Here is a 54,955-nt window from a genome sequence, read left to right on the forward strand (position 1 = left end):
TCTGATAAATTGTTAAAGAGCAGTTGCGACGCGCTTTAGCGCTCTGTCGCGAGGTCCCGTATAATACGTTTTCCTCATTCAGAGTCAAGCGCTTATTTTGCTTTTCTCTGTCGGTTTTCAACGTTGCTTTCGCTGTTGAATCCTGCTGTCCCGGCGGCTTGCTTGCCGTTGTTCCGTGTCAGTGGAGGCGCATTATAGGGGGTAATTCTGAAGTGACAAGGATAAATTCAAAAAAAGAATTCAACCGCTCACTTTTCAACCAAATCAGGTGTTGAGCTTTAATTCTTGCCTGGTTTTTAAACAAAAACGAGCCCGCTGGGCCCGTTTTTGTCGTTTTGTGACTTACTGCACTGCCACGATACGGTCGTCTTTCACTACCAGCTCGACGGTTTTACCCGGAATCAGCTCACCAGAAAGGATCTGCTGGGCTAACGGGTTCTCAATCTGCTGCTGAATAGCGCGTTTCAGTGGCCGCGCGCCGTATACCGGATCGTACCCGTTGGCGCTTAGCAGCTTCAGCGCCTCATCAGACATCCGCACTTCATATCCGCGCTCTTCCAGACGTTTATACAGACGCTGCAGCTGGATCTGGGCAATAGAAGCAATGTGTTTCTCACCCAGCGGATGGAAAACCACCACTTCATCGATACGGTTGATGAACTCCGGACGGAAGTTCTGGCTGACCACTCCCAGCACCAGGTCTTTCATATGTCCGTAATCCAGCTCGCCGAACCGTTCCTGAATCAGATCGGAACCAAGGTTCGAGGTCATGATGACCACCGTATTACGGAAGTCGACCGTTCTCCCCTGCCCATCGGTGAGGCGCCCGTCGTCGAGTACCTGCAGCAGAATGTTGAACACATCCGGGTGCGCTTTTTCCACTTCATCCAGCAGGATGACGGAATAAGGACGACGGCGCACCGCCTCGGTCAGGTAACCGCCCTCTTCATAACCGACGTATCCCGGAGGCGCACCGACCAGACGCGAGACGGAGTGTTTCTCCATAAACTCGGACATATCGATACGCACCATCGCGTCGTCGCTGTCGAACATAAAGTTAGCCAGCGTTTTACACAGCTCGGTTTTACCGACCCCGGTCGGACCAAGGAACAGAAATGAACCAATCGGTCGGTTCGGATCGGATAGCCCGGCACGGCTGCGGCGAATCGCGTTAGATACCGCTTCAACCGCCTCATCCTGGCCAATTACCCGATGATGCAGTTCCTGCTCCATACGCAGCAGTTTGTCACGCTCGCTTTCCATCATGCGGGAGACAGGGATACCGGTCCAGCGGGCCAGCACTTCGGCGATTTCAGCATCCGTTACTTTATTACGCAGCAGACGCATGGTTTTCCCTTCGGACTGAGTGGCTGCCGCCAGCTGTTTCTCCAGTTCCGGAATTTTGCCGTACTGCAGCTCAGACATCCGCGCCAGGTCACCGACGCGACGCGCCTGTTCGATGGCGATTTTCGCCTGCTCCAGCTCGGCTTTGATGGTCTGAGTGCCGGAGAGGGACGCTTTTTCCGCTTTCCACTCTTCTTCCAGCACCGAGTACTGCCGTTCTTTATCCGCCAGCTCCTCGTTGAGCATATCAAGGCGCTTCAGACTCGCCTCATCAGACTCTTTCTTCAGCGCCTGCTGCTCCAGTTTCAACTGGATGATACGGCGATCGAGACGGTCCAGCTCTTCCGGCTTCGAGTCGATCTGCATACGGATGCTGGACGCCGCCTCATCAATAAGGTCGATGGCTTTATCCGGCAGCTGACGGTCGGCAATGTAACGATGCGACAAGGTCGCCGCCGCCACGATTGCCGGGTCAGTGATCTGCACGTGGTGGTGCAGTTCATAACGTTCTTTCAGGCCGCGCAGAATAGCGATGGTATCTTCTACCGATGGCTCGGCGACAAACACTTTCTGGAAGCGGCGCTCCAGCGCAGCGTCTTTTTCAATGTACTGACGGTATTCGTCAAGCGTCGTCGCCCCGACGCAGTGCAGTTCACCACGCGCCAGCGCCGGCTTGAGCATGTTGCCTGCATCCATCGCGCCATCGGCTTTACCGGCGCCAACCATGGTATGCAGTTCATCGATAAACAGAATGACGTTGCCTTCCTGTTTCGACAGGTCGGTCAGCACGCCTTTCAGACGCTCTTCAAACTCACCGCGGTATTTCGCCCCGGCCACCAGCGCGCCCATATCCAGCGCCAGCACCCGGCGGCCTTTCAGCCCTTCCGGCACTTCGCCGTTGACGATACGTTGCGCCAGGCCTTCGACGATAGCGGTTTTCCCCACCCCGGGTTCACCAATCAGCACCGGATTGTTTTTGGTACGGCGCTGCAGTACCTGAATGGTACGGCGGATCTCTTCATCACGGCCGATAACCGGGTCCAGCTTGCCCTGCTCGGCACGCTCGGTGAGATCGACGGTAAATTTCTTCAATGCCTGACGTTGGTCTTCGGCACCCTGATCGTTCACGCTTTCACCTCCGCGCATTTGTTCAATCGCCTGGGTCACGTTGGCGGTTGTTGCTCCGGCGGATTTTAAAAGGTCGGTCAGCGTACCGCGTGATTCAAGCGCCGCCAGAACAAACAGTTCTGACGAAATAAAATTGTCCTTTTTCTTTTGCGCCAGCTTGTCGCAAAGGTTCAGGATCCGCACTAAATCCTGAGAAGGTTGTACATCGCCGCCGGTGCCTTCCACCTGCGGTAAACGGCTCAGAGCCTGTTCGATGTCAGTGCGCAGTTTCCCGGCATTCACGCCCGCCGAGGTTAATAAAGGACGTACCGATCCCCCTTCCTGATTCAGCAAGGCGCTCATTAAATGAAGAGGTTCGATGAATTGGTTGTCGTGCCCGAGTGCGAGCGACTGGGCATCGGCAAGAGCAAGCTGGAATTTATTGGTAAGACGATCCAGACGCATAACTCCTCCCATAACAGGTCAAATTTGCTACTGGAGATTAAATGAGGTCATCCCTCAATTATTCAAGGTTAAAGACCTGAACTATGCGAAAAATAAGTTTGCCTTCTGGATCGTCTTGATTCTCTAGGTTATATCAGCCAAATGAAACTTGCCATACGACCGGTGGTCTTGTCGCGCCGGTAAGAGAAAAAATCATCCTTTTCGCTTAGCGTGCAGCGATCGCCGCCGAAAATCTGCTCAACGCCGACGTTTGCCAGACGCTGCCGAGCCAGTTGGTAGATATCAGCAAAATATTTTTCGCCTGCCGGACGAAAAGCACGGTGCGCATTCTCATCCTTCGCCATAAAAGCGTCGCGAACTTCTGGCCCCACCTCAAACGCCTGCGGACCGATGGCGGGCCCCAGCCACGCCATAATGTTTTCGGCTTTATCGGCGAAACGGGCGACCGCCTCTTCCAGAACCCCTTCGCATAAGCCGCGCCATCCCGCATGCGCCGCGGCGACTTCGGTACCGGCGCGGTTACAGAAGAGGACCGGCAGGCAGTCAGCGGTCATCACGGCGCAGACAGTCCCTGACGTACGGCTATAAGAGGCATCCGCGCGTTTCGACGGATAGGGTCCGCCGTCCAGCGTGAGCACATCGGTACCATGAACCTGCTCCAGCCAAACCGGGTAAGACGGCAAGCCGCCGGCGGCAAACATCCGCCGCCGGTTTTCTTCGACATGCTGCAGATTGTCGCCGCAATGGGCGCCCAGATTGAGCGAGTCATAGGGCGGCAGACTCACGCCGCCGATGCGGGTAGAACTACAGGCCGCCACGCTGCCGGGCATTGGCCACTGCGGTACAATCAGTTTAGTCATAACCAGTCAATATCGTCCTTATGGGCTTCAAAATCGGCGCGCATCGCCTCGATGAGCTCGACCATATCTTGTGGGATGGGCGCATGCCACTCCATTTCAATACCGGTAATCGGATGGTACAGACGCAGCATGGTGGCGTGCAGCGCCTGGCGGTCGAATTTACGCAGCGCGGTGATGAATTCCTCCGACGCGCCCTTCGGCGGACGCGGGCGGCCGCCATACACCTGGTCGCCTACCAGCGGATGGGTAATATGCGACATATGCACGCGGATCTGATGCGTACGCCCGGTTTCCAGACGCAGGCGCAGACGGGTATGAATGCGGAAATGTTCCATAATGCGGTAGTGGGTCACCGCCGGCTTGCCCATAGGGTGCACCGCCATATGGGTACGCTTGGTCGGGTGACGGCTGATCGGCTCTTCCACCGTACCGCCGGCGGTCATATGACCGATCGCCACCGCTTCGTACTCACGGGTGATCTCGCGCAGCTGCAGCGACTCCACCAGCCGGGTTTGCGCTGGAATGGTTTTCGCCACCACCATCAGACCGGTGGTGTCTTTATCCAGACGGTGGACGATACCCGCACGCGGCACATCGGCAATAGGCGGATAGTAGTGCAGCAGCGCATTCAGCACAGTACCGTCGGGGTTGCCCGCGCCAGGATGTACAACCAGATCGCGCGGTTTGTTGATCACGAGGATGTCGTCATCTTCGTAAACGATATTGAGCGGAATATCCTGCGGCTGGAAGCGCGCCTCTTCTTCGATTTCCACATCGATAGCGATGCGTTCTCCCCCCAGCACTTTTTCTTTCGGTTTATCGCCAATGGCGCCATTGACTAATACGCGTTGGTCGAGGATCCATTCTTTTATCCGCGATCGCGAATAATCAGGGAACAATTCGGCCAAAGCCTGATCTAAGCGTTGACCGAGTTGATTTTCGGTCACCGTTGCGGTGAGTTGTACTCGTTGTGCCATATACAGCTTCTTCGTTTAACGTTGGGTTTTACGGCTTTGCCGTTTAATATAGTGTGCTATTGTAGCTGGTCTTAATCGGGAGCAGGAACAGAGATTCTCCCGCATAAACATTTTGAGGAAGTCAAAACGTCATGACGCGCATGAAATACCTGGTGGCAGCCGCCACACTGAGCCTGGCTTTGGTGGGTTGCTCCGGCTCTAAGGAAGAGGTGCCTGATAATCCGCCGAATGAAATCTACGCGACCGCCCAGCAAAAACTGCAGGACGGTAACTGGAAACAGGCGATAACGCAACTGGAAGCGTTGGATAACCGTTATCCATTCGGCCCTTATTCCCAACAGGTACAGCTGGATCTGATTTATGCGTATTACAAAAACGCCGATCTGCCGCTGGCTCAGGCCGCCATCGATCGCTTCATGCGCTTGAACCCCACCCATCCGAACATCGACTACGTCATCTATATGCGCGGCCTGACCAACATGGCTCTGGATGACAGCGCCCTGCAGGGCTTCTTCGGCGTCGATCGTTCCGACCGCGATCCGCAGCACGCGCGCGATGCCTTCAATGACTTCTCCAAACTGGTACGTGGTTACCCGAACAGCCAGTATGCCACTGACGCCTATAAGCGCATGGTGTTCCTGAAAGATCGCCTGGCGAAGTATGAGCTGTCTGTGGTGGATTACTACACCGACCGCGGTGCATGGGTTGCCGTCGTTAACCGCGTGGAAGGTATGATGCGTAACTATCCGGATACCCAGGCCACCCGCGATGCCCTGCCGAAGATGGAAAACGCCTATCGTCAAATGCAGATGAACGCTCAGGCGGACAAAGTCGCGAAGATTATCGCCGCGAACAGCAAGAACACCTGAGCCTGATTCATAGATCGCAAACGGCAGCCACTGGCTGCCGTTTTTTTATCCATTATCCTGGCTAGCTGAAGCGGTTTAGCGCCGGGTTAACTCATCAAATATGGCCTGCTTTGTCGGGTTCGACAAGTAAAATCTCATCTCTTCCTGCCCTGTCTCACAAAATGAATTCGTTGACAAAAAGTGACAATAAAATGTGATTTAGATCACACATTTTGACATTGGGAAAGGTATGCTGGATTCACCAAGACGGGAAAGACAAGAGGTAAAATTTATGACAATGAACATTACCAGTAAACAAATGGAAATTACTCCGGCAATCCGCCAGCATGTCGCAGACCGTCTCGCCAAACTGGATAAGTGGCAAACTCATTTAATTAACCCGCACATCATTCTGTCTAAGGAGCCGCAGGGTTTTATCGCTGACGCAACCATTAACACGCCAAACGGCCATCTGGTTGCCAGTGCGCGTCATGAAGATATGTACGCCGCCATTAACGAATTGATCAACAAGCTGGAACGGCAGCTCAATAAAGTGCAACACAAAGGGGAAGCCCGCCGCGCCGCGACGTCGGTGAAAGAGGCAGGCTTTGTGGAAGAAGAAGAGTAATCCTTAACTTAAGTTGTGTCATGCCACGCGCCTTCGGGCGCGTTTTTTATTGACAGAGTGAAAACAGTACAGGTACTGTAATCCCCACTACTTAAAGGAATTCATCATGAAACTCGTCCCGTTCTTCTTCGCATTCTTTTTTACCTTCCCCTGACCGGGAGGCAATTCGTCGTATAAGAAAGAATGCGAAGACGAACAATAAGGCCTCCCACCCGGGAGGCCTTTTTTATTTGATAACAACAAAGGCAACATCTATGACCGAGGAAAACCCATTACTGGCGCTGCGCGACAAGATAAGCGCGCTGGATGAGAAACTGCTTGCTCTGCTGGCGGAGCGTCGCGGGCTGGCTGTTGAGGTTGGTAAAGCCAAACTGGCCTCCCATCGTCCGGTGCGTGATATTGACCGAGAACGCGATCTGCTGGAGCGTCTGATGACCCTCGGCAAGCGTCATAATCTGGATGCACACTACATCACCCGCCTGTTCCAGCTGATTATCGAAGACTCTGTTCTGACCCAGCAAACCCTGCTGCAGCAGCATTTGAATAAAATTAACCCGCATTCGGCTCGCGTGGCGTTCCTCGGTCCCAAAGGCTCTTATTCGCATCTGGCGGCGCGTCAGTACGCCGCTCGCCACTTTGAGCAGTTTATTGAAAGCGGCTGCGCGAAGTTCGCCGATATTTTTAATCAGGTGGAGACCGGTCAGGCCGATTACGCCGTAGTGCCGATTGAAAACACTAGCTCCGGCGGGATCAACGACGTCTACGATCTGCTGCAGCACACCAGCCTGTCGATCGTTGGCGAACTGACGATCCCTATCGATCATTGCGTACTGGTCAGCACCTCGACGGATGCCGATAAAATTCAGACCGTCTACAGCCATCCGCAGCCGTTCCAGCAGTGTAGCCAGTATCTGAGTCGCTACCCGCACTGGAAGATTGAATATACCGAGAGCACCTCAGCGGCGATGGAAAAAGTCGCGCAGGCGAACTCCCCGGCCGTCGCGGCACTGGGCAGCGAAGCGGGCGGCGCCCTGTACGGTCTGCAGGTGCTGGAGCACTGCCAGGCCAACCAGACGCAGAATATTACGCGCTTCCTCGTTCTGGCGCGCAAAGCGGTGAACGTCTCCGATCAGGTTCCGGCGAAGACCACGCTGTTAATGGCGACCGGTCAGCAGGCGGGCGCCCTGGTGGAGGCCTTACTGGTGCTGCGCAATCACAATCTGATCATGACCAAACTGGAGTCTCGCCCAATCCATGGCAATCCATGGGAAGAGATGTTTTATCTCGATATTCAGGCAAACCTGGACTCGCTGCCCATGCGCAAGGCGCTGAAGGAGCTGGCGGAGATCACCCGCTCCATGAAGGTTCTCGGTTGCTACCCCAGCGAAAACGTCGTGCCGGTGGATCCGGTTTAGCGTTCGCGGAACGGCAATTTCTTCATCCCTGCCACCGCCACCGGCAGGGTGAAGATAGCGCCGGACAGCGGATACTGCGCCAGCTCATCGTCCTCCATGTTTTCCCGGGTGGTGGTGATGTAGAGCGTTTTCATATCCGCCCCGCCAAAGCAGACCATCGTCGGGCAACGTACCGGCATCGGGTAGGACTCCAGCTCCTCGCCCTGCGGAGAGAAACGGGCGATCCGCCAGCCGTCAAACATTGCGCTCCAGTAACATCCCTCCACGTCAATCGCCGCCCCGTCCGGGATCCCTTCGCCCGGCAGAAAACGGCGAAAGACTTCGCGCCGGCCAGGCTCACCCTGCTCATCCAGCGGCGTACGGTAAATCACGGCGTTCGGCGTATCGGAGGTATACATCCAGCGCCGGTCGGCGCTAAACGCCAGACCGTTGGCGCCATGGATGTCGCACTGGATCACCGTCGGCTTCAGGTCGTTATCGACCCGCATCAGCAGCGCGCCGTTGTAATCCCCCGGGCCCCAGAAGGTGCCGGCATAAAAGCGCCCGTCGCGATCGGTCCCGCCGTCGTTAAACCGCGCCAGTTCAGGGTTGCTCGGGTTATCGCAGACTTTCCGCCTCAGCAGACCGTGGGCGTCGGTCAGCCAGATACCGCTGCGCAATGCAACGATAAAACCGCCCTTCTCGCGCAGGGAAAAACAGCCGACCTCCTCCGGAAACTGCAGCACCTGGTGTTCGCCGCTGCGGGTATCGTAGCGGTGAATTTCACATTCCATGATATCGGCCCAGTAGAGGGCCTGCTCTGCCTCACTCCAGGTCGGGCATTCCGGCAGGTATCCGGTATAGTCAAACAGCGGTTGTGGTTCAGCCATCGTTGTCATCCCTATAAAAAAAGCCAGCGGTCGCTGGCTTTATTGTATACATCTTTTTCGCTTTACTGCCGATTATCGTTCGCCTGACGCAGCAGCGTGCGGCTCTCGCTCTGGAAACGCTGGGCGTAATCGCCAAACCAGTGTTCGACTTTACGGAAGCTATCGATAAACGCCTGCTTATCGCCCTGCTCCAGCAGACCGATCGCCTCGCCAAACCGCTGGTAGTAGCGCTTAATCAGCGCCAGGTTGTTTTCCGAGGACATAATAATGTCGGCGTAGAGCTGCGGATCCTGGGCAAACAGACGGCCCACCATCGCCAGCTCCAGCCGGTAAATGGGTGACGAGAGCGCCAGCAACTGCTCAAGGCGCACATTCTCTTCCGCCAGATGCAGACCATAGGCGAAGGTGGCAAAGTGGCGCAGCGCCTGAATAAAGGCCATGTTCTGATCGTGCTCCACCGCGCTGATGCGATGCAGGCGCGCGCCCCAGACCTGAATTTGCTCGAGGAACCACTGATAGGCCTCCGGCTGGCGTCCATCGCAATAGACCACCACCTGCTTGGCAAGGCTGCCGCTGTCCGGACCGAACATCGGGTGCAGGCCGAGTACCGGGCCCTGATGCGCCGCCAGCATCGCCTGCAGCGGCTCTGCTTTAACCGAGGCAAGGTCGACCAGAATGCAATCCGCCGGCAGCGGCGGCAGCCTGGCGATCGTCTCCACGGTGGTGTGAATCGGCACGCTGACAATGACCATACCGGCATCGGCGACGATATCCGTCGCCCGCGCCCAGTCCTCTTTTTCCAGAATGCGCACCTGGTAGCCGGACAGCGTTAACATCTTCTCAAACAGACGCCCCATCTGCCCGCCGCCGCCGACGATCACCACCGGCCGCAGATTCGGGTAAAGGGTTTTGAAGCCTTTGTCGTTTTCGCTGGAATAGGATTCCCGCATCACGCGACGCAGAACGTCCTCGATCAGATCCGGCGGAACGCCGAGCGCAGCCGCCTCTTCACGCCGGGAGGCGAGCATCGCCGCCTCGCGTTCCGGGACGTAAATCGGCAGGCCATACTGGCTCTTCACCTCGCCGACTTCGGCCACCAGTTCCAGGCGCTTAGCCAGCAGGCTAAGCAACGCTTTATCCACTTCATCAATTTGATCGCGTAACGCGGTCAGTTCAGCAACCATACTTTCCTCTTACACCAAACGGGCCGCCAGGTGGCCGCGGAGATCCTTATCCAGTTCACGCAGCAGCGCATCGGTGGTTTCCCAGCTGATGCAGGCATCCGTTACCGAAACGCCGTATTTCATCGCCTCACGCGGCTGTTCAGAGGACTGATTGCCCTCGTGGATATTACTCTCGATCATCAGGCCGATAATGGAGCGATTGCCATCTTTGATCTGCGCGACAACGGATTCAGCCACGGCCGGCTGGCGGCGGAAATCTTTATTGGAGTTCCCATGACTGCAATCTACCATCAGCGATGGCTTCAGTCCCGCCTGCGCCATCTCTTTTTCACATTTCTCCACATCTTCCGGACCGTAGTTCGGCGCCTTACCGCCGCGGAGGATCACATGGCCGTTCGGGTTACCCTGCGTTTGCAGCAGGCAGACCTGCCCGGCCTGGTTGATACCGACGAAGCGGTGCGGCATCGCCGCGGCGCGCATGGCGTTGATAGCCGTGGCCAGGCTACCGTCGGTGCCATTTTTAAAGCCTACCGGCATGGAAAGACCAGAGGCCATTTCGCGGTGCGTCTGAGATTCCGTGGTTCGCGCGCCGATAGCGGACCAGCTGAACAGATCCCCAAGGTACTGCGGGCTGTTGGGATCCAGCGCTTCCGTCGCCAGCGGCAGTCCCATATTCACAAGCTCGACCAGCAGACGACGCGCAATCTTCAGGCCGCCTTCAACATCAAACGAACCATCCATATGCGGATCGTTAATGAGCCCCTTCCAGCCGACGGTGGTACGGGGTTTTTCAAAATAGACGCGCATCACCAGGTAGAGGCTATCGCTGACCTCTGCGGCAAGGGCTTTAAACCGACGAGCATATTCGATCGCCGCTTCCGGATCGTGAATGGAGCAAGGACCGCAGACCACCAGCAGGCGCGGATCGCGACCGGCGATGATATTGGAGATGGTTTCACGGGCGTGCGCGATCTGCGCCTCCTGTTCAACGCTCAGGGGGAATTCCGCCTTCAGTTGCTCCGGGGTCATTAATACATGTTCGTCGGTAATATGTACGTTGTTCAGCGCGTCTTTTTGCATGATTGCGATCCTGTGTAGCTCGTTTGCGATAAGGGTTGCCTCAGCGGGCATGACGTAACGATACCACACGAAGTAAAGAATTCAATCCATAATCCGTAAATTTTACTTTACAGTGATAAATTAATTGGCCCTTACCACGGCATTAACCGTACAATAATATTTACAGATAATGAAATCGCGCCAAAATTGCTCGCCAGCGCCATCGGCATTACGAAAAATCCTGGTGAGATTTGTCCCAAAGCAAAGGGCGCATCTAATGACGGGTTTTGCTATCAGTGGTATTCTTCGCCGGGCATCGGCAGCGGCTATTCCCGCGCTATGGCGAATTTGACGGAAGCGTTAATGACAGTATTACACCGTCTTTTATTGACTGTATTTTTTCTCATCGCGGTATCTCCTGTTTTTGCTGCCGGACCTTCAGAACATGTTCGCGCTATTGTTTCCGGGATCGTGACCTACACCCGTTGGCCGTCATTAACAGGGGCGCCGAAGCTATGCATTTTTGCCTCATCACGCTTCACCCATAGCCTGGCTCATGAAGCGCCGGATGCATTGCCTTATCAACCGGTGATAGTACGTAATAGTGAAGAAGCGTTAAAAACGACCTGCGATGGTTTTTATTTTGGCAGCGAAACGCCGACCCAACAGTCGGAATTAACTCGCCGCTATGGCTCGAGGCCGCTGTTACTCATCGCAGAACAAAATACGGATTGCTCAATTGGTAGCGCGTTTTGCCTGATCATCAACGACGACAGGGTCCGCTTCTCCGTTAATCTGGACGTTCTGACGCACAGCGGGGTTCGGGTTAACCCGGACGTCCTGATGCTTGCCCGGAAGAAACCACATGAATAAGGACTTTTCACAGACATCGCGCCCGACGTTCAAACGCGCGCTGCGTCGCATTAGCGTGATAAGCGTGGTGATCTCCATGACGCTGGTCTGGCTGCTGCTGAGCACGGCCTCTATTTTCACGCTCAAGCAGTACGCGCAGAAAAATCTTGAGCTCACTGCCGCGACCATGGGCCGCAGCCTCGAAGCCGCCCTGGTGTTTGGCGACAGCGCGGCAGCAGAGGAGACCCTCGCTTCGCTGGGGAAGCAAGGGCAGATTTCCCAGGCGATCGTGCTCAACGGCCAGAAGCAGCACTTCGCCGCCTGGCGCCACGAACCGCTGGCCAACAAAGAACAAGTGAGCGGCCTTATCAGTAAATGGCTGTTTCCGGAGCCCACGGTGCAGCCCATCTGGCACCAGGGGAAACAAATCGGCGAGCTGCGACTGACCGCGCTTGACGAACTGATTAGCCACTTTCTCGGCATCTCGATTCTGGTACTGACCGGCAGCATTCTGCTCGCCTCATTCATCGGCCTGCTGCTGACCCACTCCCTGCACCGGGGGATCGTCGCCGCCCTGCAGAGCATCACCGAGGTCGTGCATGATATTCGCGAAAACCGCCACTTCTCCCGGCGGGTGCCGGAGGAGCGTATCGAGGAGTTCCATCTGTTTGCCCAGGACTTTAACAGTCTGCTGGGGGAGATGGAGGACTGGCAGCGCCAGTTGCAGGCCAAAAATGCTCAGCTGTTGCGCAGCTCGTTACACGATCCGTTGACCGGCCTGGCTAACCGCGCCGCCTTTCGCAACGCGCTCGCCGAGCTGATGAAAAATGAAGTGGATCACCAGACCTCAGCGTTACTGTTTCTCGATGGCGATAACTTCAAATTGATCAATGACAACTGGGGACATGCGGCGGGCGATAAAGTGCTGATGGAAGTCGCCAGCCGCCTGATGACTTTCGCCGGTAAACGCCATCTGGCGTGGCGTCTTGGCGGCGATGAGTTTGCGGTTCTGCTGCGCGAGGTGCGCTCGGAAGCAGAAGTCCAGGCCCTGTGCCAGGCGCTGTCAGAACAATTTCTTCCGCCATTCAACCTGCACAATGGCCATAGCGCCACGCTCTCGCTGAGCGTCGGTTATGCCCTGGCGTGGGAACACGCCACGGCGGAATCACTGCAAGAACTTGCCGATCAGAATATGTATCGGATGAAAAACCAACGTATCCAGCAGATGCTGAAATAATAAAGGACGCATTATGATCAGGAAATATTTCGCCCCCGCCCTGATGGCGGCGGCGCTTTTGACAGGTTGCCAGGCTCCTCAGGGAAAATTTACCCCTGAGCAGGTGGCGGCGATGAAATCTTATGGCTTCACTGAAAGCAATGGCGATTGGTCCCTGGGCTTATCCGATAGCATCCTGTTTGATAAGAATGACTACCGACTACGTCCCGACAGCCGCCAGCAGATCACCCAAATGGCCTCGCGGCTGGCGACAACCGGGATTACACATAGCCGCCTTGAAGGCCACACCGATAATTATGGTGAGGATAGTTATAACGAAGCCCTGTCGCTTAAGCGGGCCAACAGCGTAGCCGATGCCTGGGCGGAAGGCGCCCATATCCCGCGCAGTAATTTAGTCACCCGCGGCCTTGGCAAAAAATACCCGATCGCCAGCAACGATACCGCGGCCGGGCGCGCTGAAAACCGCCGGGTCACGGTGGTCATCAGCACGCCATAGAAGTCCGCTTAATCGCTGGACTTCGCTATCCTCATTGCCGTTGCCGCGCGCCAGCGCAGGTAGTCAACGGCAATGAACAACACCAGGCTGATCCCCATCAACGGCATGGCCAGCCCCAGGGCTAACGCTATCCCCAGCACCAGCCCACGGGCAGGCCAGGCGAGCGACAGCCATGCCTGCAGCAGGGAAAGCGCCGGATCCCAGACGGCCTGTGGCGGACGGCGTATCCACCACAGCCGGTACCCCACGCCGATGGTTACGCACAGCGCGCAGCCAAACCCCACCAGCAGCAGCTGATTCGCCAGACCAAAGAGGATCCCCATATGGAAATCGACGCCCCAGCGGGTAAGCTTCGCCATCAGCGGAAAGTCGGCAAAATGGGTGCGATCCACCACCTGCATCGAGGCGCCATCGATCGCCACCGCGTCCACCTGCGTCGGCCAGCGGCGGTCGATCTCATTCACTGTCCAGGCGCGTTCGTCTGACACCGGCGGACGGATCTCCAGCCGGCTGGCGTTCAGCCCCGCCTGACGGGCCACCGCCAGCGCCTGGTCAAACTGCGCTGGCTGATGCTGGTTCATGGCCATCGCCTCCCTATGATGCCCGGCATGGGGATCGTGCGCCATCGGCGCCTCACCGTGCAGCAGGGTATTGACCTGCGGCGTCCACCAGCCGAAAGCCGCCCGCATTTTATCCACGTTGCCGCCGGCCCATTGCGACCAGGTCAGGCCGGTGGCGGAGAAAAGCAGCATGCCCAGCAGTAAGCACCAGCCCAGCGTCACGTGCAGCCGACGATGATTCTGCAGGGCGTTATTGCGCCGCCGTTTTGGACGCGTCATCGCCCACAGGGCAATGCCCCCCAGGGCGGCCACCCACATCCATGAGGCAGCCAGTTCGCTGTAGAGCCGCCCGCTGTCGCCCAGCAGCAGCGAACGATGCGCATAGTCAATCCACTGCCGCAGCGGCAGGATGCCGCTGGTGCCGTAGACCGTCATATCGCCCTTCACCCGCAGCGCGATCGGATCGACAAAAATGGCCCGGGATTCCGACTCCCCGAGACTCGGATCGGCAAACATAATGCGGGTGGTCTCGCCCACCGCGGGGGCCGGACGTACCGCCAGCAGCCGCAGATTACCCTGGGTCGCTTCTTCTGCCACCGCAATCTGGGCGCTGAGCGGCTGCTGGGTGCCTTCGGGAAGGCCATACAGCGCATCGTGATAGAGCCAGTTTTCCAGCTGCGGCGTCGCCACGTACAGCGTGCCGGTCAGGGCAGCGACAAAGATAAACGGTCCGATAAACAGCCCGATATAGAAATGGAGGCGACGCAGCAGGTTCAGCCATGCCGCGCGCGAGGTGCAGGTTGTCATACTTTTCCTTTTTCAAAGCAAAAAGAGGTCGTTGCGCAGTGCGCAGATTCATTTTTATTAAAGGGAAAAAGCAGACAGCCGCGGCGGGGCGCGGGTTTCGGGGTAGAGCCAGGGAAAGTAACGCCAGTGTTTTAATACCGGCCGAGAAGCCGGCAGGCGAATGCGCCGCAGGAGCATGGCGACGAACAGCGCCAGCGCGAAAAGCAGCCCCGGGACGTGGGCTAACAGCACGCAATAGCCACACGCTTCGGCATGATCCAGCGGCAGTTCGTGTCCGGTATGCGTAGCGCCGTCTACGCTATGCGTCATCGCCATCTCGTGGCCAGGCATCTGCGCCATACTCGCTGGCGAGCTGTCCATCATCATGGCGTGGTGCATGCCGGGCATGGCGCTCATGGGGTCTTTTTGCAGGGAGACGGAGATCAGGGGAGCCACGACGATCAGCAGGATCGCCAACAGCGCCAGCCAGGCGGCTCGCCGTTTAGGTGTCGTTTGCTGAAAACTGTTGCTGACCACCGCCCCTCCGAATAGAGGGCGTATTGTAAATGATTTACATCACGATGGTTACAACAAAGATAAAAAAAGGGCCGGCCCTGAGGCCAGCCCTTTTTGTCAGGATGTCGCGAAAGCGAATCTTAGTTAAGACGCTCTTTGATACGAGCAGACTTACCAGTGCGCTCACGCAGGTAGTACAGTTTAGCTTTACGTACAGCACCACGACGTTTAACAGCAATGCTGTCAACTACCGGAGAGTGAGTCTGGAAGACACGCTCAACGCCTTCGCCGTTGGAAATTTTGCGAACAGTGAATGCAGAGTGCAGACCGCGGTTACGAATAGCGATAACCACGCCCTCGAATGCCTGCAGACGTTTTTTGGAACCTTCAACAACCCATACTTTCACTTCCACGGTATCACCCGGACGGAAGGAAGGTACGTCCTGCTTCATCTGTTCTTGTTCAAGTTGCTTAATAATGTTGCTCATAATTTAATCTCTTATCCTGGGTAAACTGATATTGGGGGCTCACGCCTGCCCATCATGTTTATGCTGCTGTTGCGCGTGTTCAGTTTTGAACTCCGCCAGCAGCTTTGCTTGCTCTTCAGTCAGAGCCAGGTTTTCCAGAAGTTCAGGTCTTCTAAGCCAGGTTCGGCCCAGCGACTGCTTCAGACGCCAGCGACGTATCTCAGCATGGTTTCCCGACAGCAATACTGGCGGTACTTCCATCTCTTCTAACACTTCAGGACGGGTATAGTGGGGACAATCCAGCAACCCATCAGCAAAGGAATCTTCCGTTGCTGATGCTTCATGGCCCAGTACCCCCGGAATGAACCGGGAAACGGAGTCAATCAGCGTCATTGCCGGTAACTCACCACCGCTGAGAACGTAATCGCCGATTGACCATTCTTCGTCAATTTCGGTTTGGATTACGCGCTCGTCTATCCCTTCGTAGCGACCGCACACCAGAATCAGTTTCTGATTCGTTGCCAGTTCGCTGACGCCCGCTTGATCAAGCTTGCGTCCCTGAGGTGACAGATAAATCACCTTCGCGCCTTCACCTGCCGCGGCTTTTGCTGCATGAATGGCATCCCGTAAGGGTTGCACCATCATTAGCATCCCCGGTCCGCCGCCGTAAGGACGATCGTCCACGGTACGGTGCCGGTCATGCGTGAAGTCGCGAGGACTCCAGCTTTCGATGCTCAGCAGGCCATTTTTTACTGCCCGGCCAGTTACCCCGTAATCGGTAATTGCGCGGAACATTTCAGGAAACAGGCTAATTATGCCAATCCACATAGCGCCGTCTTTTACCGTTTATCCGGAGAATTTAAAAACCAGGATCCCAATCTACTTCGATAGTACGCGTAGTGAGATCGACTTTCTTGATAACCTGCCCATCGAGGAACGGAACCAACCGCTCCTTGATACCAAATGCATCTTTCAGGTTTGCCTTGATGACGAGCACGTCATTAGACCCGGTTTCCATCATATCGATGACTTTACCGAGGCTATAGCCTTCCGTTGTCACTACCTGGCAGCCCATCAGGTCTTTCCAGTAGTAGTCACCCTCTTCCAGCTCCGGCAACTGCGATGAATCCACGATAATTTCGCAATTAGTCAGTAGATTCGCGGCATCACGATCGTCAACGCCTTTCAGCTTGATGATGATGTCCTGATTGTGGTGGCGCCAGCTTTCCAGCTCAACGACCTGCCACTGACCCGCCTTCTGGATTAACCAGGGCTGATAGTCAAAAATGCTTTCGGCGTCTTCGGTGGAGGAAAACACTCTGAGCCAACCACGGATACCGTAGGAAGAACCCATTTTCCCCAATACGATCGGATCAACAGGTGCTTGTGCGGTGTGTTGCTTGCTCATCATGACCACCGTGACAGATTAAGCTGCTTTGTTAGCGGCTTTGATCAGCGCGGCAACGCGATCGGAAACAGTAGCGCCCTGGCCAACCCAGTGAGCGATACGATCCAGATCCAGGCGAGTCTCTTCTTCCGCACCGTTAGCGATCGGGTTGAAGAAACCAACGCGCTCGATGAAGCGACCGTTGCGTGCATTACGGCTGTCGGTGACAACAACCTGGTAGAACGGACGCTTTTTAGCGCCGTGACGTGCTAAACGAATAGTTACCATAACATCCTCTTGTGTGAATAAAACAACCGGGCCCCATCGAGGAACGGAGCCCGGTGTCATATTAAAAGCCCGAAAATTTTACTGATTTCTGTGCAAAAATCAATTCAAAACTACATACGCTAAATAATTCGAGTTGCAGGACAAAACGCGAAAGCGTTTTGAACAGCGCTTGCGCTGGCCCCGAAGGGGTGAGGCCGAATGGCCGAATCACGCGGCAAGTGAGTAAATCCCCGGGAGCGTACACAAGTACGTGACCGGGGTGAACGAACGCAGCCAACGCATCTGCGGCTTGAATTATGACGCGTATTAGCGGCCCGGGAAGCCTGGAGGCATCATCCCTTTCATCCCGCGCATCATCTTCATCATGCCGCCTTTCGACTTCATCTTCTTCATCATGCGCTGCATGTCGTCGAACTGCTTGAGCAGACGGTTCACATCCTGCACCTGCATTCCGCAGCCGGCGGCGATACGGCGCTTACGTGAACCTTTGATGATTTCCGGCTTGGCGCGCTCTTTCAGGGTCATCGAGTTGATGATCGCTTCCATACGCACCAGCACTTTGTCATCCATCTGCGCTTTCACGTTGTCCGGGATCTGGCCCATACCCGGCAGCTTGCCCATCAGGCTGGCCATGCCGCCCATGTTTTTCATCTGGCGCAGCTGCTCAAGGAAGTCGGTGAGATCGAAACCGTCGCCTTTCTTCAGCTTGGAGGCCAGCTTCTCGGCCTGCGCGCGGTCGACTTTGCTCTCGATATCTTCGATCAGCGACAGCACGTCGCCCATGCCGAGGATGCGGGAGGCGACGCGGTCCGGATGGAACGGCTCCAGCGCTTCGGTTTTCTCGCCGACGCCGAGGAATTTAATCGGCTTGCCGGTAATATGGCGAATCGACAGCGCCGCGCCGCCGCGGGCGTCGCCGTCCACTTTGGTCAGCACCACGCCGGTCAGCGGCAGCGCTTCGTTAAAGGCTTTGGCGGTATTCGCCGCATCCTGGCCGGTCATCGCATCGACGACGAACAGGGTCTCAACCGGATTAATGGCGGCGTGGACGTGCTTAATTTCGTCCATCATCGCTTCGTCAACGTGCAGACGACCGGCGGTATCCACCAGCAGCACGTCGTAGAATTTGAGCTTCGCTTCTTTCAGCGCCGCGTTGACGATATCAACCGGCTTCTGCCCGACGTCGGACGGGAAGAAGTCGACGCCGACCTGCTCGGCCAGGGTCTCCAGCTGTTTGATCGCCGCCGGGCGGTAAACGTCCGCGGAAACCACCAGCACTTTCTTCTTGTGCTTCTCGCGCAGGAATTTCCCCAGCTTACCGACGCTGGTGGTTTTACCGGCGCCCTGCAGGCCCGCCATCAGCACCACCGCCGGCGGCTGCGCCGCCAGGTCGAGGGTCTGGTTCTCTTCGCCCATCGCCGCCACCAGTTCGTTGCGGACGATTTTGACGAACTCCTGACCCGGGGTTAGGCTTTTATTGACTTCATGGCCGACCGCGCTCTCTTTGACGCGGCTGATGAAATCACGTACCACCGGAAGCGCAACGTCCGCTTCCAGCAGCGCCATGCGCACTTCGCGCAGGGTGTCTTTAATATTGTCTTCTGTAAGGCGTCCGCGGCCGCTAATGTTGCGCAGCGTACGCGACAAACGATCGGTTAAATTATCAAACATTGTCTCTCGCCTGAGGTGGAAACGGTCGGTCGCCGCAGCGACACACAAAACGAATGTGGCGGAGTATAACACGACATCAATCTGAATGTGCTGCAACGGTTGGAGCAGAGGCCTGCTGACGTTATACTGCTTCTCTTTCTTATTTATCCAACAGCCGACACCTATGCCTGTTTTTGCTCTACTCGCCCTTGTCGCCTACTCTGTCAGCCTCGCGCTGATTATCCCCGGCTTGCTGCAAAAAAACAGCAGCTGGCGGCGAATGGCGATTTTATCAGCGACTATCGCGTTGATCTGCCATGCTTTTGCGCTGGAAGCACGGATATTCCCCGGCGGCGAGAGCGGGCAAAACCTCAGCTTACTGAACGTCGGGTCGCTGGTGAGCCTGATGATCTGTACGGTAATGACTATCGTGGCCTCGCGCAATCGCGGCTGGCTGCTGCTGCCTATCGTCTATGCCTTCGCGCTGATCAATCTGGCCTTCGCCACCTTCGTGCCTAACGAATATATCACCCACCTGGAAACCACCCCGGGGATGCTGGTGCATATCGGCCTGTCGCTCTTCTCCTACGCCACGCTGATCATTGCCGCGCTGTATGCGCTACAGCTGGCGTGGATCGACTACCAGTTAAAGAACAAAAAGCTGGCCTTCAGTAGCGAAATGCCGCCGCTGATGAGCATTGAGCGCAAAATGTTCCACATCACCCAGGTCGGCGTGGTGCTGCTGACCCTGACGCTGTGTAGCGGTCTGTTCTATATGCACAATCTGTTCAGCAGCGAAAACATTGATAAAGCGGTGCTGTCGATTATTGCGTGGTTCGTCTATATCGTCCTGCTGTGGGGCCACTATCATGAAGGGTGGCGCGGACGTCGTGTGGTCTGGTTCAGCGTCGCTGGCGCCGGTCTGCTGACGCTGGCCTATTTTGGTAGCCGCGTGCTGCAACAGTTCGTGAGCTAAGTCTTTTAAGGAATCCTACGTGGAACATATCTCCACCACCACGCTGATCATAACGCTGATCGTCATGGTGATTATCTCTGCCTATTTCTCCGGTTCCGAAACCGGCATGATGACGCTGAACCGCTATCGGCTGCGTCATATGGCGAAACAAGGCAACCGCCCCGCCAAGCGCGTGGAGAAGCTGCTGCGCAAGCCGGACCGCCTGATTAGCCTTGTGCTTATCGGCAATAACCTCGTCAACATTCTCGCCTCGGCGCTGGGCACCATCGTCGGCATGCGCCTCTACGGCGATGCCGGCGTCGCGATCGCCACCGGCGTGCTCACCTTTGTGGTGCTGGTGTTTGCCGAAGTCCTGCCGAAAACCATCGCCGCCCTCTATCCGGAAAAGGTCGCCTACCCCAGCAGCTTCCTGTTGGCGCCCCTGCAGGTGCTGATGATGCCCCTGGTGTGGCTGCTGAATACCATCACCCGCATGCTGATGCGCATGATGGGCATCCGCACCGATACCGTCATCAGCAGCGCCCTGAGTAAAGATGAACTGCGCACGATTGTGAATGAATCCCGTTCACAAATCTCACGACGCAATCAGGATATGCTGCTGTCGGTGCTGGACCTGGAGAAGGTCAGCGTTAACGACATCATGGTGCCGCGCAATGAGATTGTCGGCATCGACATCAATGACGACTGGAAATCTATTGTCCGCCAGCTGACCCACTCCCCACACGGCCGCATTGTGCTCTACCGCGATTCGCTGGACGATGCCATCAGCATGCTGCGCGTCCGCGAAGCCTACCGCCTGATGACGGAGAAGAAAGAGTTCACAAAAGAAATCATGCTGCGGGCGGCAGATGAGATCTACTTTGTTCCGGAAGGGACGCCGCTCAGCACCCAGCTGGTGAAATTTCAGCGCAATAAAAAGAAAGTCGGCCTGGTGGTTAATGAATACGGCGATATTCAGGGGCTGGTTACCGTAGAAGATATTCTTGAAGAGATTGTCGGCGACTTCACCACCTCCATGTCACCCACCCTGGCGGAGGAAGTGACCCCGCTCAACGACGGTACGGTGATAATCGACGGCAGCGCCAACGTTCGCGAGATCAACAAAGCGTTCAACTGGAACCTGCCGGAAGATGAAGCGCGCACCATCAACGGTATCATCCTTGAAGCGCTGGAAGAGATCCCGGTCCCGGGCACCCGCGTGCGCATTGAGCAGTATGATATTGATATCCTCGACGTGCAGGACAACATGATCAAACAGGTGAAAGTGATGCCGGTGAAATCATTACGCGAGAGCGTCGCGGAGTAGCGCGAGCGAAGGAATTAACATCACGGTGGGCTGCGGCCCGCCGTTTTTTTTCTCGCGCCGGGAGCGATGGCATAAAAAACGGCCGCCCGCGGGCAGCCGTTGAGCAAGGCAGCAAACGTTATTTCGCTTTTGCTACCGTCACCATCGCGGCGCGAATGGTGCGGCCGTTCAGGGTGTAACCTTTCTGCATCACGGCCAGCACGTTGCCCGCCGCCACGTCTTCAGACTCGACCATCGCAATGGCCTGGTGGACGTTCGGATCCAGCGGAACGTTGGTGTCGGCGATCACTTCCACGCCAAACTTACGCACTACGTCCAGCATAGATTTGAGGGTCAGTTCGATCCCTTCCACCATCGGCGCCAGCTCCGGGTTAGCCTTGTCGGCCACTTCCAGCGCGCGGTCCAGGCTGTCGATCACCGGCAGCAGTTCATTGACGAATTTTTCCAGCGCGAATTTGTGCGCTTTCTCGATATCCTGCTCGGTACGACGACGCAGGTTATCTTCGTCGGCTTTGGCACGCAGCATCACTTCACGTTCACGTTTCTGCGCTTCAGCCAGCTGGGCTTCCAGATTCGCAATTTTTTCATCGCGCGGATCCACCTGCTCAGCCGAAACTTCAGGCTCTACCGCCTCAACGTCGTCGTGCTGCTCCGTGATAATTTCTTCCGGGGCTTGCCCCTCAGGCGTTTTCTGTTCTTTACTACTCATGAATTTCTCCGCGTTTTTTTCGCATTCATCTCGCTAACTTCGCTTATTATGGGGATCAGTTTCCGGGTTTCAAGGGAAGCGGACAGATTGTCACTATTTCATTTAACGCAAGGACATCCAGATCATGAAGAACCATTTCAAGTGTATCGGCATTGTGGGACATCCTCGTCACCCCACCGCCCTGACCACACATGAAATGCTCTGGCGCTGGCTGTGCAGCAAAGGGTATGAAGTGCTGGTTGAACAGCAGATCGCCCATGAACTCCAGCTCAGCAACGTGAAAACCGGCACGCTGGCGGAGATTGGCCAACAGGCCGACCTCGCGGTGGTGGTAGGCGGCGACGGCAATATGCTCGGCGCGGCGCGGACCCTGGCCCGTTACGACATTAACGTCATCGGCATTAACCGCGGCAACCTCGGCTTTCTCACCGACCTTGACCCGGACAACGCCCTGCAGCAGCTCGCCGACGTACTGGAAGGCCACTACATCGCGGAAAAACGCTTTCTGCTGGAGGCCCAGGTGTGCCAGCAGGATTGCCAGAAACGCATCAGCACCGCCATCAACGAAGTGGTGCTGCACCCCGGCAAAGTGGCGCATATGATTGAGTTCGAAGTCTATATCGATGAAGTCTTTGCCTTCTCCCAGCGCTCGGACGGCCTGATTATCTCCACTCCGACCGGCTCCACGGCCTATTCGCTGTCGGCCGGCGGCCCGATCCTCACCCCGTCGCTGGACGCCATCACCCTGGTGCCGATGTTCCCGCACACCCTCTCGGCGCGACCGCTGGTGATCAACGGCGACAGCACCATCCGCCTGCGCTTCTCTCACCGCTGCAGCGATCTGGAGATCAGCTGCGACAGCCAGATTGCCCTGCCGATCCAGGATGGCGAAGACGTTCTCATTCGCCGCTGTGATTATCACCTCAATCTGATTCACCCTAAAGATTACAGCTATTTCAATACATTAAGCACCAAGCTCGGCTGGTCGAAAAAATTGTTCTGATTTACATCGCTGCCTCTTTACTGGATAAAAAACCAGTCTATACTGTACGAAAACACAGTATTGGTTTTTCATACAGGAAGGCAGCTATGTTGGCGCAACTCACCATCAGTAATTTTGCTATCGTTCGTGAACTGGAAATTGATTTCCACAGCGGCATGACCGCCATCACCGGGGAAACCGGCGCCGGGAAATCCATTGCCATCGACGCGCTGGGGCTGTGCCTCGGCGGCAGAGCGGAAGCCGACATGGTGCGTCGCGGCGCCACCCGTGCCGACCTGTGCGCGCGCTTCGCGCTGAAAGATACCCCGGCCGCCCAGCGCTGGCTGGAAGAGAACCAGCTGGAGAGCGGGCGTGAGTGTTTACTTCGCCGGGTGATCAGCGCCGACGGCCGCTCGCGCGGCTTCATCAACGGCACCGCCGTCCCGCTCTCGCAGCTGCGCGAGCTGGGCCAGCTGCTGATCCAGATCCACGGCCAGCATGCGCACCAGCTGTTGACCAAACCCGAACACCAGAAAACGCTGCTCGACGGCTATACCGGTGAGTATGCGCTCACTCAGCGCATGGCAGAGCACTATCGCCAGTGGCACCAGAGCTGCCGCGAGCTGGCCCAGCATCAGCAGCAGAGCCAGGAGCGCGCCGCCCGCGCCGATCTGCTGCAGTACCAACTTAAAGAGCTGAACGAATTTAACCCGCTGGCGGGAGAGTTTGAGCAGATTGACGAAGAGTACAAACGCCTGGCCAACAGCGGTCAGCTGCTCAGCACCTGTCAGCACGCCCTGACGGTACTGGCGGACGGCGAAGAGGCCAACCTGCAGAGCCAGCTTTATACCGCGAAGCAGCTGGTCAGCGAGCTGGTGGGTATGGACAGCAAGCTTTCCGGCGTGCTGGATATGCTGGAAGAGGCGGCCATTCAGCTCAGCGAGGCCAGCGATGAGCTGCGCCACTATCACGACCGTCTGGACCTCGATCCTAATCGTCTGTTCGAACTTGAGCAGCGGATTTCCCGGCAAATCGCGCTGGCGCGTAAACACCAGGTGATGCCGGAAGAGCTGCCGGCGGTTTATCAGGCGATGCTCGAAGAGCAGCGCCTGCTGGACGACAGCGCCGGCTCGCTGGAATCCCTCAGCCAGCAGGTGGTCGAACATCATCAGCTGGCGCTGGAGACCGCGCGCCAACTGCACGCCCTGCGCCAGGCCAGCGCCGACGAGCTAACCCAGCTTATCACCGAGAGTATGCACTCACTTTCGATGCCGCACGGGGTCTTCGCGATTGAGGTCGCTTTCGATGAACGCCATCTCACCGCCGACGGCGCCGATCATATTGAGTTCCGCGTCACCACTAACCCGGGGCAGCCGCTGCAGCCGATCGCGAAAGTGGCCTCTGGCGGTGAATTGTCGCGTATTGCGCTGGCGATTCAGGTGATCACCGCGCGTAAAATGGAAACCCCGGCGCTGATCTTCGACGAAGTGGACGTCGGCATCAGCGGCCCTACCGCGGCGGTGGTCGGCAAGCTGCTGCGCCAGCTGGGCGAGTCCACGCAGGTGATGTGCGTTACCCACCTGCCGCAGGTCGCAGGCTGCGGCCACCATCATTTCTTTGTCTGCAAAGAGACCGATGGCGAGATGACCGAAACCCATATGCAGCCGCTGGATAAGCGTGCTCGTCTGCAGGAGCTGGCTCGCCTGCTGGGCGGCAGCGAGGTCACGCGCAACACCCTGGCGAACGCGAAAGAGTTGCTTGCGGCGTAAACTTTTTGATTTTCACAGGGTCATAGTGAACAGCAAATTGCCTGCTGACCGCAGCCGGAGGTTTCCATCGGCGCGAAGGTCTATTATTATCGGCATATTACAGATGAGCCACGTACTGCTCGGGCCCAAAAAGGAATCAAATCACTATGCGCTGTAAAACGCTGACTGCTGCCGCAGCGGTTCTTCTTATGTTGACCGCAGGCTGTTCCACTCTGGAACGAGTGGTTTACCGTCCTGACATCAACCAGGGTAACTATCTGGCACCTAACGATGTAGCAAAAATTCGTGTCGGTATGACGCAACAGCAGGTTGCTTATGCTCTCGGAACGCCAATGATGTCGGATCCGTTCGGCACCAACACCTGGTTCTATGTATTCCGTCAGGAGCCGGGCCACGAGAAAGTGACTCAGCAGACCCTGACCCTGACCTTCAACAATGGCGGCGTGTTAACCAACATTGATAACAAGCCCGCGCTGACCAGTCAGTAAGGCCCGGAAAAGCAAAAAGCGCTCAATGAGCGCTTTTTTTATGGCCGATAGCGGGTCTGCTGCTGCGGTTTACTTCGCGGCGTTTTTCTCCGCCCGCTGGCGACGCAGCTCTTTCGGATCTGCGATCAGCGGGCGATAGATTTCCACCCGGTCGCCGTCATGGACTTCGTCGTGCAGCTTAACCGGACGACTGTAAATACCCAGCTTGTTTTTCGCCAGATCGATGTCATCACGCAGCGCCAGCAGGCCGCTGGCGACAATCGCCTGCTCGACCGTCGCCCCCTCGTCCAGAGTGACCCGCTGCAGGTACTGCTTTTCAGGCAGCGCGTAAGCGACCTCAACACGAATATTAGCTGGCACTGTAGACCTCTTTGGCGCGCGAGGTGAACGCCTGCACCATGTTGGCGGCCAGTTCCTTAAAGACCCGGCCAAAGGCCATCTCAATCAGCTTATTGGTAAACTCAAAATCGAGATGGAACTCGATTTTGCACGCCTCCGGGCTCAGCGGAATAAACTTCCAGCCGCCAATCAGCTTCTTGAACGGGCCATCCACCAGGCTCATCAAAATGCTCTGGTTGCTGGTCAGTGTATTCCGGGTCGTGAAGGTCTTACTGATGCCGGCTTTGGACACATCAACCGCCGCCGTCATTTGCGTCGGCCCGAATTCCAGCACGCGGCTACCGGTGCAGCCTGGCAGAAAATCAGGATAGGACTTCACATCGTTTACCAGTTGATACATCTGTTCCGCGCTGAAAGGCACCAGCGCAGTACGGCTAATCTGAGGCATAGCAGGTTCCACATTTAAACACAGTGCAAATAATATCATTTATCTGCTGCTAAAAAAAACGCTGTGCCGCAACTCGTGCTAAGATGCGCAGTACACCTCGCAGGATGCGATCGAGGTAACTGTGTATAAGACGATGACTTCAGGACATTATGACTAAGAAAAAAGCCCACAAACCTGGATCAGCCACCATTGCGCTGAATAAACGCGCCCGTCACGAATACTTTATCGAAGATGAATACGAGGCTGGTCTCGCCCTGCAGGGCTGGGAAGTCAAATCCCTGCGCGCAGGCAAAGCCAACATCGGCGATAGCTATGTCATCCTGAAGGATGGCGAAGCCTTCCTGTTCGGCGCCAACTTTACGCCCATGGCCGTGGCTTCCACCCACTATGTCTGCGACCCGACGCGCACCCGTAAGCTGCTGCTCAACCAGCGCGAACTCGACACGCTGTACGGCCGCATTAACCGCGAAGGTTACACCGTTGTCGCCCTGTCGCTGTACTGGAAGAATGCCTGGTGCAAAGTGAAAATCGGCGTCGCCAAAGGTAAGAAACAGCACGACAAGCGTACCGATCTGAAAGATCGTGAATGGGCGCTGGATAAGGCGCGTATTATGAAGCACGCCGGACGCTAACCCCCTCCCCTGAGGGCCAGCTCTCGCTGGCCCTTACGCTATATCCTTGTTGATGCTGCTTTTTCGTCCACCCCTGCTGAAAGAATCCTGCGTTATGGGGCTGGTAACGACATTCACAAATCTGTTATACTTAACCTACACATTGGGGCTGATTCTGGATTCGACGGGATTTGCGAAACCCAAGGTGCATGCCGAGGGGCGGTTGGCCTCGTAAAAAGCCGCAAAAAATAGTCGCAAACGACGAAAACTACGCTTTAGCAGCTTAATAACCTGCTCTGAGCCCTCTCTCCCTAGCTTCCGCTCTTAAGACGGGGATCAAAGAGAGGTCAAACCCAAAAGAGATCGCGTGGATGCCCTGCCTGGGGTTGAAGCGTTAAATCTAATCAGGCTAGTTTGTTAGTGGCGTGTCTGTCCGCAGCTGGCAAGCGAATGTAAAGACTGACTAAGCATGTAGTGCCGAGGATGTAGGAATTTCGGACGCGGGTTCAACTCCCGCCAGCTCCACCAAATAAATCAAGGGGTTACGTGAAAGCGTAGCCCCTTTTTCTTTGGTAGTGGCGGCAAAATGGCGGCAAGCATTCAGTCAAGCCCAGTTGCTACTACATGCGATCGCAATTACAACTTAAAGAGTTTCGCTTGCCCTGGATTAACAGTTTCGACGTAGTTTTTGACCCCTATTCTGTGCGGCTCATAATTGCTTGAATAGAAATCAATCAGGAAGTCACTCATTTTCTGAGATGTGACTTTCATAACTCCCTTACTCAAAGTTAAATTAAACACGCTAATCTTTGACGATGGTGCCTGAGTTTTACTCATGTTGGCTTGATAACCAGATTTACGCATTGCCACTAGTGCTTCGTCGTAAGCCGCTTGTAATTGGGCCAAATCGTTTGACGAGATGATCACATCATCCATAAACACACTTAGCTTGAGATCATGATGTTTGTTCAATCGGCGTAGTAAGCTACCAAAATAACTTTTATCTAAGCAGAGGGTTGCAAGTATTGGAGATTGAACAAAACCAAAAGGGAGGACATGCTTATGTGGACTATGGGACAAGTTTCTTACAGTTGAAAATGTTGAGATTTCCCGCGCTTGAGAATAGGTGAAGTAGCTCTTTAGATCACGGGTGATACGACTACGGCTCGTTGACTGAAAAAATTGTTTAATATCAACAACGGCAAAAAAATCACTTTTTAAGTGTAATCTGGCAGCTTTAAGATGCCCACCAGTTCTTAGATGGTAAAAATAGAGTGGCGGAATCCACTTGTTTCTGACAGCCTGAAGTATCTTCCCTCCGACTTTACGTGCCTCAACGCTTGGGACATAAACCCAAACCCCGGGCTTAATCTCAAATTTATCTTCCCACCTTTGAACTTCTATTGTCATGAGTTAAATTGTTGTAGTTGAAGGCCATGTTAAGAACGGCGTAAACCGCACCAACTAAGCCAACAAACGCGGTTGCGCATTTGAGCATAGCGGTGATCAGTTCAACACGCGCCTTAACTAAGCCAAGTTCGTTTGTATCCATAACTTGTTCCTCCATAGATACCTGACGTCTCTTAGCGCAAGCGCATGGCCCTAACTAAATAAAAAAATAACAACCAGTTAGCCCAGAAAGCTTAACAAGTCGGCGTCCGATTAGATGGCAATCAGGTAATCGGTCCGCAGTCGCAAAGCGACAAACTACATATCTACGGAGTGGGGATAAATCCCCGCTAACGTCAGGCATTGTTAATTTAACCTCAACTTATAGAAAAGTATAGTTTTAAATCATGTAGTTATGTCGCCATTTAAATCGGCAAACCCACCTGTTTAAATTTATGAGGATGCGGCTGAACCGGATTTGACTCTTTTGGCGTTGCAATCGAACGAACAAAAGTTTCATGGGTAACAAAAGTATGGCTGCAGTTAATGTTCTGGCACTGGTTGTAACGCTCTTTGGTCAATGAAGATACCTGAAAACTGCTGCGAGTATGGGCGGCACTTCCACACAGTGGGCAAATCATCATTTTTCGAGCTCTCCCCATTTTTGCTAAATTCACAATAATGATACCGCATTATTCCATTTTGAAAACTTAAAAGTTCTCCATTGCGAAGAATCATTCCATTTCGAAATCATCAATCTTCACTTCAAGCTCCAGACTGGTCGTAAAACCGTTATCCGGGCTGACAGTATGCGTCAGGGTGGTAATAGTCCATTCCGCATCATCTATCGGCTGTTTAAAGCCACTGACTTTCACTGGCATTTCCGTGTAGAGATCTGCCCGCCCTTCCGCCAGTTGTAGCGAGAATGACGCAACGCCGCGCTGCAGCCGCTCCCAGTTCATTTTTGCTGCCCGTTCTGCATTACTGCGGTTCGCATAGGTACGGTTCAGAACCAGCACATTCTCATCCGTTCCGACCAGGTAATCCCCCTGCTTTGCTTCCGGCTCTTTGGGTTTTGTCGTCCTCCGGCGCCGCTTCACCTTTGCAGTTTCTTTCTTTTCCGGTTCCCGGGTATGCAGCCAGTGAGCGATAACACCTGTATATGCTCCCCTGTCAGCCAGGCTAAACCGGTGACTGTCTCCGTCCTTACGGGTAATAGTGATGACCGGCAACGGTTTACCACTTGCTGTTTTCCCCTGCCCCTGCCGGATAAATAGCAGATTACCGTCCTTGACTGAGGCAATCGCGCCATACTGCCGCGCCAGCTTCATTAAAAAGCTGGCGTCGCTTTCGTTGGTCTGATCCAGGTGATCCAGCGCCATCGCAGCAACATCATTTCCTATAGCAACTTTAAGGTTGTGCCGTGCGGCAATATCTTTCACCACATCGCCCACCGTCGTTTTGTGCCAGGACTTCTCACGCCGGACATTCAGAGTTTCCCTGAAATCAGCGCTACGGGCACGGATTGTCAGCCTGTCCGGGCTGCCGCTATGCTCTATTTCGTCAACGGTAAACTTACCTTTTGAGTACAGCGGCTCGCCTTTCCATCCCAGCGCCAGAGAAATCACTGCGCCACGACGCGGCATAATTACCAGGCCGTCGGCGTCGTCCAGCTCCAGATCAAGCTGGTCAGCTTCAAATCCGCGGTTGTCGGTCAGTGTCATACCCAGCAGACGTTTATCCAGCGTCTGCGTGGCATCTTTGCCTTCAATCACGATCCGAAAGGCCGGGGTCTTGCTTCCGAGGTTGAGTAAATCAGCCATCTCGTTCACTGCAGCAACCCTCCTACCGTGGATCTGATGTTCCCTACTGCGGCGGCGGCAGAATCCTGCAGACTGCTAAGCTGATCACTCAGACTGCCGAACATTTCAGACAGGGACTCATCCACCCGTTTAAGCCCCAACGAAAACTCTATTTTCCTGGCTTCTCCACTGGCGAAAAATTCTGTTTTCGTCTGGTTAAGGCTCTCAATCACATACATGCCGTAGATAGTCCCACCACCCTCGATCAGCGGCCACGCCTTCCCCTGTTCTGCCATCAGCTCCAGCGCCAGCAACGACAACCGGCCGCCGGTCACTTCCGGCATGAGGACGCCGGAGAGCGTCAGCTGATCGTTATCTGGCCCCAAAAATTGCGTTGTCGGACGGCGATTAACGCGGTTGTTGGTCACATGGCGCCAGTTCCGCTGATACTGCAGTTGCTGATAGGGAACCGTGCGCAGCTGAAACACAAACAAGCCCAGGACCATCATCATGAATCGTACCCCCCTTGATCACTGAAATTGCTGCGGGCCTTCGCCTTCATGCGTCGCTCGCGCGCATCAAGCTGCCGTGCAACTTCCTGCGCAATATCCTGCGCGCTCTGACCGGGCAGAGCCTGGATAATAATTTGCGCATGGGTTTCAAACTGGAATACAGGCTGGCTGCCTGCTGGCTTATCAGTTACAGGACGGTATGAAGCTGCCGGCAGACTCATGGGATGAAGCGGGGCGGCCTCTGCTAGCATTGCTCCCCCCATCATTCCGGCGACTACGGACGCCAGCGCGGCCGTTCTCCTGCGGCTGGTCACATAGGCCGGACCGTTAATCAACTCCGGGCCATTCTCGCCAGCAATACCCACCTGTCCACGTGGAATATAGCCACCGCTGTCATACATCCCCGCGAAAAATCCTGGGGTCTTTTTCTGCGGTGAGGCGCCCTGCGAATTATCGCCGCCGGTCATCCAGTCCGGCAGGTAGCTTTTGACCGATGCCAGCTTGCTCTTAAGCGTTTCCCATTTCTCATTGATACCGCTCAGGATGCCGTCAATGATCGCCCCGCCCACCGCTTTAAATTTTGCGGGCAGCGCGGCAACATCACTCAGAATTTCATCCCATTTGCTGCTTATGGTCTGCTTAATCACAGCCCATACCCTGGATACCCCGGATGAGATGGTATCCCACATTGCTTTGAATTTTGGCCCCAGCGTTTCCCAGTTCTGCCAGATATAAATGGCCCCCATCGCAATAAGGCCAATTATCGCCAGAATGGGGTTAGCCATCATCAACCTGCCCAGCCACAGGATCGCCTGACCAGCACCGCCGATGACTTGCTTAATCAGACCAAAAGCGGAGGCAAACTTAATTCCCAGAACCCCAGAGCTCACACGAACTATCGCCATTGGCCCCAGAATAGATGCCAGCGCCAGCGACAACACGCCCGCAGTGGTAGCTACCACGGCAAACACCGCCGCAATCTTAAACAGCGCCGCCGTCAATTGCGGATGCCGCTTAACAAAACCATCCAGCGCGGACGCCAGATTTCCCAGCCAGTCCGCAATATTTTTCAGTACCGGCGCGACGGTTTCACCGATGCTCGCCATGGCGTTGGTAAAGGAGCCGCCAGCGGCCTCCCATTTGTTGCCCAGGGTATTAAGGGACGCCTCGACACGCTCGCGCAGAGTCGCCTGGTTCTCCAGTTTTGCCACGGTTTCGCGGTAGCCCTCGATACCTTTTGTAGTCATGATGCTCAGCGCTTTTAGCACTTCGTTATCATTACCAAACAGGGCTTTCATCGTCGCAAGCTTTGTTTCTGGATTTAGTTTTTCAAGCTTATCTAACTGTGCGTACATCTTTTCCAGGCCGCCAAATCCGCCTTTCCCGTCGGAAAAATCAAACTTGATACCTTTGCCTTTCAGCTCATCGTTTACACTCTTAATCTTTTTAGCATCCAGCGTGGCCTGAAATATTTTACGGTAGGCATTACCCGCTGATTCTCCGGCTATCCCCGCTTGATCAGCCATAACCAAAAGAGGGCTGAAGGTTTTAGCAGCATCCAGCCCCCTCTGCTTGATAATCTCCATTGCACTGCTGATATTTGCAAAACCCTGCAGCATGTTCCCCGGGTCAACGCCCGCGTAATAACCTCGCTGGATCACGTCCATCAGGCTCATCATGTCTTTTTCGGTGGTCTGCGTGGCGTCCTGCAGTTTCGCGGCAAACTCTGCCGCCTCCGTCGGCGCCATTTGCAGCTGCACGCCAAGGTAAGCCGCCGACTCACCCAGCCCGCCCAGGATAACCTGCGCTGACATCCCCTGACGGCGTAACATGGTCATCATGTTCTGAAAGTCTGCCGTGGTGCCGGGCAGCCGGTCACCCAGGGCTATTGCCAGTTTGTTTAGTTTCACGAACTCAGGCGCCACCTTTCCGCCCGGTCCCATCATTGAGCCTGCCAGCTGGTTAGCGGCGTTCTCTGATTCCGAGTAGGCGCGAATGGGCGCCAGCAAGGTCGCGCCCGTTGTCACCCCGGCCGCCATCATCCCGGCCCCGTTCCCCGCCAGGCTGTTACGCACGTCGCGCATCTTGTCAGCTTTGGCCCTGATCGCATTCAGCTTGCGCTGGCGCTCGCCCACGTCCCGCAAGCGCCGCTCCTGCTCTGCCAGCTGCTGGTTATAGCGATCCGTTTCGCGGGTAATTCTGGCCGTTTCACGGGCGCCACCGCCCGCAGAGATGCCGAGGCGGTACAGCTCCGCCCTGGCTGCAGCCATCTGCCGCGTTTCCTGCTGCTGCTTTTGTTCCAGGCGTGATACGGCGCGCCATTGCGCCTCAAGCGCCTGCGTCTGTTTTTTCGTGGGGGATTCTAGCGCTGCCAGCTCGCGCGTCATCATCTGCGCACGCAGCCGCGCCTGGTCCAGCTCGTTGCTGGTCCGGTTCAGGCTCTGTGAGAGTTGATCAAAAGATTTTAACTGGCTCCCCGCGTCGTTAAGCCGTTTAAGCTGATCACGGGTCTGCCGGATGCCGGAGGCCAGCTCCTTCGAGCCAGCCAGCGCATTTTTTAAAGGGCGGGTGAGTTTATCAACCGCATTCAGAACCACCTGCAGGCGCAGGTTTTTATCACTCATCGCTGGCCCCGCTACGTATTATCGCTCTGTGCCGCCACTCCAGCACTTCCGTCAGCGGCATAACGTCAGTGACGGACGGCGGCCAGTGAAAGATCGTGGCGATATCCGCCACCAGGTCATCTACCGTCAGGCTGTCGGCAAATCGGCAAGTGCCGACTTCGGCAACAAAAAAAGGACCACCTCGACAGACATCGCGGCCAGGTCTGCCGGGTCGAGGTCCGCCATTTCCTGCGGGGTCAGCGTTGGTGTGGAGATGCGGGGGATCACGGTCATCATAGAGGCCACGTCCATTTCCATCACCGCCTGCAGTCGCGTACCGCGCAGCGCGCCGGATTGCGGCTTACGCAGCACAATTTCCGTAATCGTGGTATCACCGCGCTTAATCGGGCTATCCAGTTTCACCGTTGCTTCTGTTTTCTCACTCATGCTCTTTTCCTGTTATGGGTTGGCTGGCGCGACCTCGCGCGCCAGGAAAAAATTACAGACCGATGGCGTTACGGTGTTCTTCCATCAGGTCAACACCATCAACAACTTCAATCATGTTGATCGCATCGACCTCATAGAGCACTTCACCGTTAATGGTCAGCTTCGCGTAACAGTTAACGCTGCTGACTTTGGTGGAATTGCTCTCGCCGGTTTTCCACTCGCCGGAATCCACCTCTTTGTGGCGCCCACGGACGACCAGCTCAACGGCCTGCACTTCGCCGGTGTCGTCGCGCTGAATAGACCCGGTAAAGCGCAGCTGCACGCCGTCCACCGTGGCTTTGCCCATCTGTTTAAACAGAAGCGCCTCCGTACCGCCGATGGTCATTTCCGTATCCAGCGCGCCATCATCCAGCCCCAGATCAATACCGACTGAACCGGGCATACCGCCGCCGCGGTAGTTTTCCAGCTTGCGGGTGAATTTCGGCAGGGTGACGGATTCAGCAATGCCCATCCAGTTGTTACCGGCGTTAAAAATATTCAGGTGTTTTAACTTGCGTGGTAAGGCCATGGGTCCCCCTTATGCGCTTACGCGGGTGGTGAAATCCACCAGGTAACGGTCAGTGATGCGCTGGCGCAGCATCAGGTTTTCCAGTGGCGGCACTGGCGTATAGTCGTAGTCGATCCAGAGTTTCCCGGCTTTCAGCGTGTCTTTGTCATTCACACTGTCATCAATCCAGCAATCTCCGCCGATGAGGTAGCCCTGATTTACCAGGCTGCGCATTTTGGCGCGGATACCTTCGATAATGTCGCGAGCCAGCGAAGGGTTAAGCGGCATGTCCACCGCCCACATATGCGCCTCCGCCATGGTGTCTGCCAGCACCTGCGCGGTACGGGTATAGTTTTCAAACTGGAATAACGGGTCATCGCTGAGGCAGCGGGAACCCCAGAAGCGGAAACCATCCTTGCGGATCAAGGTGGTGACGTCGTTCTGGTTCAGCAGTCCGGCATCGGTTGCCGGGTCCTGCAGATCCCAGAACACATCCGCAGACAAGCCGGTTACGCCGTTGACGCCCACGTTAGAAAGGGTTTTGTGCCAGCCGGTCTGCTCGTCGATTTTCGCACGCAGACCCAGCGCGCGGGCAGTGGCGTAAGCGGTCGCATCCGCCTGCAGCACCGTGTCAAAGTTGATGAAATCAGGCCAGATCAACATCCCTTCTCGCTGACTGAAATTTTCGCGGTAGGCAATCGCTTCTTCCACGGTTTTACAACCGTAGGCAGACAGGTACGCAAAGCCGCGCAGGCTCTGCGCCACGCTTAACAGTTCAGTGGAAACAGCCTGCGTGTCATGGCCCGGCACGCCAAGAATGCGCGGCTTCACGCCCAGCTGCGACTGCGCCGAAAGCAGCGCTTTGATGCCCGTTTTCTTACCGTCAGCGGTTACACCGCCGATAATATTGGAGGTGGTTTCCGCTTCGGTTTCGCCCTGGGCAACACGCACCACAACGGTGACAGGTTTTGCCTGGTCTGCGATGGCATCCAGTGAGCGGGCCAGCGTGCCGGACTCGCCTGCTTTGCCGCTGGCGGTCAGTACATCGGTAAGCAGAACCGGCTTATTGAGCGGGAACACGGAGGCATCGGCATCATCGCCGGTGCATACCATGCCTACAATCGCCGTGCTCACCGTCGTGATAGAGCGGGTGCCGTCGTTAACTTCAACAACACGCACGCCATGGTGATAGTCTTGCGCCATGAATGAATCTCCTGTTTAGGGGTTTACCCATGGTAGGGAAATCATTCACCGCAAGCCGTTGATGACCGTTGTACCGTCAATGGCACAACCGCAGACAGAAAAAAGCCCCATTCCGGGGCTGATTAGGTCAGTGATTTTACTGGCGATTCAGGCAACGCGGCTCCAGCACATCAGCAGCGTGTGAGCTTCAACCACGCTGATTGATTTCCCTTCACCGAGGTTATCGGTTTTGCCAGTGGTCGTGTGTTTGTGGGCTGGCAAGTCCACAATATGGCTATGATCGGCCACCTCATCCGTATAATTTCGTGTGCGGCGGCTGTCGTTATCCGAACCGACGATGTAATTATCATCCCAGACATCACCCGGGGCGAGCATTCCGCCTTTGTGTTTATGCCGTCCCGCCTCCCTGGTGATCAGTTCCTGCCCGGGGAGTTCACTGGTTTCGCCACTGACATTAACCTGCACAGCTGGCAGGTTAGCCTGCTGGATTGTGACAGTATCGCTGCCGCCGGAGTTCCCTACGTTTGAGCCGTCTGCTTTTGCCACCCGGATCGTTTTATTTTCACCGGTGTATACCCATTGCGACCACGGCCAGCGCTCATTAGGGTTAATATTCTGATTAAAAAATCGCGTGGTGCCGACTGGATTATCCAGCTCCCAGGCATCGCTTACCGCCGTTTTGACGGCTTCGGCAATAATCTGCTTAATGTTCGTATCGAGGTCGCCTAACACCTCATCGGTATAATCTTTTGCCTCATTTTTTGCGCGTTCCACCTCATCCACGCTGGCAATCATCACTGTCGGGTCAGTCATTAACTGCACATCGGCGGTATTGCTGACCGCTATCCACAGATTGATTGCCTGCAACCGGCCCGCGCCCTCCGCAAGCATCGGTTTATAAGAGGGCGGCAGGTTCGCTACTGCCAGACAGTCGCCTGCATCATCGTATAATCCGGCTTCCCGCAACCAGAACCCGCCGACCTGCGGCTGCATGACCATTTCAGCACGGATCACATTTGCGGCCTGGTCAGCGATGACCAGCCGGTTTAATGATGCGCGGTATAGCTCGTTAATCAGCGAGTCCTGCGCGGAGAATGGCACAGCAGATTGCCCGCCACCATCCCCCACACCCATCATGGTAAACCCGACCTGTTCACCAGTGATAGCCGCAGCCGCCAGTTTGTCGCGGCCTTTTTCGGTCAGAATGGCCTGATATACTTTTTCCATACTCTCCCCCTGGCTTAAATGACTGGCAGACCGATCGCGCGGGTAATCGCACCGGCAATCGCGTAACCGCCGGTATTCGGGTCAGGGTGAAGCCCGTCGCCAATCATCCACGGTCTCGCTGAACCGGCGGCATAATCCTCATGACTTTCACCAAATGACGCCTGCATATTTAAAAACGCCACATCCCTGTCATCACGTGCGATTTTGTACATCACCTCTGCGTAAGTGGTCATGGGAATACTGTTCCCGCCGTCGCGGTTATTTTCCGCCGGGCAAATCAGCAAAATATCGGCCGTGGGGCGAACTGAACGGACGTTATCAATCATCGTCAGAATGTTATCCCTGAACGTCGATGCAGACAGCTTCGCCCCCTGGTCATTCGTACCCAGCATGATGGTAACCAGATCCGCCCCAAGACTTTCAAATGCCGCAAGCCAGCGTGCATCCATCGCCGTCACCCAGTGACGGGAGTTCGAACCGCTACCGCCCATTTTGTGGATAAGCACACCCGATGCGGTTTTATTGAGGATGTTGACGCCGTAAAGCGTTACCGGCGCGGTGATGACCGTATACGTCACAGTACCGTTTCCGGTAATCGGAAGCGCGAGCGGAAAAATCTGCATCCCGGCCGGATAGGTCGAAAGGTCAATTGTGACCGGCTCTCCCCCCGTAGCCTGATACTGAATCACACCTGAACCACCCTCCGCGAACAGGAACGAATCAAATCCCTGCGAAAAATCCTGGCTATATGAAATCGTCGCGCCGCTGGCCGCTGCCGTCACTGACGAAATATCCGGGCCGTGGCCGGTGTTATAAGCGCAGGTGAAGCCGCTGCGGTTGACCTTCGTCCCGATAACATCAGTGTTATCGCCGTTAGGGTCAAAACCAAACGAGCGCCAGCCGTACCCGATGGGTGGCACTATGGCGGCCGTGCCTGCATTGTTGAAATAGCGCCATAATATCTGCGCCACTTTCAGCACATAACGCGCTGACGTTCTGGTGTAGCTATCGCCCAGCATCGCCACGACCAGCCGAACCGCCTGGGCGAAGGTCATTTTAGTCATTCGCATACGGGTTTCACGCAGTCGCTCCATCCCGTAAACATCCGGGACAATCACCGTTTCCGGCTGCGGCTCCGGCTGGCTTCCTCCACCGGCTACCGGCGTGCCATCGGGCATAGCGGAAAGTAACGAATAAGCAAACGGCTCGTAAGCCGTCGATGCGGTACCTTCCTCCATCTGGAACGTGTCACTAAAGGCCACGCTGACTGTTACCCGGACAAAATAACAATCGGCGTCCGGCGTAATTGATTTAATATTCTGACTGGCATCAGCCACAGTCCTGATAAACGCTTTATCTTTCGCATATAGCGTGACAAATCTGGCTCCGGGGTTTAAGGCATAAGTATTACCCGGAGTAACAGCAATGAAATCTGAATAATCATAACGATCATCAGGCTCACGGATTACTCCACCCTCATCAATATACCCTGACTTCCTGGTATATTTATTGAAAAGGTTTTTCCCTGATACCAGCAGGCCATGCTGTACAAAATCAATATCGAGTTCATTCGCAAGGACCATTTCCCCCGGTATACGTACAGGCGTACCGTCTTTAGCTTTTGGGGCTATCAGGTGAACATATTCATCTTGTTGACCCAGGCGCTCACCTTCAACCAGAGACATTGACGGCGCATTGCTTTTCAGCACCGTAACGCGCACATACTTCGCACCGACAGGTGTGGTAAAACCTGTCACCCTGACTATGGTCGATAAAAATTTTTTATCTGCGTCTGAAAACTCAACAAACCGCATCTGGAGGTTTGATTTATATTTCACTCCCTCTTTCACGGGAATATATTCCGAATAGACATACTCCGCGCCTGACGATCCCTGAATCGGGTATACAGAGCCATACTCGTTAATATATCCAGCGCTTACTTTATTTTTATTAAACAGGTTAACTCCAGCACCGAAAAGCAATGAGTTTTCATTCTGCCCCCCCCGCCCAAACTTCACCTTTCGGCCAGCGTATTCATCAGGTGATACCAGACAAAATGGCTCAAACTCCGTCGCCACCTCGCCACGTTCAACCATTGTTGCTGTGACGACCGCCGTCGGCACCTCAACGCGTAAAAATGCGGCATTTTCCGGGATGACTAAGGCGCCGATAGGTTTTGCCAAAAATGATTCATCATACTGTCTGCTGATAAATACACCATTTTCATCATACCAGGCAGCTGCTTTAAACTGCTGATTAATGCAAATACTACCCTCTGGCGAAACAGCAATATAAGCAGAAACCGACGTGGTGTAATCACCATCAGTAAATATTGTCCCGATAGAGGATAGGTGAACACCGTTCATCACAGCAGCCGGATCAAAAAGGTTTTTTCCCGGTGTAAAGTCCAGAGCTTCAATAACATTCATCCTGGCAGTTTGAACATTCTGCGGCAGCACCATCTGATAACGTTCGTAAGGAAGCACTCCGGCACCAAACGACAGCTGAAAAGTGTCAATGAGGGGAAGCGACACAGACAGTCGCACCCACGCGGCGTTATCTGGTGTGGTAAACGAATATACATTGATTACATCGCTGATATAATTGTAATTTTTATCGTAATACGTAACGATACGAATCCTTTTATCAGAGCAGTACACGCCCCCAGCTTTCACGCCAATATAGTCCGAATAACAATAATCAGGGTTTACTCGCGGCTCGCCAGAACCTTCAAATAAATAATACCCAGAGATTACTGTATCTTTGTTAAAAAGGTTATTTCCTGACGAATAAAAATTAGCCTTTCTGATATCACGATGTATCTGATTAACCGTTGATGCTCCTGGCACCCGGTCTACGATTTTGGCCACGCCGTTATTATTCAGGTAATACGCTATCGGATATTCGTCATCATCATGGCGCACGATGAAATATTGCCCGCCGCGCGTCAATGACAGCCCGGTAATCGTTCCTGTCGGGTCGGCTTCATTTGGCACCACGAACGGAATAATAGCGGAGGCATCAGGCAGGGATTTGCCAGTAGCAACCGGGACGCCATTCACATTTCGATATTCATCCACCCACGTCAGCCCGTTCTGACTCCTGACTGAGAATAATGCACCCTCCGGGATAATTCCCTGCTGAATAGCAGATATTGCGGCATCCTCTGACCAGTACGGGGACTCACCTGTTTTAATCACATCCATGCTGTCCATCAGATAACGGGTACGGTTTGCCAGTTGTTTAGCCTGAATATTTGCGGAACCTGTCAGACCGCCTTCCACTTTTTCAGCACGCGATAACAGGTGAATGCTGCCTTCCCATACCGATTGTTCAATGATGTTTGTCATTATTGCTCACCTGAAAAATAATAATTACCGCTAAATTGCGTCATGCCGTTATAAAAAATGCCGTCATCTGGTTTATAGTCTGGCGGATAAACCGTAATTTCTTCTCCATCAAACAGCGTTAAACCGGTGCATGCGGTCCCCCTTACTGATGTGGATAAAGTAAGTTGCGATATATGCCTGCTGACTGGCTTCGCATCGCCAATAATCCGCTCAAGCTCGTAAATCATCGGCTCCGTGATGCCGATTTCATTCAAATCGATCTCAAGCCGAAACGTCCCTGCTGGGTCGGCTACTTTCCACCACTCCTCAAGAGTCATTGAGTAACCCAGCCCCTCAATCACCCGCTTAACTGCCGCCACCGTTCCTTTGCGCTGATGGATCCAGAAAGCATCGCTGACCGCCTGCCGCTTAGCTGTTTCTGTCCAGGTTTCCTCCCATCTGTCAACGGAGAAAGCCCAGGCCAGATACGGCAGAAACTTTGCCGGGCATTTCCACGGGTTCCACAGATCACGCAGCGGCACGTTTAAATCACTAATGCCAGAACAGGCCTGCGCCAGCCTGCGCTCCAGCGCGGACGAACCCGGCGGTAACAGGCTGCTAGTCATCAGAGCCACCAATTACCGCTTTAAAATCGGTGCAATATGATGCCTGCGTTTTATCTAACACCATGTCCGCCAGGGGCTTCATCAGTTCGACGCGCTGGACACCCTGAACATGCAACGCGGCATAGATCGCGGACAGCCGCACATCACGCCCCAGGCGACGCTGCTCGTTGATGTATGCTGCACCCTGCGCTTTCGCGGCCGCCAGGATGGGTTCTTTTGCCGGGCCGGGATAGACATAAAGAACCGCATCAATTTCATATGGAACAATCTCAGCAGATCGGACACTCACCCGATCCGCCACCGGTCGCACAGCCTCATCATTCAGAGCCTCACCGACAACCTGCAGTAAGTCTTCCGGCGCAGTACCATCGCCGTCGCGGGCCAGAATAGTCACCACAACTTCCGCCGGTGACGGGCTGAACGCCGACGCGTCCGCCACCCGACCATCCGAGCTAAGCGCGTGATATTCATAAGCACCGACTGGCCCGGCAACGCTCATCCCCTCAAAGGCCGCCGGGATGCGCTGGCGATAATCCGCGTCAGATTCCATTACCGCCTCCGTGGGCGGCGTTGTGGTGTCGTCCGCAGCCGTAATCACCCGGCGCAGTACGTTGTTATTCGCGCCTAAATTGTCCAGGTCATCCCCGCCGGAATATGCCACCATCACGGCTTTCGCCGCCTCGTTAATCCGCTGGCGCAGCAGCAACTCCCGGTACACATTCTCCTGCAGCATTTTCACCACCGGCTCAGATTCAAGCGCTAAGGTGCGGGCCACGGCCTCCTGCTCTTCTGCCGGAAATAACGCGACAAATTCAGCCTTGCGCTCAGACAGCAGGGTTTCAAAATCCGGCACATCCACAATTTGCGGCGGCGGTAGCTGGGAAAGGTCAATAACGGCCATTGTCTGCTCCTGTCGATACGGAAAGGGACACGGGCACGCCGTCATTACGCTGGCCTGCCAGCTCAATAACCATTGCGCCATCCATGCTGCTGCTGTTAACCGTGATGGTGTCCAGCTGCAGCCGCGGCTCCCAGCGCCGCAGCGCCACATACACCGCAGCCATGATCTGCAGGCGCAGCGCCGGGTTTTGCGGCTGGTCAATGAGCGCTGAAAGCAGGGAACCATACTCCCGGCGCGCAAGCCGGCTCCCTTGCGGGGTCAGCAAAATGTCACGCACTGACTGGCGCAGGTGGTCAGTTTCCGTTATGGCTCTGCCGGTATCGCGGCTCATCCCGATATAGAGCGTCAAAATGGACCTCCCGTCGTTCCGCCACTGTCGCCAGGGTGTTTATGCTTATCAGCAACGACGCCGTTTGACGTCATCGCGCCCCCGCCGTGGGTCACATCGCCATTCAGGATCACATTGCTGTTGATACGGGTGGTGTCAGCCTCGATCACAAACTCACCGGTTTTGCAGGAGACAACCTGCGAAGACTCAATCAGCACGCTTTTCACGCCGCGAATAATCCAGCGCCCGGTGGCGGGGTCGTATTCGAACCAGCCACCATCCTCGTATGCAGTCACGTCCGCACTTTCAGAGTCTGACGGCGGCGGGCAGGCGTTGGAGTAGATGGCCGGAAGCGCAAAGGCTGTATCCAGATTGCCGCCCAGGCTGAACAGCACCACCTGCTCCCCTGGAGACGGGCACCACCAGGTGCGTGATTTACCTGCACGGTAGGTCAGCCAGTTAATCCAGTTGGTTTCGAGGTCGCCTGTTTTCACCCGGCACAGCCAGCCGTCTCGATCCACTTCGGTCACAATGCCGGTGCGGATCAGATTGGTGATAAGGCGCATGATTTCGGTTAGTTGTGCGTTCATATGGTAGATTCTTCCACGTCTTAAGCGATAAAATCGCTCATTCCAAATTGTATGAACATTGACACAATGCTATGTTTTCCAAATAAATAGATGAGTTAAAAAAATGTCTAAACAAGAGCAATCAGAAAAACATCCAGACAAGCCAGTAAATACCGCAAAGTGGCATCCTCGTAATTTATTGAATCCCATCACCGAGATTATTACCATTTTCGTCATATCAAAAGATGAAAATGAAGTTGAGAAATTGGCTGAAAGATTTCAAATGCGAATCCAGAAATGGATATTTGTAACATTAACCTTCTTGCTTTTAGCCAAAGGTTTTTTTGAGGTGTTACAAACTTTATCTTTTCTAGAACAACCAATTCGATTAGATATCCCCACTTTAAATGAGCCACTAATTTTCTATAAAGATTATGGTATTGCCAGCAATCTATTAAAAATTAAATCGCTTGTTTTCGTTGCCAATGCTCTGGCTCTCTCCTGTGGATTCCAGTTGGCATACATGCTTGTAACTAAAGGCCCTGATGAAGCTGTTGAACCAATTATGCTAGGAATTGCATCCGCCATTCTTTTGATTCTTTCAGATAGTTCACCGAGCGCATGGGGGCAAGAGAAATCTTTAGCAATTCTTCTTTTAATAATTAGCATCCCTATTTTATATTGGTCATCAAGAAAAATGAAACAAGATAGAGACATTGACAAAGAGAAAGAGGAGAACGAAAGAAAGGAGAAAGAAAAAAATGAATCAAAATCCGGCCCCATGTAATATCCATAAAAGTCAACTAGGGTCTGATAAATACTCAAATAATTTTCCTTGAATTAACATATCAGTTTCATGGTTCATACCTAATAAACGGCGTTTTGCATAGCGCACCTCCATCCCTTTCCTGCTGACCCGATCACGCAGGCCATAGTGATGCACGCGGGCTATGCGCTGCACCCGGCTCTCAAACTCGACACTTGCTGCGTCCTGGCTGGCGAGGGCTTTCAGGTATTTTGTGGTGCGGAGTTTTGCAAACATCTGCCGACGGATGCGGCCCTGTTTCGTTCTGGCCCTCACGCGACGCGGCTCGTAAGTCGTCCCGTCGGGGTTGCGCTGCATCCTGATATTTTTCTGCTGGCTGCGGCGCAGCTGCTGCGCCAGATCCCGCATCATGCGCTTACGTGCGGCAGGCTCCAGACCCGCCAAGAGCGCATCTAACCAGGCGTCAACTTCCTGCAGCTCAGCCACGGCTCACCGCCCACATTTCGTCCGGTTCGTCCGGTTCTGGCACCGCTTCGACGCTGGACACGTCACCGTCAGCGCTGATTATCACACGCTCTGTCAGTTGCAGGTTCAGGCTGATATCACAGATATCATTGCGCAAAATATCGACTTCAAAGGAAAGCAACTTTTCCCGCAGTTCCGGGTTATGAATGGCATCCGGCTGATTTTCCCTTAACCAGGCCACCACCGGTGCCATCAATAACCCCTGATCGCCGCTGAAATCCACAATCACCACATTCAGGGTGTAACGATATTCCCATGAAAGTGACGCTGCCCCGGTTGCCACCACCGATCCGTTATCAACGAACAAATGCAGCTTATCCGGGTTATTACGGACATATGGCACCGCGTTATTCAGGGCGCGGCGTAAGGACTGAGGTTTGTTCACTGTTTCGCTCCTGACAGGAAATTATCGTGTCCACTTTGTCGGCGCAGACCGCCCAGGCCGCCTCTGCTTCATCCAGCGCGGTCAGCAGATCACCGTTAGTGCGTGCCGCCGACTTTTCCAGGCGGCACTGCGTCACTCTGGGACAACCATTCACGGTAAGCAGCACCTCCGGCGAGGGCTGGACGTTCGCGCATCCTGATAATGTCAGCAGGCAGAAGAGTGTCAGCCCAGCGGCGTAAATCTTCATTTTCACGTTTTAACTCCTCAATTCTGTGCTGACGGCTTCGCAGCAGCGCGTTTGTACTTTCTGCCGCCGCGTGAAGCCTTGCCTGTTCCCGGTTATTGGTTTCGGACAGGATGGACAAGGCGATCAGCTGGCTGTTCGTTTTTGCCAGTTTTTCGCCTGTCGTTTTCAGATCCCGCCCTTGCTGCTCGATGGTCTGGCTGGCCTCCTTCATCCGCCATGACTGCCAGCCAAGCGCCAGCACTACCAGCGCCAGAATTACCGCCAGCGCCTTCGTCATAACGTCACCGGCTCCGCATCAATAATCTGCGCACGCAGAACCTTAAGCGCGACCAGCGTCAGCAGATAAAATACCAGGGTGACAACGTGGCCCGTAAAGGTGAGAAAAATCACAAGCAGTGAACACTTGCCCATCTGATCACCTGGTTTCCTGGCGTACTGAAAAAGCGCGTCAGCGCCTGCTTTGCCTCTCCCCGATGTGTGCCGCCCGCATACCACCCAGCCATGCAAAGTAGCACTGCTCCCCAGCTCAGCAGGCAGGCTACCCAGGTCAAGGCTGTAATCAGTGCCGGAACAATACTGTTTGGAACAAAGAGACTAAAAATCATCAGCGCCGTGTACAGCACCGAAAATAACCCACCGATCAGTTTCTTTTTCATTTCGTTACGCTCCTTTTAAGCACCAGAACAGCTCCCGCGCGCGTCGGTTGTCCAGCCCCGGATTAAATACGCCTTTGACGTATACCCAGCGCGGCAACTGATAGCAGGCATCGCGCCAGCGCTTCTGATTGATAAACTTCACCATGGTTGAACCGCAGGCATTGCCGGTTCCCACGTTGAAGGCCAGCGATACCAGCGCGTCATAGACGTTCTGCGGTACGCTCACCAGGACACAGCGATCCAGCGCCTTCTCCACCCTTAAAATGTTGGTGATGAAACTCCCGGCGGCCTGCCGTTCCGTGATGGTCTTACCCGGCACCACGCCGGACGTATTGCCAATGCCATCGGTCCACACCCCCGCATCACACTGATACGGCTGCAGGCGGCAGCCCTCGTAATCGGCTATCAGCTTCAACCCTTCCACTGAGGTATGAAGTTGCTGAAAGCCCGGCAGGGTGGCGGCAATCGCCAGCACCGCCCCTACCAGGCAGCGTTTAACGGTTGAAGGATTCATATTCCCCCTGTGTAATTTTTCCGCCGCGCAGCAGCTGGTAGGTTTTGTGTTTGTAGTACCAGTTGATGGCCAGCATCAGCACGCCAATCAACACACCGCCCACAGTCGACACATCCTTAAGCGATAAATCTCCCATCCATGCCAGCAGTACAGCGATGCAGTACGTGATGAAGGCGCTGATCCGTTCAAGCGTCATATTTCAGTCCCATAACTGGACGGTCTGCACCGTGGAAGTGGTGGCAATATCCGGCAGCTCCACCTGCAGCCCGTGTGGTAAGAACGGGCCGTGCTCAGCCAGCCCCGGATTTGCCTGCAGTACCTGCTCCGTGACGCCCTGCGTGCGTCCGTAATGACGCCAGCAAAGCGCGTCCACCGTGTCACCCTGGTACGCACGCACTTTCATCAGATCAGCTCCACCGTACAGTGAGGCGCATCCTGCACCCGACTAATTGCCCAGCGCGCATCACGCCACAGATCGCCGCTGGCCTCCGCCAGCTCATCCCCCCTTTTCACACCGGAGGCCGTGGCGTCGTAGTCCTGGTAACGCTCATTCACCTGCGCACGTGCCCAGCAATAAACGGCGTTGTGGTAGTGGTGAATGCGTTCGCTTTTACCGTCCAGCAAGTCCGCCGGTACATCGGCCAGCGTCATAAATCCCAGCGCCTGCTGGCGCTTGCGGAAGTCGTACAGCTCCGCATTGACCTCTGACATCGCAGACCGGATGAGTTGTCCGAGACGGGGTGACGTCACCGTGCCATCCGTCCGCATCACGCTGCGAAACTCTGATAAATCAACATCGGGCCAGAACGGCGTATTTTTGATAATTTCCGCCTGTTCCGGCGCCTGCTCAGGCGCAACAAACTTCATGCGGGCTTTCTCCTGAAATAGTGGGCGGTGGACGGGGTTTTGATGTGGCAAAAGCCTTTCGCCACCCCGTGCCGCCCGTGCGCGGGGCACGTTCCGTTAACGGCTGTCATTGCGCAATCTGCGCTCCAGCTGCTGTTTTTCTTTTTTGACGCCACAGCGTGGATCAAGCTGCAGCGCATGATTGATGTGATTCAAGGCGGAGGCCGGGCTGGTTTCGGTCAGTACAGCGCCAATCGCTTTATGCAGGCGTGCCCGTGACTGGTCTGGCATATCCTGGCCGTCTGTCAGCTCCAGTGTCTGCAGTAACAACCCGGCATCGAAAGATTCACCTGCCAGCAGGGCGGCCTGCGCAGCGTCTGCCATTTCCTCTGCCAGCACCGTCTGGACGTTACGGTTTCCGATGGGCATAACCCATCCGTGCCGCAGCGCATGACGCCCTGCATCCAGCGCACCGGCATAATCACCGGCATCGATACGCCAGAGCATCACAAACATCACCACGTCATCCTGCCGGGCACCATCAGCAGCCAGCACCCCCTCCACCCAGGCGGAATAACGGGGCAGCAGCTCCACTTTGATTTGGGCTTTCTTCACGGTGGACTGGATACCTTTCAGGCGGTGGCGGTCCTCCGCCAGCTGCATCAGCATCAGGTCATACCCCGTCGCGTGGCGAACATTGCCGCCCTGTCGGGCGGTCTGTTCAGCCTGGACGCGCAGGCGGTGCTGCCGTGCGGGACTCAGGCTCATGCGTTACGCCCCCTCGCCTTCCGGTACAGCTGGCGCGCTGAAATCCCCCATCTGGATGTTTTCGACCAGCGCCGCGCAGCGGTAATCCTCAACCACATACGCTTCATTGACGGACTCGAAATTCTCGATCCGGTCACGTTTCGGGTTATCGATAACAGAACGACGGCGGGTATCTTCCTGCCAGTAAATTGACAGGTTATCCAGGCGGGTGATCAGCAGTGCATTCGCAGGGAAATACGGCGCGCGTACAGCCTGCAGGCCCCCCATGCGTTTCTGGCTGATGATCAGATCAGCGGCCAGCTTCTCCGTGTTCTCCTGGTCTTTGTTAACCAGCGGGAAATACTTGTCAGACAGCAGCTCACGGCCACAGACCACCACCAGATCATCATCATCCTGATACACCGGGTCGATAAGCTCGTTGACCGCATCCATCACCACGGCATCCAGGTTGGCATAATCGCCACCCTTACCAACCTTCACGGCGCCTTTGGTGGTCACGCCTTCTTTGGTTTCGCTGCCCATGACATGATCCGGCGCATCTTCGCGGATTTTTTGCAGCCAGCCCTTATTTACATCCTGCAGCATCGGGTTGGCTTCGCGGTCAGAGGTTTTGGCACGCTTCACGCCGTTGAACCCGATCATGATGCGGTCCAGAGCCTGGCGCTTCACGATGGCGTTACGGATCCGTACCTGGAAATCCTGGAATTTTGCCCACAGGTCCAGCTTTGCGTAGGTCAGCACCGTATCAAAGTTGGTCTGTTCGCATTTGTATTCCACGTCCGCCATTACTGTCGGGTCAGTTGGTTCGCGCTCTTTGGTGGTGGTATCCGTGGTACCGGCAATTGTGCTACCGACACCCAGACCCAGCAGCTGGCCTGACTGCTCATCCACCGGGGTGATGTTAATCAGTGTCAGAAAGGCAGCGGACTGCTGGATCTGGTCTTCCAGCGTCTGCTGTACCGACGGCTCAACGGTGAATTTACTGGAAAGTTCTTCCACTTCCACGTTGTTCAGGCGTGCCAGCTGCTGCAGGTAGGCGTTAAAGGCAAAACGGGTTTTCTTTTTCATTGGTTCTTATGCTCCATCAGCAATTGGTCAGTGTGCCTGCCGGTGCGTTTCCGCCCGGCGCGCGCTGGCGATAATCTTTGCGGCTGTCTTCCTGGCTCAGCCGCTGCTCCAGTTCAGCAAAAGCGGTCTGCTGTTCCTGCAGGGAGGCTTCCAGCTCAGCAATGCGCGCATCCTGCGCAGACAGGGAGTGATCAGTGCGTTCGCTCAGGTTTTGCTGTTCAGTAGCAATCAGCTCCACCGCGAGATGCACGTCAGAAAAACGCGCTTCATCGTTCTGTTCTTTTTTCGTGAACATCGCGGCAACGCGGGAAAACAGGGAGGGTTTATCGTCCTGGACTTCTTCCCACTCGATCAGCGTTTCTTCTGCGGCGGTAAAGAGGTTTTCTGGGTTTTGCTTGCGGCCTGCCAGGGGGTTACTTCTGGCACTGGCGCTAAACTGCAGCATTTCAGTACCGAGGCTTGCGGGATCATCCGTCGCCGCCAGGCCAACCAGGTAGGCTTTGCCGGTATCGGCAAAACTGGTATTGACTTCCATCGAGGTAAACAGCTTTTGCAGATTACGGGTATATGCCACCAGGTCCTCTGACGGGGTGATCCACGCATACAGGGCCAGTTTCCCTTTCAGCGGGCCGTCTGCAATCTCCTCTGTTTCCAGCTTATCCACTGTACCGAAACGGCGGAAAGGGCTATCAGGGGTGTAACCCTTGATGTGCTCCAGATTAATCAACGCGGTATACACCTGCGGGTCATAGCTCGCCGCCATCTGTTCCAGCCAGGCACGCTCAATATTGCGCCCGTCTGTCGTTGCCCCTTCCACACCGATGCGGAAGCGCTTTGCTTTTACAGCCATATGACCGACTCCATCAAATAACTCTGTGAGGCCTTATGGTTGCTGCGATGGAGGGGGTGAAACAACGCGCGGACCTTGTGCGGTAAACCATACAAAGGCCAGCCGGGGAAAGGCGCCAGGCAAGGCCGTATGTTTGTGCCATGGAAACGATGACCCCCGCAGACCTCGATCCCCGCAGGCAGGCATTACTGCTGTATTTTCAGGGATACCGCGTAGCCCGCATTGCTGAAATGCTGGGCGAAAAAGTTGCAACCGTTCACAGCTGGAAAAAGCGTGACAAGTGGGGCGAATACGGCCCACTCGATCAGATGCAGCTCACCACTGCCGCCCGCTATTGCCAGCTCATCATGAAGGAGCACAAGGAAGGGAAAGACTTTAAAGAAATAGACCTGCTGGCGCGCCAGTCAGAACGACACGCCCGCATCGGTAAATTTAACAACGGTGGTAATGAGGCGGACCTAAATCCCAACGTGCAAAACCGCAACCGCGGCCCCCGCAAACAACCTGAAAAAAACCAGTTCAGCGACGAACAGATCGAAAAGCTGGAAGAAATTTTCCGCAACGGCATGTTTGAATATCAGCGCCACTGGTGGGAAGCAGGAATTAAGCACCGCATCCGCAACGTGCTTAAATCGCGCCAGATCGGCGCTACGTATTATTTCGCGCGTGAAGCGCTGATGGACGCCCTGATTACAGGGCGAAACCAGATTTTCCTGTCAGCCAGTAAAGCCCAGGCGCATGTTTTTAAGCAGTACATCATCGAGTTTGCCAAAGAAGTCGATGTGGAATTAAAAGGCGATCCCATGGTGCTGCCAAACGGCGCCACGCTGTATTTTCTCGGGACCAACGCCCGTACCGCGCAGAGCTACCACGGCAACCTGTATCTTGATGAGTATTTCTGGATCCCGAAATTTCAGGAGCTACGTAAAGTCGCCTCCGGCATGGCGCTGCACAAGAAATGGCGCCAGACCTATTTCTCCACGCCTTCCAGCCTGACGCACAGCGCTTACCCGTTCTGGTCCGGCGCCCTGTTCAATCGCGGGCGGGCAAAAGCTGATCGCGTTGATATCGACCTGACCCACTCAGCCCTTGCAGCCGGTCTGCTTTGCGCTGACGGTCAGTTCAGACAGATCGTGACGGTGGAGGACGCCGTGCGCGGTGGCTGCAACCTGTTCGACCTCGACCAGCTGCGCCTGGAGTACAGCCCCGACGAGTACCAGAACCTGCTGATGTGTGAGTTCATCGACGATCTCGCCTCCGTTTTCCCACTGGCTGACCTGCAGGCCTGCATGGTGGACAGCTGGGAAGTCTGGGAAGACTTTCAGGCGCTGGCCCTGCGCCCGTTCGGCTGGCGCGAAGTCTGGATCGGCTATGACCCGGCGAAAGGTACCCAGAACGGTGACAGCGCTGGCTGCGTAGTCATTGCCCCGCCGACGGTGCCCGGCGGTAAGTTCCGCATCCTTGAGCGTCACCAGTGGCGCGGAATGGACTTCCGCGCCCAGGCAGAGGCCATCCGCAAACTGACTCAGCAGTATAACGTGACCTACATCGGCATTGACTCCACCGGCGTCGGTCACGGTGTGTATGAAAACGTAAAAGGCTTTTTCCCTGCCGTGCGTGAGTTTGTCTATAACCCCAACGTCAAAAACGCCCTGGTGCTCAAGGCATACGACATTATCAGCCACCGCCGTCTGGAGTTTGACGCCGGGCATACCGACATTGCGCAGTCATTTATGGCTATCCGCCGCGCCACCACCGCCAGCGGAAACCGCCCTACCTACGAAGCCAGCCGCAGCGAAGAAGCCAGCCACGCAGATTTAGCCTGGGCAACGATGCACGCACTGTTTAACGAACCGCTGCAGGGCGAAGCCGCCAATACCAGCAACATTGTGGAGATTTTTTAATGACTGAGAATACCGCAGAGGATGTGATGCCACCTGACGTACAACCCAATGATGCAGCGACTACCCAGGCGTTCAGCTTTGGCGATCCCATTCCGGTACTGGACCGCCGCGAACTTCTGGACTATGTAGAATGTGTGCAAATGGACCGCTGGTATGAGCCGCCGGTGAGCTTTGACGGGCTGGCACGGACCTATCGCGCCGCTGTACATCATAGCTCACCGATTGCCGTTAAGCGTGACATTCTCAGTAGTACCTACATCCCCCACCGCCTGCTCAGCCAGCAGGCTTTTGCCCGTTTCGTCCAGGACTATCTTGTGTTCGGTAATGCCTATCTGGAAAAACGGACGAACAGGCTGGGCGGCGTCCTGTCACTGGAGCCATCACTGGCGAAGTACACCCGGCGCGGGATTGACCTTGATACTTACTGGTTCGTGCAGTACGGCATGACCACCCAGCCTTATGAGTTCACCAACGGTAGCATCTTTCACCTGATGGAGCCGGACATTAACCAGGAAATCTACGGGCTTCCCGGCTACCTCTCCGCGATCCCTTCAACACTGCTCAACGAGTCAGCTACGCTGTTTCGCCGTAAGTATTACATCAACGGCAGTCACGCCGGGTTCATCATGTACATGACTGATGCGGCACAGAATCAGGAGGACGTGAACAACATCCGCCAGGCCATGAAAAGCGCCAAAGGGCCGGGCAACTTCCGCAACCTGTTTATGTATTCGCCCAACGGTAAAAAGGACGGCATCCAGATCATCCCGCTGTCGGAGGTCGCGGCGAAAGATGAGTTTCTGAACATCAAGAATGTGAGTCGCGATGACATGATGGCCGCACACCGCGTACCGCCGCAGATGATGGGCATTATTCCCAACAATACCGGCGGCTTTGGTGATGTGGAAAAGGCCAGTCTCGTCTTTGTCCGTAATGAATTAATTCCTCTCCAGAAGAGACTGCAGGAACTGAATGAATGGCTAGATGATGAAGTCATAACCTTTGAAAGGTATAGTCTCGATTAAACTAAAGTAATGGCTGGCGAAGGGCCAGCCTTTAAATGTTAATCTTGTTCAGGCTCATAATGTGGTTCAATACTGCCAAAATCAACATATTTGATAACCGACGTTAATTCTACATCCTCAGCGTCCATACTATCATAATCCCTCTCGAAATCATTAAATATGGTAAATATCACACTGGTATTATCATTAACTTCTGTAGACTCCGTTGTAGCAGCCAAGTAAACATTATCTTTATCTATGGAATCGTAATGATAAAAATTAAAATCACACTCGGCATCATATGTTACTGTGGCTTTAATCTCAAAAGTCGCATAATCTTGACTAACATCTATAACATTAATAAAAGGTTCAAATTCAACGTCTGATACATGACAATAGTTAGCCTCCGGCTCAAAACTAAGGTAGGAATCAGCCTCTGCCATAAAACTCACATCATCATAACGGCTAATAACTGCACTTTTAATAGAGTCCAATAGGGTATTGGATTTTCCTGCCTCTATATCAAACATTAAACGCTGAGCAAACTCATATGGGGCTGTTTTAGGTTGAAAATGCGTTAATGCTTCGCCTAAATCCTGAATGCAGGTTACATAATCTGAGCCACCACAGTATTCAATCCATCCTTGATCTCTTGAAATTACTATAATTTTTTTATCAAATTTTTTAGCATAAGCCTCAATTGCAAATAAAACTGTAGCGTCTGGAAACTCCTCCTTCCTTTTCTTTCTATCAGCGAAGGGCGGAGTTAAATTAAAATATGCCTCAAATACTTCATCAAGTGTTGTTAAATCACTACACTTAAATTCGACCGCACCGCAATTTGTCAAATACTCATCTATAATCGAAGATGCCAACGCATCAGCACTGACCATTTTAATAGCACTATCGTAAACAGGTTCTGTTTCTTTTTCTGTTAGCAAAAAATGTGCAAGTGCATCTTTAAGAGATTTATCCAATGCGTCTTGTGATTCTTTAATTTTTTTTGATAGATGACTTTGCACTTCATTTTTCACGATGTCAGGCATAAGAAAGTCTACTTGACTATGACAAAACTGCTTCATTCGTGAAAGCATACCTTCGTTAAAACGCCAGTGATAATTATCAATAGTTTGTGTATCTAAAACTATGGCATCGTATGACACAAGCTCGCTCCTTCTTCTTTAGTGCACAACAGTGTGTTCTACAAAATCATCTAAGATGAAAGTTGTAAACCTAACTGTTTATGCCTGCAAGTTTTCTTTTTTTCCCTTCTGCGCGCGCTCGTATCCCCGCCACGCCTGCCCGCTTTATGTAGTGGTTTTCATGCACCTGCATGACATAAGCAAAAGCCCGCCATTCCTGGCGGGCCTCAGCAAAAACGATCCTCAAACGATCATGCGGATTCATGCAGCATAGTCATGCAAAGTGGAAACGGCTAATCAACGTCCTGCGTTTGCGCTGCAGGGGATGCTTTTCCATCTAACGTATTTACTATTGATAGGGGGTAAATTCCCATTTCAATTCCACAGATCACGTCATAACGAGCCTGCGCTTTCTCGCGCATTTCTGGAGAAACAGGAGGCGAAGGCGCGTTTAAAACTGCTTCCGCTTGCTTCTTCAGGGCTTTTAACCTTCTTTTCAGTTTGATTTCTTGCGGATCAACAGCGTAAATCGTCCATGCAAAAGTGAAAACTTCACTCAGAAGAATAGACACCATCGGTATTGAAGCAATGTAAAGGTCTTTCCATGTTGGGTCTGTAATGAAGCTAGCTAGCTTTATTAGGAAAAGGCCTACACCGCCACCACCTGTAACACCGACTGCTTTACCGCTTGTTTTCTTTTGTTCAGGCATGAGAGGCTGACTCCTTCCTCTCACGCTTATTTTTCTCTGCTATATCATCTATGAGTTTTATTAACTCATCGTCATTGTTTATATAAATCTTTGTTTTATAGACATTTTTGTTTGCATCAGTATAAGTGATAGAAACTTTTGTTTCGACAATAACTCGATCGAGCAGGCTACGTATAGCCACTCTAGCACCTACAAATATAGCTGGAGCTGCAACAAGCAGCCCCAACCATCCTAACACACTAATATCTATAGACATTTTCAATCCGCATCAGGTTTGATTTTTCTGTCTTTGGCGGCAAAGTGTCGACCCACTTTAATGATCGATAACTTTTCGTCTACCTGGCCACCAGAATCTTTCACTATCTTCTTCATCTTCACAGCAAACAATTCGCCAAAAATTTTAGGGGCGTCAGGTCCAGTAACAAGCTTGATGAACTCATCATCTTCCATTCTGACATTGCGTTTTTCACCGCCAAACTCAACACGCCAGCCACTTTTTTTGTCAGTATGCGCCGAAATGAAAGTCACCGTTGATTCAAACTCGTCAACTTCTTCTTTGGTTTCAAAAAGAACTTTAGGAGACTTGAACTCCTCGGCCTCACCCTTATGAATGTTGAGAATTTCTTTCTTAGAGGTACGCGATTGTTTTACCACAAAATTGTCGATACCATCTTGTAACAAAGGCTGTCTGACAAACGCGTCAACAGCCTTACGAATCTCTGGAGCATTTACGATTTTTTCGACATCTTCTGAGCAAACAATCTCTTCCCCATCGACTTTCAGCTTAACGTTGTCACTACCGTTAGCTTTCTCAACTATGTCGATCTTACGTCCGTTAAGTTTCTTAAGAACCTCTAAAACTGTAGCACCGCCAACGGCTAAAGGTATGGCTGACAAGCCTAAAATTTGTACAACATCTTTAGCGTTAGCAAGATGTTGTACCACCTCAATGTCAAACCCAAAGGAACCGGCAATTAATTCAGCGTCAACGTTAACTTCAATGTCGCGCCCTCCGTTTACAATCTCATTTGCAGAGTAGATAGCCTCACCTAGTCCCTGCAAACTTTTCGCAAACGAAAGAATATCCATCTTGTGATCGTCAAGAGCTTTGCCTTGATACACAATACTTACTGATTGAGCCTTATCCGCCATTGAGTTCAGATCCGTTGCCAATAAAATGCGCGCGATTTTACGCCCATCACTATGTTTAAGCTATCTATTAATCATTTATCCCTCTAGCTGTCCACTATCGAATTCATAAAACATGACTCATTACAAACGAAGCCTATCAATGCAACCAGCTGTCGCCCTCCCAGACCTGCTGCATAATTTCCATTACCCGCTGCTTATCCTCATCAAGTTTTAAGCCGGTCAACTCGATACCGTTGGCACTGCCTTTGCGAATGCGGATCGCCGTCTTGGGATATAAAGGGATCAGGTTGCGGTAAAGCTCGGTTTCGAGTG

The 54,955-nt window shown here is 54.3% G+C and carries 65 protein-coding genes, 1 other RNA gene, 2 pseudogenes and 1 other annotated feature (1 of these 69 cut by a window edge); of the genes and pseudogenes, 17 read left to right on the forward strand and 51 right to left on the reverse strand.

Features of this window, described 5'->3' with window-relative positions; translation table 11 throughout:
- Window positions 1–342: 342 nt before the first annotated feature.
- The 3 genes from clpB to rluD form a co-directional block, all read right to left on the reverse strand.
- Window positions 343–2,916: an ATP-dependent chaperone ClpB gene (gene clpB / locus ABLV04_RS03405; RefSeq protein WP_004206837.1), complete on the reverse strand. Its 2,574-nt coding sequence runs from the start codon at window positions 2,914–2,916 to the stop codon at window positions 343–345.
- A gap of 128 nt (window positions 2,917–3,044) precedes the next feature.
- A complete protein-coding gene (gene yfiH, locus ABLV04_RS03410) occupies window positions 3,045–3,776 on the reverse strand; it encodes a purine nucleoside phosphorylase YfiH (RefSeq protein WP_180266269.1) in 732 nt (243 codons plus the stop codon).
- Window positions 3,773–4,753 carry a 23S rRNA pseudouridine(1911/1915/1917) synthase RluD gene (gene rluD / locus ABLV04_RS03415; RefSeq protein ID WP_023290681.1) on the reverse strand — a complete coding sequence of 327 codons (981 nt, stop codon included), beginning with the start codon at window positions 4,751–4,753 and terminating at the stop codon, window positions 3,773–3,775. The genes yfiH and rluD overlap by 4 nt, the downstream gene beginning before the upstream one ends.
- Window positions 4,754–4,884: 131 nt before the next feature.
- Between rluD and bamD the strand changes: the two genes are divergently transcribed.
- The 4 genes from bamD (at window position 4,885) to pheA (ending at window position 7,644) form a co-directional block, all read left to right on the forward strand.
- Window positions 4,885–5,622, forward strand: a complete 738-nt coding sequence (gene bamD, locus ABLV04_RS03420) for an outer membrane protein assembly factor BamD (protein WP_004145664.1) — start codon at window positions 4,885–4,887, stop codon at window positions 5,620–5,622.
- A 271-nt stretch (window positions 5,623–5,893) separates the two neighbouring features.
- The gene (gene raiA / locus ABLV04_RS03425) at window positions 5,894–6,229 is read left to right on the forward strand and encodes a ribosome-associated translation inhibitor RaiA (protein ID WP_002914111.1); all 336 of its coding nucleotides are present in this window, start codon (window positions 5,894–5,896) and stop codon (window positions 6,227–6,229) included.
- Between the two features lie 105 nt (window positions 6,230–6,334).
- Window positions 6,335–6,459: a sequence feature (Phe leader region), on the forward strand.
- Window positions 6,336–6,383 (forward strand): pheA operon leader peptide PheL, encoded by a 48-nt coding sequence (gene pheL, locus ABLV04_RS03430; protein WP_100250063.1) that lies wholly within the window; start codon window positions 6,336–6,338, stop codon window positions 6,381–6,383. Its footprint overlaps the feature before it by 48 nt.
- A 24-nt stretch (window positions 6,460–6,483) precedes the next feature.
- Complete coding sequence (gene pheA / locus ABLV04_RS03435; RefSeq protein ID WP_023290682.1) at window positions 6,484–7,644, forward strand: bifunctional chorismate mutase/prephenate dehydratase; 1,161 nt, start codon at window positions 6,484–6,486, stop codon at window positions 7,642–7,644.
- Here the strand turns inward: pheA and ABLV04_RS03440 are convergent.
- From ABLV04_RS03440 to aroF, 3 genes are all read right to left on the reverse strand, one after another.
- Window positions 7,641–8,513 carry an SMP-30/gluconolactonase/LRE family protein gene (locus ABLV04_RS03440; protein WP_023290683.1) on the reverse strand — a complete coding sequence of 291 codons (873 nt, stop codon included), beginning with the start codon at window positions 8,511–8,513 and terminating at the stop codon, window positions 7,641–7,643. The two genes, pheA and ABLV04_RS03440, sit on opposite strands and share 4 nt — an antisense overlap.
- Before the next feature lie 62 nt (window positions 8,514–8,575).
- Window positions 8,576–9,697, reverse strand: coding sequence for a bifunctional chorismate mutase/prephenate dehydrogenase (gene tyrA / locus ABLV04_RS03445; protein WP_004206843.1), 1,122 nt, complete (start codon window positions 9,695–9,697; stop codon window positions 8,576–8,578).
- A gap of 9 nt (window positions 9,698–9,706) precedes the next feature.
- Window positions 9,707–10,777, reverse strand: coding sequence for a 3-deoxy-7-phosphoheptulonate synthase AroF (gene aroF, locus ABLV04_RS03450; RefSeq protein WP_023290684.1), 1,071 nt, complete (start codon window positions 10,775–10,777; stop codon window positions 9,707–9,709).
- Between the two features lie 342 nt (window positions 10,778–11,119).
- Here aroF and ABLV04_RS03455 point away from each other — a divergent pair, with 342 nt between their 5' ends.
- From ABLV04_RS03455 to ABLV04_RS03465, 3 genes are read left to right on the forward strand one after another with little or no spacing between them, the layout of a single operon-like run.
- Window positions 11,120–11,629, forward strand: a complete 510-nt coding sequence (locus ABLV04_RS03455; RefSeq protein WP_023290685.1) for a YfiR family protein — start codon at window positions 11,120–11,122, stop codon at window positions 11,627–11,629.
- On the forward strand, window positions 11,622–12,845 hold the full coding sequence (dgcN, locus tag ABLV04_RS03460; RefSeq protein WP_023290686.1) for a diguanylate cyclase DgcN: 1,224 nt from the start codon (window positions 11,622–11,624) through the stop codon (window positions 12,843–12,845). Before ABLV04_RS03455 ends, dgcN begins: the two co-directional genes overlap by 8 nt.
- Before the next feature lie 13 nt (window positions 12,846–12,858).
- On the forward strand, window positions 12,859–13,341 hold the full coding sequence (locus ABLV04_RS03465) for an OmpA family protein (RefSeq protein WP_023290687.1): 483 nt from the start codon (window positions 12,859–12,861) through the stop codon (window positions 13,339–13,341).
- Window positions 13,342–13,349: 8 nt separating this feature from the next.
- On the opposite strand, the gene ABLV04_RS03470 is transcribed toward ABLV04_RS03465, so the two are convergent.
- From ABLV04_RS03470 to ffh, 7 genes are all read right to left on the reverse strand, one after another.
- Complete coding sequence (locus tag ABLV04_RS03470) at window positions 13,350–14,708, reverse strand: PepSY-associated TM helix domain-containing protein (RefSeq protein WP_178945019.1); 1,359 nt, start codon at window positions 14,706–14,708, stop codon at window positions 13,350–13,352.
- Window positions 14,709–14,765: 57 nt separating this feature from the next.
- Window positions 14,766–15,224, reverse strand: coding sequence for a DUF2946 domain-containing protein (locus tag ABLV04_RS03475; RefSeq protein ID WP_178945018.1), 459 nt, complete (start codon window positions 15,222–15,224; stop codon window positions 14,766–14,768).
- 119 nt (window positions 15,225–15,343) lie between these two features.
- Window positions 15,344–15,691 carry a 50S ribosomal protein L19 gene (gene rplS, locus ABLV04_RS03480; protein ID WP_002914145.1) on the reverse strand — a complete coding sequence of 116 codons (348 nt, stop codon included), beginning with the start codon at window positions 15,689–15,691 and terminating at the stop codon, window positions 15,344–15,346.
- A gap of 39 nt (window positions 15,692–15,730) precedes the next feature.
- Window positions 15,731–16,498, reverse strand: coding sequence for a tRNA (guanosine(37)-N1)-methyltransferase TrmD (gene trmD / locus ABLV04_RS03485; RefSeq protein WP_002914147.1), 768 nt, complete (start codon window positions 16,496–16,498; stop codon window positions 15,731–15,733).
- 31 nt (window positions 16,499–16,529) lie between these two features.
- On the reverse strand, window positions 16,530–17,078 hold the full coding sequence (rimM, locus tag ABLV04_RS03490) for a ribosome maturation factor RimM (RefSeq protein ID WP_004150977.1): 549 nt from the start codon (window positions 17,076–17,078) through the stop codon (window positions 16,530–16,532).
- Window positions 17,079–17,096: 18 nt separating this feature from the next.
- A complete protein-coding gene (gene rpsP, locus ABLV04_RS03495; protein WP_002914149.1) occupies window positions 17,097–17,345 on the reverse strand; it encodes a 30S ribosomal protein S16 in 249 nt (82 codons plus the stop codon).
- 306 nt (window positions 17,346–17,651) lie between these two features.
- The gene (ffh, locus tag ABLV04_RS03500; RefSeq protein WP_002914152.1) at window positions 17,652–19,016 is read right to left on the reverse strand and encodes a signal recognition particle protein; all 1,365 of its coding nucleotides are present in this window, start codon (window positions 19,014–19,016) and stop codon (window positions 17,652–17,654) included.
- Window positions 19,017–19,179: 163 nt separating this feature from the next.
- On the opposite strand from ffh, the gene ABLV04_RS03505 reads away from it, so the two are divergent.
- Both ABLV04_RS03505 and ABLV04_RS03510 read left to right on the forward strand, forming a co-directional pair.
- On the forward strand, window positions 19,180–19,971 hold the full coding sequence (locus ABLV04_RS03505) for an inner membrane protein YpjD (protein WP_002914153.1): 792 nt from the start codon (window positions 19,180–19,182) through the stop codon (window positions 19,969–19,971).
- Between the two features lie 19 nt (window positions 19,972–19,990).
- Entirely contained in the window at window positions 19,991–21,277 is a 1,287-nt protein-coding gene (locus ABLV04_RS03510; protein WP_023290690.1) for an HlyC/CorC family transporter, read from the forward strand.
- 118 nt (window positions 21,278–21,395) lie between these two features.
- On the opposite strand, the gene grpE is transcribed toward ABLV04_RS03510, so the two are convergent.
- Window positions 21,396–21,986 (reverse strand): nucleotide exchange factor GrpE, encoded by a 591-nt coding sequence (gene grpE, locus ABLV04_RS03515; RefSeq protein WP_004174800.1) that lies wholly within the window; start codon window positions 21,984–21,986, stop codon window positions 21,396–21,398.
- Window positions 21,987–22,110: 124 nt separating this feature from the next.
- Between grpE and nadK the strand changes: the two genes are divergently transcribed.
- The 3 genes from nadK (at window position 22,111) to bamE (ending at window position 25,225) form a co-directional block, all read left to right on the forward strand.
- Window positions 22,111–22,989, forward strand: a complete 879-nt coding sequence (nadK, locus tag ABLV04_RS03520) for an NAD(+) kinase (RefSeq protein WP_002914158.1) — start codon at window positions 22,111–22,113, stop codon at window positions 22,987–22,989.
- A gap of 86 nt (window positions 22,990–23,075) precedes the next feature.
- Window positions 23,076–24,737, forward strand: a complete 1,662-nt coding sequence (gene recN, locus ABLV04_RS03525; protein ID WP_004206849.1) for a DNA repair protein RecN — start codon at window positions 23,076–23,078, stop codon at window positions 24,735–24,737.
- Between the two features lie 146 nt (window positions 24,738–24,883).
- Complete coding sequence (gene bamE / locus ABLV04_RS03530) at window positions 24,884–25,225, forward strand: outer membrane protein assembly factor BamE (RefSeq protein WP_004206850.1); 342 nt, start codon at window positions 24,884–24,886, stop codon at window positions 25,223–25,225.
- Window positions 25,226–25,294: 69 nt separating this feature from the next.
- Here bamE and ABLV04_RS03535 read toward each other — a convergent pair whose 3' ends face one another.
- On the reverse strand, window positions 25,295–25,585 hold the full coding sequence (locus ABLV04_RS03535; RefSeq protein ID WP_049013859.1) for an RnfH family protein: 291 nt from the start codon (window positions 25,583–25,585) through the stop codon (window positions 25,295–25,297).
- Window positions 25,575–26,012 carry a type II toxin-antitoxin system RatA family toxin gene (locus ABLV04_RS03540; protein WP_008806099.1) on the reverse strand — a complete coding sequence of 146 codons (438 nt, stop codon included), beginning with the start codon at window positions 26,010–26,012 and terminating at the stop codon, window positions 25,575–25,577. Before ABLV04_RS03540 ends, ABLV04_RS03535 begins: the two co-directional genes overlap by 11 nt.
- A 149-nt stretch (window positions 26,013–26,161) precedes the next feature.
- On the opposite strand from ABLV04_RS03540, the gene smpB reads away from it, so the two are divergent.
- Together smpB and ssrA are read left to right on the forward strand one after the other, a co-directional pair.
- On the forward strand, window positions 26,162–26,644 hold the full coding sequence (gene smpB, locus ABLV04_RS03545; RefSeq protein WP_002914164.1) for an SsrA-binding protein SmpB: 483 nt from the start codon (window positions 26,162–26,164) through the stop codon (window positions 26,642–26,644).
- A 144-nt stretch (window positions 26,645–26,788) separates the two neighbouring features.
- Window positions 26,789–27,151, forward strand: a transfer-messenger RNA (tmRNA) gene (ssrA, locus tag ABLV04_RS03550).
- A 108-nt stretch (window positions 27,152–27,259) separates the two neighbouring features.
- On the opposite strand, the gene ABLV04_RS03555 is transcribed toward ssrA, so the two are convergent.
- From ABLV04_RS03555 to ABLV04_RS03635, 17 genes and pseudogenes are all read right to left on the reverse strand, one after another.
- The gene (locus ABLV04_RS03555) at window positions 27,260–28,033 is read right to left on the reverse strand and encodes a reverse transcriptase domain-containing protein (RefSeq protein WP_117116715.1); all 774 of its coding nucleotides are present in this window, start codon (window positions 28,031–28,033) and stop codon (window positions 27,260–27,262) included.
- Window positions 28,002–28,175 carry a hypothetical protein gene (locus tag ABLV04_RS03560; protein WP_000380485.1) on the reverse strand — a complete coding sequence of 58 codons (174 nt, stop codon included), beginning with the start codon at window positions 28,173–28,175 and terminating at the stop codon, window positions 28,002–28,004. The genes ABLV04_RS03555 and ABLV04_RS03560 overlap by 32 nt, the downstream gene beginning before the upstream one ends.
- Before the next feature lie 262 nt (window positions 28,176–28,437).
- A complete protein-coding gene (locus ABLV04_RS03565; protein WP_000972389.1) occupies window positions 28,438–28,656 on the reverse strand; it encodes an ogr/Delta-like zinc finger family protein in 219 nt (72 codons plus the stop codon).
- A 90-nt stretch (window positions 28,657–28,746) separates the two neighbouring features.
- On the reverse strand, window positions 28,747–29,844 hold the full coding sequence (locus ABLV04_RS03570; RefSeq protein ID WP_264944745.1) for a phage late control D family protein: 1,098 nt from the start codon (window positions 29,842–29,844) through the stop codon (window positions 28,747–28,749).
- Window positions 29,841–30,326 (reverse strand): phage tail protein, encoded by a 486-nt coding sequence (locus ABLV04_RS03575; protein WP_004185683.1) that lies wholly within the window; start codon window positions 30,324–30,326, stop codon window positions 29,841–29,843. The genes ABLV04_RS03570 and ABLV04_RS03575 overlap by 4 nt, the downstream gene beginning before the upstream one ends.
- The gene (locus tag ABLV04_RS03580) at window positions 30,323–32,716 is read right to left on the reverse strand and encodes a phage tail tape measure protein (RefSeq protein WP_348815384.1); all 2,394 of its coding nucleotides are present in this window, start codon (window positions 32,714–32,716) and stop codon (window positions 30,323–30,325) included. The genes ABLV04_RS03575 and ABLV04_RS03580 overlap by 4 nt, the downstream gene beginning before the upstream one ends.
- 112 nt (window positions 32,717–32,828) lie before the next feature.
- Window positions 32,829–32,950, reverse strand: a pseudogene (locus ABLV04_RS03585) (hypothetical protein).
- Window positions 32,943–33,062, reverse strand: coding sequence for a GpE family phage tail protein (locus ABLV04_RS03590; RefSeq protein ID WP_048300146.1), 120 nt, complete (start codon window positions 33,060–33,062; stop codon window positions 32,943–32,945). The pseudogene ABLV04_RS03585 and the gene ABLV04_RS03590 overlap by 8 nt, the downstream one beginning before the upstream one ends.
- A gap of 14 nt (window positions 33,063–33,076) precedes the next feature.
- Entirely contained in the window at window positions 33,077–33,376 is a 300-nt protein-coding gene (locus ABLV04_RS03595; RefSeq protein WP_004144716.1) for a phage tail assembly protein, read from the reverse strand.
- Window positions 33,377–33,428: 52 nt separating this feature from the next.
- The gene (locus ABLV04_RS03600; protein WP_002896201.1) at window positions 33,429–33,944 is read right to left on the reverse strand and encodes a phage major tail tube protein; all 516 of its coding nucleotides are present in this window, start codon (window positions 33,942–33,944) and stop codon (window positions 33,429–33,431) included.
- A 9-nt stretch (window positions 33,945–33,953) separates the two neighbouring features.
- Window positions 33,954–35,126 (reverse strand): phage tail sheath protein, encoded by a 1,173-nt coding sequence (locus ABLV04_RS03605; RefSeq protein WP_004185685.1) that lies wholly within the window; start codon window positions 35,124–35,126, stop codon window positions 33,954–33,956.
- Between the two features lie 147 nt (window positions 35,127–35,273).
- On the reverse strand, window positions 35,274–36,353 hold the full coding sequence (locus tag ABLV04_RS03610) for a phage tail protein (RefSeq protein WP_186927767.1): 1,080 nt from the start codon (window positions 36,351–36,353) through the stop codon (window positions 35,274–35,276).
- 14 nt (window positions 36,354–36,367) lie between these two features.
- Window positions 36,368–39,703, reverse strand: a complete 3,336-nt coding sequence (locus tag ABLV04_RS03615; RefSeq protein ID WP_115658346.1) for an SGNH/GDSL hydrolase family protein — start codon at window positions 39,701–39,703, stop codon at window positions 36,368–36,370.
- Complete coding sequence (locus ABLV04_RS03620; RefSeq protein ID WP_348815345.1) at window positions 39,703–40,308, reverse strand: phage tail protein I; 606 nt, start codon at window positions 40,306–40,308, stop codon at window positions 39,703–39,705. The genes ABLV04_RS03615 and ABLV04_RS03620 overlap by 1 nt, the downstream gene beginning before the upstream one ends.
- Window positions 40,301–41,209: a baseplate assembly protein gene (locus tag ABLV04_RS03625; protein ID WP_117116430.1), complete on the reverse strand. Its 909-nt coding sequence runs from the start codon at window positions 41,207–41,209 to the stop codon at window positions 40,301–40,303. Before ABLV04_RS03625 ends, ABLV04_RS03620 begins: the two co-directional genes overlap by 8 nt.
- A complete protein-coding gene (locus tag ABLV04_RS03630) occupies window positions 41,196–41,558 on the reverse strand; it encodes a GPW/gp25 family protein (protein ID WP_004174325.1) in 363 nt (120 codons plus the stop codon). Before ABLV04_RS03630 ends, ABLV04_RS03625 begins: the two co-directional genes overlap by 14 nt.
- Window positions 41,555–42,127 (reverse strand): phage baseplate assembly protein V, encoded by a 573-nt coding sequence (locus tag ABLV04_RS03635; RefSeq protein ID WP_117116431.1) that lies wholly within the window; start codon window positions 42,125–42,127, stop codon window positions 41,555–41,557. Before ABLV04_RS03635 ends, ABLV04_RS03630 begins: the two co-directional genes overlap by 4 nt.
- A gap of 103 nt (window positions 42,128–42,230) precedes the next feature.
- On the opposite strand from ABLV04_RS03635, the gene ABLV04_RS03640 reads away from it, so the two are divergent.
- Entirely contained in the window at window positions 42,231–42,893 is a 663-nt protein-coding gene (locus ABLV04_RS03640) for a hypothetical protein (protein ID WP_014599113.1), read from the forward strand.
- Between the two features lie 12 nt (window positions 42,894–42,905).
- On the opposite strand, the gene ABLV04_RS03645 is transcribed toward ABLV04_RS03640, so the two are convergent.
- The 12 genes and pseudogenes from ABLV04_RS03645 to ABLV04_RS03700 all read right to left on the reverse strand — a co-directional run bounded on the left by ABLV04_RS03645 (window position 42,906) and on the right by ABLV04_RS03700 (window position 48,731).
- Entirely contained in the window at window positions 42,906–43,358 is a 453-nt protein-coding gene (locus ABLV04_RS03645) for a phage virion morphogenesis protein (RefSeq protein ID WP_348815348.1), read from the reverse strand.
- Window positions 43,351–43,782 carry a phage tail protein gene (locus tag ABLV04_RS03650; RefSeq protein ID WP_080464688.1) on the reverse strand — a complete coding sequence of 144 codons (432 nt, stop codon included), beginning with the start codon at window positions 43,780–43,782 and terminating at the stop codon, window positions 43,351–43,353. Before ABLV04_RS03650 ends, ABLV04_RS03645 begins: the two co-directional genes overlap by 8 nt.
- A complete protein-coding gene (gene lysC / locus ABLV04_RS03655) occupies window positions 43,745–43,993 on the reverse strand; it encodes an Rz1-like lysis system protein LysC (RefSeq protein WP_225520177.1) in 249 nt (82 codons plus the stop codon). The genes ABLV04_RS03650 and lysC overlap by 38 nt, the downstream gene beginning before the upstream one ends.
- Window positions 43,878–44,306: an Rz-like lysis system protein LysB gene (lysB, locus tag ABLV04_RS03660; RefSeq protein ID WP_073611358.1), complete on the reverse strand. Its 429-nt coding sequence runs from the start codon at window positions 44,304–44,306 to the stop codon at window positions 43,878–43,880. The genes lysC and lysB overlap by 116 nt, the downstream gene beginning before the upstream one ends.
- Window positions 44,303–44,685, reverse strand: a pseudogene (locus ABLV04_RS03665) (DNZ54_00345 family protein). Before ABLV04_RS03665 ends, lysB begins: the two are co-directional and overlap by 4 nt.
- Before the next feature lie 4 nt (window positions 44,686–44,689).
- Window positions 44,690–45,199 (reverse strand): lysozyme, encoded by a 510-nt coding sequence (locus ABLV04_RS03670; RefSeq protein ID WP_117094528.1) that lies wholly within the window; start codon window positions 45,197–45,199, stop codon window positions 44,690–44,692.
- The gene (locus tag ABLV04_RS03675) at window positions 45,180–45,395 is read right to left on the reverse strand and encodes an HP1 family phage holin (protein ID WP_004144702.1); all 216 of its coding nucleotides are present in this window, start codon (window positions 45,393–45,395) and stop codon (window positions 45,180–45,182) included. The genes ABLV04_RS03670 and ABLV04_RS03675 overlap by 20 nt, the downstream gene beginning before the upstream one ends.
- Window positions 45,396–45,398: 3 nt before the next feature.
- The gene (locus ABLV04_RS03680) at window positions 45,399–45,602 is read right to left on the reverse strand and encodes a tail protein X (protein WP_004144701.1); all 204 of its coding nucleotides are present in this window, start codon (window positions 45,600–45,602) and stop codon (window positions 45,399–45,401) included.
- Window positions 45,602–46,066 (reverse strand): head completion/stabilization protein, encoded by a 465-nt coding sequence (locus ABLV04_RS03685; RefSeq protein ID WP_019704961.1) that lies wholly within the window; start codon window positions 46,064–46,066, stop codon window positions 45,602–45,604. The genes ABLV04_RS03680 and ABLV04_RS03685 overlap by 1 nt, the downstream gene beginning before the upstream one ends.
- A gap of 96 nt (window positions 46,067–46,162) precedes the next feature.
- Window positions 46,163–46,813 (reverse strand): terminase endonuclease subunit, encoded by a 651-nt coding sequence (locus tag ABLV04_RS03690; protein WP_348815352.1) that lies wholly within the window; start codon window positions 46,811–46,813, stop codon window positions 46,163–46,165.
- Window positions 46,814–46,816: 3 nt separating this feature from the next.
- A complete protein-coding gene (locus tag ABLV04_RS03695; protein ID WP_004174298.1) occupies window positions 46,817–47,881 on the reverse strand; it encodes a phage major capsid protein, P2 family in 1,065 nt (354 codons plus the stop codon).
- A 16-nt stretch (window positions 47,882–47,897) separates the two neighbouring features.
- On the reverse strand, window positions 47,898–48,731 hold the full coding sequence (locus ABLV04_RS03700) for a GPO family capsid scaffolding protein (RefSeq protein WP_117094530.1): 834 nt from the start codon (window positions 48,729–48,731) through the stop codon (window positions 47,898–47,900).
- A 140-nt stretch (window positions 48,732–48,871) separates the two neighbouring features.
- Between ABLV04_RS03700 and ABLV04_RS03705 the strand changes: the two genes are divergently transcribed.
- Complete coding sequence (locus tag ABLV04_RS03705) at window positions 48,872–50,635, forward strand: terminase ATPase subunit family protein (protein ID WP_177336084.1); 1,764 nt, start codon at window positions 48,872–48,874, stop codon at window positions 50,633–50,635.
- A 26-nt stretch (window positions 50,636–50,661) separates the two neighbouring features.
- Window positions 50,662–51,660, forward strand: coding sequence for a phage portal protein (locus tag ABLV04_RS03710; RefSeq protein ID WP_227513038.1), 999 nt, complete (start codon window positions 50,662–50,664; stop codon window positions 51,658–51,660).
- Between the two features lie 38 nt (window positions 51,661–51,698).
- Here ABLV04_RS03710 and ABLV04_RS03715 read toward each other — a convergent pair whose 3' ends face one another.
- The 6 genes from ABLV04_RS03715 to ABLV04_RS03740 form a co-directional block, all read right to left on the reverse strand.
- Window positions 51,699–52,802 (reverse strand): PIN domain-containing protein, encoded by a 1,104-nt coding sequence (locus tag ABLV04_RS03715; RefSeq protein ID WP_348815355.1) that lies wholly within the window; start codon window positions 52,800–52,802, stop codon window positions 51,699–51,701.
- A 70-nt stretch (window positions 52,803–52,872) separates the two neighbouring features.
- Entirely contained in the window at window positions 52,873–53,046 is a 174-nt protein-coding gene (locus ABLV04_RS03720; protein WP_348815357.1) for a hypothetical protein, read from the reverse strand.
- 28 nt (window positions 53,047–53,074) lie between these two features.
- Entirely contained in the window at window positions 53,075–53,491 is a 417-nt protein-coding gene (locus ABLV04_RS03725; protein ID WP_255056795.1) for a hypothetical protein, read from the reverse strand.
- Entirely contained in the window at window positions 53,484–53,747 is a 264-nt protein-coding gene (locus ABLV04_RS03730) for a hypothetical protein (RefSeq protein WP_255056796.1), read from the reverse strand. Before ABLV04_RS03730 ends, ABLV04_RS03725 begins: the two co-directional genes overlap by 8 nt.
- Window positions 53,748–53,749: 2 nt before the next feature.
- Window positions 53,750–54,643, reverse strand: a complete 894-nt coding sequence (locus ABLV04_RS03735) for a hypothetical protein (RefSeq protein ID WP_255056797.1) — start codon at window positions 54,641–54,643, stop codon at window positions 53,750–53,752.
- Between the two features lie 136 nt (window positions 54,644–54,779).
- On the reverse strand, window positions 54,780–54,955 hold the 3' portion of the coding sequence (locus tag ABLV04_RS03740; protein ID WP_348815358.1) for a DinI family protein. The gene runs 58 nt beyond the window's last position; 176 of the gene's 234 nt are visible here — the last part of the coding sequence; its start codon lies off the right edge, out of view — the gene reads right to left on this strand; its stop codon occupies window positions 54,780–54,782.

The organism is Klebsiella sp. JN_Kp127, from assembly GCF_040062505.1.
Taxonomy (GTDB): Bacteria; Pseudomonadota; Gammaproteobacteria; order Enterobacterales; family Enterobacteriaceae; genus Klebsiella; species Klebsiella quasipneumoniae.

Bases quoted from the DNA above. Each gene is read 5' to 3' on its own strand.
- clpB (WP_004206837.1), bottom strand. From the start codon at position 2,916: ATGCGTCTGGATCGTCTTACCAATAAATTCCAGCTTGCTCTTGCCGAT.
- yfiH (WP_180266269.1), bottom strand. From the start codon at position 3,776: ATGACTAAACTGATTGTACCGCAGTGGCCAATGCCCGGCAGCGTGGCG.
- rluD (WP_023290681.1), bottom strand. From the start codon at position 4,753: ATGGCACAACGAGTACAACTCACCGCAACGGTGACCGAAAATCAACTC.
- bamD (WP_004145664.1), top strand. From the start codon at position 4,885: ATGACGCGCATGAAATACCTGGTGGCAGCCGCCACACTGAGCCTGGCT.
- raiA (WP_002914111.1), top strand. From the start codon at position 5,894: ATGACAATGAACATTACCAGTAAACAAATGGAAATTACTCCGGCAATC.
- pheA (WP_023290682.1), top strand. From the start codon at position 6,484: ATGACCGAGGAAAACCCATTACTGGCGCTGCGCGACAAGATAAGCGCG.
- ABLV04_RS03440 (WP_023290683.1), bottom strand. From the start codon at position 8,513: ATGGCTGAACCACAACCGCTGTTTGACTATACCGGATACCTGCCGGAA.
- tyrA (WP_004206843.1), bottom strand. From the start codon at position 9,697: ATGGTTGCTGAACTGACCGCGTTACGCGATCAAATTGATGAAGTGGAT.
- aroF (WP_023290684.1), bottom strand. From the start codon at position 10,777: ATGCAAAAAGACGCGCTGAACAACGTACATATTACCGACGAACATGTA.
- ABLV04_RS03455 (WP_023290685.1), top strand. From the start codon at position 11,120: ATGACAGTATTACACCGTCTTTTATTGACTGTATTTTTTCTCATCGCG.
- dgcN (WP_023290686.1), top strand. From the start codon at position 11,622: ATGAATAAGGACTTTTCACAGACATCGCGCCCGACGTTCAAACGCGCG.
- ABLV04_RS03465 (WP_023290687.1), top strand. From the start codon at position 12,859: ATGATCAGGAAATATTTCGCCCCCGCCCTGATGGCGGCGGCGCTTTTG.
- ABLV04_RS03470 (WP_178945019.1), bottom strand. From the start codon at position 14,708: ATGACAACCTGCACCTCGCGCGCGGCATGGCTGAACCTGCTGCGTCGC.
- rplS (WP_002914145.1), bottom strand. From the start codon at position 15,691: ATGAGCAACATTATTAAGCAACTTGAACAAGAACAGATGAAGCAGGAC.
- trmD (WP_002914147.1), bottom strand. From the start codon at position 16,498: ATGTGGATTGGCATAATTAGCCTGTTTCCTGAAATGTTCCGCGCAATT.
- rimM (WP_004150977.1), bottom strand. From the start codon at position 17,078: ATGAGCAAGCAACACACCGCACAAGCACCTGTTGATCCGATCGTATTG.
- rpsP (WP_002914149.1), bottom strand. From the start codon at position 17,345: ATGGTAACTATTCGTTTAGCACGTCACGGCGCTAAAAAGCGTCCGTTC.
- ffh (WP_002914152.1), bottom strand. From the start codon at position 19,016: ATGTTTGATAATTTAACCGATCGTTTGTCGCGTACGCTGCGCAACATT.
- ABLV04_RS03505 (WP_002914153.1), top strand. From the start codon at position 19,180: ATGCCTGTTTTTGCTCTACTCGCCCTTGTCGCCTACTCTGTCAGCCTC.
- grpE (WP_004174800.1), bottom strand. From the start codon at position 21,986: ATGAGTAGTAAAGAACAGAAAACGCCTGAGGGGCAAGCCCCGGAAGAA.
- nadK (WP_002914158.1), top strand. From the start codon at position 22,111: ATGAAGAACCATTTCAAGTGTATCGGCATTGTGGGACATCCTCGTCAC.
- recN (WP_004206849.1), top strand. From the start codon at position 23,076: ATGTTGGCGCAACTCACCATCAGTAATTTTGCTATCGTTCGTGAACTG.
- bamE (WP_004206850.1), top strand. From the start codon at position 24,884: ATGCGCTGTAAAACGCTGACTGCTGCCGCAGCGGTTCTTCTTATGTTG.
- ABLV04_RS03540 (WP_008806099.1), bottom strand. From the start codon at position 26,012: ATGCCTCAGATTAGCCGTACTGCGCTGGTGCCTTTCAGCGCGGAACAG.
- smpB (WP_002914164.1), top strand. From the start codon at position 26,162: ATGACTAAGAAAAAAGCCCACAAACCTGGATCAGCCACCATTGCGCTG.
- ABLV04_RS03555 (WP_117116715.1), bottom strand. From the start codon at position 28,033: ATGACAATAGAAGTTCAAAGGTGGGAAGATAAATTTGAGATTAAGCCC.
- ABLV04_RS03560 (WP_000380485.1), bottom strand. From the start codon at position 28,175: ATGGATACAAACGAACTTGGCTTAGTTAAGGCGCGTGTTGAACTGATC.
- ABLV04_RS03565 (WP_000972389.1), bottom strand. From the start codon at position 28,656: ATGATGATTTGCCCACTGTGTGGAAGTGCCGCCCATACTCGCAGCAGT.
- ABLV04_RS03575 (WP_004185683.1), bottom strand. From the start codon at position 30,326: ATGATGATGGTCCTGGGCTTGTTTGTGTTTCAGCTGCGCACGGTTCCC.
- ABLV04_RS03580 (WP_348815384.1), bottom strand. From the start codon at position 32,716: ATGATGACGCGCGAGCTGGCAGCGCTAGAATCCCCCACGAAAAAACAG.
- ABLV04_RS03595 (WP_004144716.1), bottom strand. From the start codon at position 33,376: ATGAGTGAGAAAACAGAAGCAACGGTGAAACTGGATAGCCCGATTAAG.
- ABLV04_RS03600 (WP_002896201.1), bottom strand. From the start codon at position 33,944: ATGGCCTTACCACGCAAGTTAAAACACCTGAATATTTTTAACGCCGGT.
- ABLV04_RS03605 (WP_004185685.1), bottom strand. From the start codon at position 35,126: ATGGCGCAAGACTATCACCATGGCGTGCGTGTTGTTGAAGTTAACGAC.
- ABLV04_RS03610 (WP_186927767.1), bottom strand. From the start codon at position 36,353: ATGGAAAAAGTATATCAGGCCATTCTGACCGAAAAAGGCCGCGACAAA.
- ABLV04_RS03615 (WP_115658346.1), bottom strand. From the start codon at position 39,703: ATGACAAACATCATTGAACAATCGGTATGGGAAGGCAGCATTCACCTG.
- ABLV04_RS03620 (WP_348815345.1), bottom strand. From the start codon at position 40,308: ATGACTAGCAGCCTGTTACCGCCGGGTTCGTCCGCGCTGGAGCGCAGG.
- ABLV04_RS03625 (WP_117116430.1), bottom strand. From the start codon at position 41,209: ATGGCCGTTATTGACCTTTCCCAGCTACCGCCGCCGCAAATTGTGGAT.
- ABLV04_RS03635 (WP_117116431.1), bottom strand. From the start codon at position 42,127: ATGAACGCACAACTAACCGAAATCATGCGCCTTATCACCAATCTGATC.
- ABLV04_RS03640 (WP_014599113.1), top strand. From the start codon at position 42,231: ATGTCTAAACAAGAGCAATCAGAAAAACATCCAGACAAGCCAGTAAAT.
- lysB (WP_073611358.1), bottom strand. From the start codon at position 44,306: ATGACGAAGGCGCTGGCGGTAATTCTGGCGCTGGTAGTGCTGGCGCTT.
- ABLV04_RS03670 (WP_117094528.1), bottom strand. From the start codon at position 45,199: ATGAATCCTTCAACCGTTAAACGCTGCCTGGTAGGGGCGGTGCTGGCG.
- ABLV04_RS03675 (WP_004144702.1), bottom strand. From the start codon at position 45,395: ATGACGCTTGAACGGATCAGCGCCTTCATCACGTACTGCATCGCTGTA.
- ABLV04_RS03680 (WP_004144701.1), bottom strand. From the start codon at position 45,602: ATGAAAGTGCGTGCGTACCAGGGTGACACGGTGGACGCGCTTTGCTGG.
- ABLV04_RS03685 (WP_019704961.1), bottom strand. From the start codon at position 46,066: ATGAAGTTTGTTGCGCCTGAGCAGGCGCCGGAACAGGCGGAAATTATC.
- ABLV04_RS03690 (WP_348815352.1), bottom strand. From the start codon at position 46,813: ATGAGCCTGAGTCCCGCACGGCAGCACCGCCTGCGCGTCCAGGCTGAA.
- ABLV04_RS03695 (WP_004174298.1), bottom strand. From the start codon at position 47,881: ATGAAAAAGAAAACCCGTTTTGCCTTTAACGCCTACCTGCAGCAGCTG.
- ABLV04_RS03700 (WP_117094530.1), bottom strand. From the start codon at position 48,731: ATGGCTGTAAAAGCAAAGCGCTTCCGCATCGGTGTGGAAGGGGCAACG.
- ABLV04_RS03705 (WP_177336084.1), top strand. From the start codon at position 48,872: ATGGAAACGATGACCCCCGCAGACCTCGATCCCCGCAGGCAGGCATTA.
- ABLV04_RS03710 (WP_227513038.1), top strand. From the start codon at position 50,662: ATGCCACCTGACGTACAACCCAATGATGCAGCGACTACCCAGGCGTTC.
- ABLV04_RS03720 (WP_348815357.1), bottom strand. From the start codon at position 53,046: ATGAATCCGCATGATCGTTTGAGGATCGTTTTTGCTGAGGCCCGCCAG.
- ABLV04_RS03725 (WP_255056795.1), bottom strand. From the start codon at position 53,491: ATGCCTGAACAAAAGAAAACAAGCGGTAAAGCAGTCGGTGTTACAGGT.
- ABLV04_RS03730 (WP_255056796.1), bottom strand. From the start codon at position 53,747: ATGTCTATAGATATTAGTGTGTTAGGATGGTTGGGGCTGCTTGTTGCA.
- ABLV04_RS03735 (WP_255056797.1), bottom strand. From the start codon at position 54,643: ATGGCGGATAAGGCTCAATCAGTAAGTATTGTGTATCAAGGCAAAGCT.